The sequence below is a fragment of the Fibrobacter sp. UWR2 genome, from assembly GCF_002210285.1.
GTDB lineage: Bacteria > Fibrobacterota > Fibrobacteria > Fibrobacterales > Fibrobacteraceae > Fibrobacter.
The window spans coordinates 1-57,671 of the sequence record NZ_MWQE01000013.1 but is presented as its reverse complement, the minus strand read 5'-3'; the positions used below and the strand labels follow the sequence as shown (position 1 = coordinate 57,671).

The 57,671-nt window shown below is 49.4% G+C and carries 51 protein-coding genes and 1 pseudogene (1 of these 52 running past the window's edge); 15 read left to right on the top strand and 37 right to left on the bottom strand.

Translation table 11 applies throughout. From position 1 onward, the window contains the following. From B7994_RS13350 to B7994_RS13270, 17 genes are all read right to left on the bottom strand, one after another. On the bottom strand, nt 1–1,471 hold the 5' portion of the coding sequence (locus tag B7994_RS13350; protein ID WP_088638957.1) for an RNA-binding domain-containing protein. The gene continues 71 nt to the left of window position 1, outside the view; the window shows 1,471 of its 1,542 coding nt (coding positions 1–1,471); it begins with the start codon at nt 1,469–1,471; its stop codon lies beyond the left edge, outside the window. Nucleotides 1,472–1,642: 171 nt separating this feature from the next. After that, the gene (locus B7994_RS13345; RefSeq protein WP_088638956.1) at nt 1,643–1,978 is read right to left on the bottom strand and encodes a CopG family antitoxin; all 336 of its coding nucleotides are present in this window, start codon (nt 1,976–1,978) and stop codon (nt 1,643–1,645) included. 96 nt (nt 1,979–2,074) lie between these two features. Further along, nucleotides 2,075–2,407, bottom strand: a complete 333-nt coding sequence (locus B7994_RS13340) for a hypothetical protein (RefSeq protein ID WP_088638955.1) — start codon at nt 2,405–2,407, stop codon at nt 2,075–2,077. 67 nt (nt 2,408–2,474) lie between these two features. Next, the gene (locus B7994_RS13335) at nt 2,475–3,512 is read right to left on the bottom strand and encodes an ORF6N domain-containing protein (RefSeq protein WP_088638954.1); all 1,038 of its coding nucleotides are present in this window, start codon (nt 3,510–3,512) and stop codon (nt 2,475–2,477) included. Nucleotides 3,513–3,842: 330 nt separating this feature from the next. Next, entirely contained in the window at nt 3,843–4,175 is a 333-nt protein-coding gene (locus B7994_RS13330; protein WP_088638953.1) for a type II toxin-antitoxin system RelB/DinJ family antitoxin, read from the bottom strand. 770 nt (nt 4,176–4,945) lie between these two features. Then, nucleotides 4,946–7,015 (bottom strand): LlaJI family restriction endonuclease, encoded by a 2,070-nt coding sequence (locus B7994_RS13325; RefSeq protein WP_088638952.1) that lies wholly within the window; start codon nt 7,013–7,015, stop codon nt 4,946–4,948. Nucleotides 7,016–7,017: 2 nt separating this feature from the next. Beyond that, nucleotides 7,018–7,524 carry a DUF3368 domain-containing protein gene (locus tag B7994_RS13320; RefSeq protein ID WP_088638951.1) on the bottom strand — a complete coding sequence of 169 codons (507 nt, stop codon included), beginning with the start codon at nt 7,522–7,524 and terminating at the stop codon, nt 7,018–7,020. Then, complete coding sequence (locus B7994_RS13315; protein ID WP_088638950.1) at nt 7,521–7,799, bottom strand: hypothetical protein; 279 nt, start codon at nt 7,797–7,799, stop codon at nt 7,521–7,523. Before B7994_RS13315 ends, B7994_RS13320 begins: the two co-directional genes overlap by 4 nt. Nucleotides 7,800–7,852: 53 nt before the next feature. Further along, nucleotides 7,853–9,475 (bottom strand): AAA family ATPase, encoded by a 1,623-nt coding sequence (locus B7994_RS14310; RefSeq protein WP_233143225.1) that lies wholly within the window; start codon nt 9,473–9,475, stop codon nt 7,853–7,855. 8 nt (nt 9,476–9,483) lie between these two features. Then, nucleotides 9,484–10,647 carry a DUF262 domain-containing protein gene (locus tag B7994_RS13305; RefSeq protein ID WP_158213153.1) on the bottom strand — a complete coding sequence of 388 codons (1,164 nt, stop codon included), beginning with the start codon at nt 10,645–10,647 and terminating at the stop codon, nt 9,484–9,486. Continuing rightward, nucleotides 10,640–11,287, bottom strand: a complete 648-nt coding sequence (locus B7994_RS13300; protein ID WP_088638947.1) for a hypothetical protein — start codon at nt 11,285–11,287, stop codon at nt 10,640–10,642. Before B7994_RS13300 ends, B7994_RS13305 begins: the two co-directional genes overlap by 8 nt. Further along, nucleotides 11,287–12,003: a hypothetical protein gene (locus tag B7994_RS13295; protein ID WP_088638946.1), complete on the bottom strand. Its 717-nt coding sequence runs from the start codon at nt 12,001–12,003 to the stop codon at nt 11,287–11,289. Before B7994_RS13295 ends, B7994_RS13300 begins: the two co-directional genes overlap by 1 nt. Next, nucleotides 11,993–13,726 (bottom strand): DEAD/DEAH box helicase family protein, encoded by a 1,734-nt coding sequence (locus tag B7994_RS13290; protein ID WP_088638945.1) that lies wholly within the window; start codon nt 13,724–13,726, stop codon nt 11,993–11,995. The genes B7994_RS13295 and B7994_RS13290 overlap by 11 nt, the downstream gene beginning before the upstream one ends. Next, nucleotides 13,726–16,245 carry an ATP-binding protein gene (locus tag B7994_RS13285; protein ID WP_088638944.1) on the bottom strand — a complete coding sequence of 840 codons (2,520 nt, stop codon included), beginning with the start codon at nt 16,243–16,245 and terminating at the stop codon, nt 13,726–13,728. Before B7994_RS13285 ends, B7994_RS13290 begins: the two co-directional genes overlap by 1 nt. 13 nt (nt 16,246–16,258) lie before the next feature. Further along, nucleotides 16,259–17,380, bottom strand: a complete 1,122-nt coding sequence (locus B7994_RS13280) for a DNA cytosine methyltransferase (RefSeq protein ID WP_088638943.1) — start codon at nt 17,378–17,380, stop codon at nt 16,259–16,261. A 20-nt stretch (nt 17,381–17,400) separates the two neighbouring features. After that, entirely contained in the window at nt 17,401–17,778 is a 378-nt protein-coding gene (locus B7994_RS13275) for an ASCH domain-containing protein (protein WP_088638942.1), read from the bottom strand. After that, nucleotides 17,753–19,201 carry a hypothetical protein gene (locus B7994_RS13270; protein WP_088638941.1) on the bottom strand — a complete coding sequence of 483 codons (1,449 nt, stop codon included), beginning with the start codon at nt 19,199–19,201 and terminating at the stop codon, nt 17,753–17,755. Before B7994_RS13270 ends, B7994_RS13275 begins: the two co-directional genes overlap by 26 nt. 219 nt (nt 19,202–19,420) lie before the next feature. Between B7994_RS13270 and B7994_RS13265 the strand changes: the two genes are divergently transcribed. After that, complete coding sequence (locus B7994_RS13265; RefSeq protein WP_088638940.1) at nt 19,421–20,998, top strand: hypothetical protein; 1,578 nt, start codon at nt 19,421–19,423, stop codon at nt 20,996–20,998. A gap of 989 nt (nt 20,999–21,987) precedes the next feature. On the opposite strand, the gene B7994_RS14305 is transcribed toward B7994_RS13265, so the two are convergent. The 3 genes from B7994_RS14305 to B7994_RS13245 all read right to left on the bottom strand — a co-directional run bounded on the left by B7994_RS14305 (nt 21,988) and on the right by B7994_RS13245 (nt 24,104). Next, nucleotides 21,988–22,134 (bottom strand): hypothetical protein, encoded by a 147-nt coding sequence (locus tag B7994_RS14305; RefSeq protein ID WP_233143224.1) that lies wholly within the window; start codon nt 22,132–22,134, stop codon nt 21,988–21,990. Between the two features lie 154 nt (nt 22,135–22,288). Continuing rightward, complete coding sequence (locus B7994_RS13250; protein ID WP_088638938.1) at nt 22,289–22,915, bottom strand: hypothetical protein; 627 nt, start codon at nt 22,913–22,915, stop codon at nt 22,289–22,291. A 235-nt stretch (nt 22,916–23,150) separates the two neighbouring features. Further along, nucleotides 23,151–24,104 carry a site-specific DNA-methyltransferase gene (locus B7994_RS13245; RefSeq protein ID WP_088638937.1) on the bottom strand — a complete coding sequence of 318 codons (954 nt, stop codon included), beginning with the start codon at nt 24,102–24,104 and terminating at the stop codon, nt 23,151–23,153. A 150-nt stretch (nt 24,105–24,254) separates the two neighbouring features. Here B7994_RS13245 and B7994_RS13240 point away from each other — a divergent pair, with 150 nt between their 5' ends. Together B7994_RS13240 and B7994_RS13235 are read left to right on the top strand one after the other, a co-directional pair. Then, nucleotides 24,255–25,220 (top strand): virulence RhuM family protein, encoded by a 966-nt coding sequence (locus tag B7994_RS13240; protein ID WP_088638963.1) that lies wholly within the window; start codon nt 24,255–24,257, stop codon nt 25,218–25,220. Nucleotides 25,221–25,466: 246 nt separating this feature from the next. Beyond that, nucleotides 25,467–26,813 carry an ATP-binding protein gene (locus tag B7994_RS13235; protein ID WP_088638936.1) on the top strand — a complete coding sequence of 449 codons (1,347 nt, stop codon included), beginning with the start codon at nt 25,467–25,469 and terminating at the stop codon, nt 26,811–26,813. Between the two features lie 6 nt (nt 26,814–26,819). Here B7994_RS13235 and B7994_RS13230 read toward each other — a convergent pair whose 3' ends face one another. Together B7994_RS13230 and B7994_RS13225 are read right to left on the bottom strand one after the other, a co-directional pair. After that, nucleotides 26,820–27,251 (bottom strand): MarR family winged helix-turn-helix transcriptional regulator, encoded by a 432-nt coding sequence (locus B7994_RS13230; RefSeq protein ID WP_088638935.1) that lies wholly within the window; start codon nt 27,249–27,251, stop codon nt 26,820–26,822. Nucleotides 27,252–27,259: 8 nt separating this feature from the next. Then, nucleotides 27,260–27,805: a glutathione peroxidase gene (locus B7994_RS13225; RefSeq protein ID WP_088638934.1), complete on the bottom strand. Its 546-nt coding sequence runs from the start codon at nt 27,803–27,805 to the stop codon at nt 27,260–27,262. A gap of 214 nt (nt 27,806–28,019) precedes the next feature. On the opposite strand from B7994_RS13225, the gene B7994_RS13220 reads away from it, so the two are divergent. Both B7994_RS13220 and B7994_RS13215 read left to right on the top strand, forming a co-directional pair. Next, a complete protein-coding gene (locus tag B7994_RS13220) occupies nt 28,020–28,451 on the top strand; it encodes a (deoxy)nucleoside triphosphate pyrophosphohydrolase (protein WP_088638962.1) in 432 nt (143 codons plus the stop codon). A 137-nt stretch (nt 28,452–28,588) separates the two neighbouring features. Beyond that, the gene (locus B7994_RS13215; protein WP_088638933.1) at nt 28,589–30,106 is read left to right on the top strand and encodes a carboxypeptidase regulatory-like domain-containing protein; all 1,518 of its coding nucleotides are present in this window, start codon (nt 28,589–28,591) and stop codon (nt 30,104–30,106) included. Between the two features lie 78 nt (nt 30,107–30,184). Here the strand turns inward: B7994_RS13215 and B7994_RS13210 are convergent, their stop codons facing one another. From B7994_RS13210 to B7994_RS13190, 5 genes are all read right to left on the bottom strand, one after another. Continuing rightward, entirely contained in the window at nt 30,185–31,594 is a 1,410-nt protein-coding gene (locus tag B7994_RS13210; RefSeq protein WP_088638932.1) for a glycosyl hydrolase family 5, read from the bottom strand. Between the two features lie 9 nt (nt 31,595–31,603). Then, the gene (locus B7994_RS13205) at nt 31,604–32,950 is read right to left on the bottom strand and encodes a glycosyl hydrolase family 5 (protein ID WP_088638931.1); all 1,347 of its coding nucleotides are present in this window, start codon (nt 32,948–32,950) and stop codon (nt 31,604–31,606) included. A 252-nt stretch (nt 32,951–33,202) separates the two neighbouring features. After that, nucleotides 33,203–34,228: a phosphoribosylformylglycinamidine cyclo-ligase gene (gene purM / locus B7994_RS13200; protein WP_088638930.1), complete on the bottom strand. Its 1,026-nt coding sequence runs from the start codon at nt 34,226–34,228 to the stop codon at nt 33,203–33,205. Between the two features lie 39 nt (nt 34,229–34,267). Beyond that, complete coding sequence (locus B7994_RS13195) at nt 34,268–35,071, bottom strand: cyclic nucleotide-binding domain-containing protein (RefSeq protein ID WP_233143223.1); 804 nt, start codon at nt 35,069–35,071, stop codon at nt 34,268–34,270. Beyond that, entirely contained in the window at nt 35,068–36,279 is a 1,212-nt protein-coding gene (locus tag B7994_RS13190) for an ABC transporter substrate-binding protein (RefSeq protein WP_158213152.1), read from the bottom strand. The genes B7994_RS13195 and B7994_RS13190 overlap by 4 nt, the downstream gene beginning before the upstream one ends. Before the next feature lie 161 nt (nt 36,280–36,440). Between B7994_RS13190 and B7994_RS13185 the strand changes: the two genes are divergently transcribed. After that, entirely contained in the window at nt 36,441–37,295 is an 855-nt protein-coding gene (locus B7994_RS13185) for a hypothetical protein (protein ID WP_088638928.1), read from the top strand. 144 nt (nt 37,296–37,439) lie between these two features. On the opposite strand, the gene B7994_RS13180 is transcribed toward B7994_RS13185, so the two are convergent. After that, nucleotides 37,440–38,051, bottom strand: coding sequence for a hypothetical protein (locus B7994_RS13180; RefSeq protein ID WP_088638927.1), 612 nt, complete (start codon nt 38,049–38,051; stop codon nt 37,440–37,442). Nucleotides 38,052–38,217: 166 nt separating this feature from the next. Further along, the gene (locus tag B7994_RS13175) at nt 38,218–39,228 is read right to left on the bottom strand and encodes a M48 family metallopeptidase (protein WP_233143222.1); all 1,011 of its coding nucleotides are present in this window, start codon (nt 39,226–39,228) and stop codon (nt 38,218–38,220) included. 387 nt (nt 39,229–39,615) lie between these two features. On the opposite strand from B7994_RS13175, the gene B7994_RS13170 reads away from it, so the two are divergent. Continuing rightward, on the top strand, nt 39,616–39,855 hold the full coding sequence (locus B7994_RS13170) for a hypothetical protein (RefSeq protein ID WP_088638926.1): 240 nt from the start codon (nt 39,616–39,618) through the stop codon (nt 39,853–39,855). A 283-nt stretch (nt 39,856–40,138) separates the two neighbouring features. Here the strand turns inward: B7994_RS13170 and B7994_RS13165 are convergent, their stop codons facing one another. The 5 genes from B7994_RS13165 to B7994_RS13145 all read right to left on the bottom strand — a co-directional run bounded on the left by B7994_RS13165 (nt 40,139) and on the right by B7994_RS13145 (nt 45,795). Continuing rightward, complete coding sequence (locus B7994_RS13165; protein WP_088638925.1) at nt 40,139–41,983, bottom strand: penicillin-binding protein activator; 1,845 nt, start codon at nt 41,981–41,983, stop codon at nt 40,139–40,141. Nucleotides 41,984–41,997: 14 nt separating this feature from the next. Beyond that, nucleotides 41,998–42,312: a nucleotidyltransferase family protein gene (locus B7994_RS13160; RefSeq protein WP_088638924.1), complete on the bottom strand. Its 315-nt coding sequence runs from the start codon at nt 42,310–42,312 to the stop codon at nt 41,998–42,000. 27 nt (nt 42,313–42,339) lie between these two features. After that, complete coding sequence (locus tag B7994_RS13155) at nt 42,340–43,818, bottom strand: amidophosphoribosyltransferase (protein WP_088638923.1); 1,479 nt, start codon at nt 43,816–43,818, stop codon at nt 42,340–42,342. A gap of 112 nt (nt 43,819–43,930) precedes the next feature. Next, nucleotides 43,931–45,193, bottom strand: a complete 1,263-nt coding sequence (gene lysA, locus B7994_RS13150) for a diaminopimelate decarboxylase (protein WP_088638922.1) — start codon at nt 45,191–45,193, stop codon at nt 43,931–43,933. Between the two features lie 200 nt (nt 45,194–45,393). After that, on the bottom strand, nt 45,394–45,795 hold the full coding sequence (locus B7994_RS13145) for a glycogen-binding domain-containing protein (protein ID WP_088638921.1): 402 nt from the start codon (nt 45,793–45,795) through the stop codon (nt 45,394–45,396). Between the two features lie 140 nt (nt 45,796–45,935). On the opposite strand from B7994_RS13145, the gene rpe reads away from it, so the two are divergent. The 6 genes from rpe to B7994_RS13985 all read left to right on the top strand — a co-directional run bounded on the left by rpe (nt 45,936) and on the right by B7994_RS13985 (nt 53,572). Then, nucleotides 45,936–46,586, top strand: coding sequence for a ribulose-phosphate 3-epimerase (gene rpe / locus B7994_RS13140; RefSeq protein WP_088638920.1), 651 nt, complete (start codon nt 45,936–45,938; stop codon nt 46,584–46,586). 174 nt (nt 46,587–46,760) lie between these two features. Continuing rightward, nucleotides 46,761–47,618 carry a TIGR02147 family protein gene (locus B7994_RS13135; RefSeq protein WP_088638919.1) on the top strand — a complete coding sequence of 286 codons (858 nt, stop codon included), beginning with the start codon at nt 46,761–46,763 and terminating at the stop codon, nt 47,616–47,618. Next, nucleotides 47,605–49,173 carry an FISUMP domain-containing protein gene (locus B7994_RS13130; RefSeq protein ID WP_088638918.1) on the top strand — a complete coding sequence of 523 codons (1,569 nt, stop codon included), beginning with the start codon at nt 47,605–47,607 and terminating at the stop codon, nt 49,171–49,173. Before B7994_RS13135 ends, B7994_RS13130 begins: the two co-directional genes overlap by 14 nt. Before the next feature lie 33 nt (nt 49,174–49,206). Then, entirely contained in the window at nt 49,207–51,051 is a 1,845-nt protein-coding gene (locus B7994_RS13125) for a DUF4153 domain-containing protein (RefSeq protein WP_088638917.1), read from the top strand. A gap of 141 nt (nt 51,052–51,192) precedes the next feature. Continuing rightward, entirely contained in the window at nt 51,193–52,653 is a 1,461-nt protein-coding gene (gene ahcY, locus B7994_RS13120) for an adenosylhomocysteinase (protein ID WP_088638916.1), read from the top strand. A 400-nt stretch (nt 52,654–53,053) separates the two neighbouring features. Beyond that, entirely contained in the window at nt 53,054–53,572 is a 519-nt protein-coding gene (locus B7994_RS13985) for a hypothetical protein (RefSeq protein WP_144063903.1), read from the top strand. Nucleotides 53,573–53,630: 58 nt separating this feature from the next. On the opposite strand, the gene B7994_RS13110 is transcribed toward B7994_RS13985, so the two are convergent. Both B7994_RS13110 and B7994_RS13105 read right to left on the bottom strand, forming a co-directional pair. Further along, complete coding sequence (locus tag B7994_RS13110) at nt 53,631–54,116, bottom strand: hypothetical protein (RefSeq protein ID WP_088638914.1); 486 nt, start codon at nt 54,114–54,116, stop codon at nt 53,631–53,633. Nucleotides 54,117–54,270: 154 nt separating this feature from the next. Continuing rightward, nucleotides 54,271–54,468 carry a hypothetical protein gene (locus tag B7994_RS13105; RefSeq protein WP_144063902.1) on the bottom strand — a complete coding sequence of 66 codons (198 nt, stop codon included), beginning with the start codon at nt 54,466–54,468 and terminating at the stop codon, nt 54,271–54,273. Nucleotides 54,469–54,517: 49 nt separating this feature from the next. On the opposite strand from B7994_RS13105, the gene B7994_RS13100 reads away from it, so the two are divergent. Then, complete coding sequence (locus B7994_RS13100; RefSeq protein WP_233143221.1) at nt 54,518–55,627, top strand: polysaccharide lyase; 1,110 nt, start codon at nt 54,518–54,520, stop codon at nt 55,625–55,627. A 50-nt stretch (nt 55,628–55,677) separates the two neighbouring features. On the opposite strand, the pseudogene B7994_RS14495 reads toward B7994_RS13100, so the two are convergent. Further along, nucleotides 55,678–56,310 (bottom strand): annotated as a pseudogene (locus B7994_RS14495) (PDDEXK nuclease domain-containing protein). Between the two features lie 283 nt (nt 56,311–56,593). Here B7994_RS14495 and B7994_RS13090 point away from each other — a divergent pair. After that, nucleotides 56,594–57,199, top strand: a complete 606-nt coding sequence (locus tag B7994_RS13090) for a nuclease-related domain-containing protein (protein WP_088638912.1) — start codon at nt 56,594–56,596, stop codon at nt 57,197–57,199. Nucleotides 57,200–57,671 lie beyond the last annotated feature (472 nt).

The window sequence follows — 57,671 nt, the reverse complement described above, 5'->3', positions numbered from 1 at the left end:
TCTCGGCATCGGCGGAAAGTTGCTGCATGAGAACCTTCCAATAACCTTCTTTTCTCCCGCCAACTCGTTTTAACAGTCTCTTCTTTTGCAAACTTGAAAGGTGGTATTTTATGCCGTCAGGAGTGATGTCTCCGATAGCCCCGGCAATTTCATTACGAGAAAAACCGCTATTTTCCTTAATCACTTCAAGAATTTTCAACTCCATTTCGGATATCTTTTGGGTAGTTTTTTGGGTAGTCTTTTGGGTAGTCTTTTGGGTAGTCTTTTGGGTAGTCTTTTGGGTAGTTTTGGGTAACTCCCTTTTCCAATACAAGGTTATCCTGAAATCCCCATGAAAATCCTGCATGACGGGTTCCGGCAAGCCGATTTCTTGCATTGCCTTGAAGATGTTCGGAATACCGCTTCCCCATGTTTCGACAATGCGCATATAGATAAACGTTTCTGCAATCCCCTTGTTGCGCACGCTAGACATGCCTTCACGCATTTTTTCCAAGGTGATATCCCTGCAAAGCGTCCCTGGGGACGTCACTTCCAGGCGGTCATCATACAATGCCACCTGCACCTTGCGAGGGATTAGGTAACTGCGATGGCACACCGCATTTGCAATGGCTTCGCGCACGGCAGATTCGGGCAAAAGGGAACTGTCGTGCCTAAAAAGCCCCTTTACCTTGGATTGAACAGGCAAATTCTGCATTACGAACTGATAGGCCGATTCAATTTGCTCAAAAAGAGGGCCTTGCATATTTTGACGCTTCAAGAAATCGCCCCGGACATTTCCTTTAAATACGGCGCATTGAATCTTTGCGTCAGGGAAATCCTCGTTTGTACCCTGCAAAAGTTTAAACCCATTCGAAGCCACTAAAGAACGGCCTTCCTTCTTCAACAGTTTCCACGAAAGCAACTGGTTGACGGTCGGCCTTCGCAATGCTGCACGTTCTTTTTTGCTCAATGTCCCGGCTGTAAAATCATAAATCTTGTCACAAAGATTTTCAACTTCTTCCTTCGAAACGGTTTCGCCAGCAGGTTGCTGATCGAACGATTCGTTTTCACCTTCAAGAAGCAATTCCTTGAGCATGTATCGTTCTGCTTCACGGGTCGTTGCCGCCACGCGAACAAAAGTGCCTTCGGTAATGCCCATGCTCTTTATGTAATAGGGCTGCTGCATTCCAGAAGGAACCGTCACCACGATAATGTAGCGCTTGTCAATTTCCTGAAGATTGATACTCGGCCTGATTTTGGGCTCGCAACTGTTGAAAATCGTATCAGCGATTGTGTCGGCTTTCTGAAAGACCTCGCTCTTTTTTATGCCTATAATTTTATGGGTCTTGTCGTCCACGCCAAAGACAATCGTGCCGCCCTTGCCGTTAGCAAAGGCAACAACGGTCTTGATATACTTGACGCTCTGTTCGGGAACATCCCGCTTGAACTCAAGCAGTTCTGATTCACCAGCTAGAATTTCTTCTTTGGTCATTTTAGCCTCCATTTAGCCGCAAAAACGGTCGGTTGATGTTAGAGGCGTCCCCTTTATCCCGAAAATCGAAATAAAAAAAAGACGCATTTCTCCATTAGACGGAGAAACACGTCGGGCATTAATGTACCTAATATTCGGAAAGTTGGCTAGGGGAGCAAGAAAATTTTACAATCAGGCAGACGCGGCGTTGTCGAGCACCACGTTCACGTAAGTCTGGTAAGGGATGCCCGCGGCGGCGGCCTTGCGTTTGATCGATTCCACTGTCTTGACCTTGAGCCTTATGGAATACATCTTCTTTTCTTCCTTGGCCTCGGCAATAGCGCGACTGATACGCGCAATAGATTCCTCTAGCGTCTCCGACTCATGACCGCCGGTGATAACCATCGGATCTCTCATCGAGGTGTCGTTTTCAAGCGCTTCAATCTCCTCTTTAGACAAGAAATCGTCAACCAGCTTGAACCCCTTGGGCAGCCTAACCTTCTCGCGCTTTTTGCACTTCGTCTTCATGAGCTCTCCTTACAGTTATTGCACACCCTCCCTATTGTAGAAAATGTATATACACTTGTCAATACACCTTGCAATACACATTGTAATACACGCTGTTCACTCATCATCATCTTCGGCGATTCTGAGCTCTTCTTCGTACATTTCCTTATGCGGAGCATATTCGCTAGGAATAACATACGACAGGTATTGCAAGAAATTCCTGTAATCCTCTTTCGCGAACTCGCTACCCATGCCAGAAACGCCTTCAAGTACGACATCTGAATAGCGGTCGAGTACATGGAGATCCCGTTCATGGCGAAACATTAATCTGTACAGCATTGCGGCGGCTTGATCCTGATGCTGGCTCATAAGTTCATTAAGCCCAGCTATTGATTCCAAGAGTTCCTTCGGCAACTCAAATTCATTCTCGTTCTCTGCTTTTTTCTTCACAGTAATTTTCCTTTATTTGGTTGACTGAATTGTTTTTTTTCACCAGTTTCCCGTATCCAATACAAGGTCATCTTGGTTGCTCCAACAGTTCCTCAAACATGTTCCGGTATGCATCAACGTCGTCCAGTTGCACGATGGTCGTAATCTTGTTGCCCGCATCCTTGGAAGATGCTCCGCAATGGTACAGCTTTTCGCTCTTGGTATTGAAATCCACGAGAATGTAGCGGTCGTGGAACTTGTGCATGGCGGGTTTCTTGTCAATCGACACGTCCGGGCGGGCGGCCCGATAATCGGCAAGCATGTCGTCTGTCATGCGGCTTCCACCGAGCAAGTCGCTGAAAATCAGGACGGAAACGCCTTTGCGCACGTTCCGGAGCAAATTCAGCGTTTTAACGTCTACATAGTTGTCAATAACCAGCACCGACTTTTTCGCCATGCCGTAAATCTGCGCATAAGCGACATCCGCCTCCAGCTTACGCCCGTTCAGAATCAAGAAATGCTCGTATGTCGAGGGATCGACGAAATTTTCCATGACCATCCGGAGGTCCACATTGATTTTTCCCAAATCGCTCCGGATATCGCGAACTTCGCCGGAAAGCTCCTTTACTTCAGCGGAAACCGTTGCGATTTCGCGCGTGTTTTGAACAGTCTGTGCTGCAATCTGGGCAATTCCCGCTGTCCCGAGCAATTGATGGTTTTCAGCAACGATATAGTCCTTCATCTGCTTGAAAAGGCGAATCAAAGCCTTGCTTTGAGCAGTCGCCCGTTCGCCCTTGAGCACCGTCATAAGCATGTAGATACCCTGTTCGGTAAAAACGTAGGGACTGGTTTTTGAGTATTTTCCCTGTTCTAGGGTCAAAAATTTTGACCCTAGAATTTCGCGATATTCCGTCCTCGTCAACTGAAACCGGAAATCGTCATCGAATTTTTCGATATTATTCTTGACCTGCTGATTGAATGCTTTGGTCGTATACCCGTAAATCTCGGCCAAATCTGCATCGAGCATCACCTTGACCCCGCGAATGGTGTATATCCGCGATTTCAACAACGTTTCGTCGATGAGGGGAAACTCCGCGACAGCCAATTTATCAGTTTTTCTTGCCATAATAATCCTCTAGCCCGCTCGGCATGAGCGAACGTTAAAAGCGGTTTTAATTGCGTCTGCACTGCAGGCGCAATTAGGGTTTGTTTATATTTGGGATGCTCTTGCGGTGCTGTTGGCGAGGGTCTTCCTCGGCGTTACCTGGCGCGGCTTTCGCCACACACTCGAGCAGGTCGTGTTCCTGCCAGCTATCCAACAACATCAACAAGAAGGTTGATGAACCCCACCGCGGATGCACGTACGGGCCGCAAGGCCTATGCCGACTGTCGCAGGGATTGTCGTAATACGGGGATAAATATACAAAGAGACCAGCGGGAAGTCAACACCCGCGCGTTACTTCCCTCGCCGGGCTGCGGCGATCTCGGCGTTTATTTCGTCGAGTGTCATGCCTGCGGAGCCGGCCTTCTCGGCATCGGCGGAAAGTTGCTGCATGGTTCTGAGCATGCGACTCGCAACCGGGTTCGCGTTATAGAACACACGCCTGTCTGCGGCATACGCCGGAGCATCGGCCGAGGCGACATCGAATGGTATGCGGCGCTCGCGCACGACTGCCCGCGCAAAGACATTTATGGCGGTACTCATCGACATCCCGAAATCCTCGCACAGCTTGTCGAAGTCCTTTTTAAGGTCACTGTCCATCCTGATGCTAAAAGTCGTCTGAGCCATACATTCACCTCTTTTTTTACTAAAAATACATAAAAACAAACCAAAATGCAACCATTTGTGTTAGAAATTACTTCGTTTCGCACGCAATGGGCGTCTGTCTGGGCGTTCCCCGGCTCGGTTGGCCCCTGTCACCCTGGAGCCGCAGGCGATAGGGTCCACCCTTCGCCGGGTCGGGCTATATCGCAAGGCGCCCCGTGCGCGCCTACGGCACCCCCGCGCCGCTCTTGCAACGGAGCCGCGCAAACAATCGTCATCCTCGCGGAGGCGAGGATCTAGGCTCGTAAGCGCGCGTCTCCGCCCCAAGGGGTCACTATCCCTAACGCGAAAAACAAGTTGCAGGGAGTCTATCATAGGCTATCACTAGCAGACAAATTCAAAAAATGTTGACAAATTATATTTTTTTTACTATATTTGTATATGAAAAAGTTTTCCTGATCTTGAGTATCATCTTTGGAGAAAGCTTCATAATTGGGCTTGCTGTGAACGCGTATTTCACCTTATCTGCAATAACCATCAATCCAATGGAGGATAAGTCTATGAAAAAAGCTATTAGCACATGTTCATATCTTTGCTGGTGCGTCGGGGCCCTACTGCGGAGACCTGGTGTAATATGCCGAATCGGCTAGCTCAGAAAGTAGGGTTTCGATCCGAAAATGAAGTCTATTCACTGATGGGAAAATACTCGGAGTGGGCCTAAAGGGGTTCGACCCCCCTCCTCCGCACCAATTTGTATAAAAGAACCAAATCCGTAGTTGATTTGGTTCTTTTTTTTATGCCTCTTCTAAATCTACACCACAACTATTTAAAAAAGCGCCATCGATTTTCTCAAAAGATAGCCCAGACCATTCTTTATCTTTTTCGATAGCCAAAACTTGACTTTCCTTATTTAATACTGTAGACTTGATTTTTCCCTTGTGCACACGGAATCGACGCGACTTGGAGTCGAAACGGGCGTGCGGAAAATCGATTTTTTCTTGCTTTTTAGGCGCTTCACCCCATAAATCGTATGGTGTCACGCGTAGAATCATGGAACAAGAACGTTCAATTTCTTTCCACAGGTTTTCACCATTTTCTTTTGGGTCGTTGCTCATTATATGCTCTTTTTCTAGAGCGATTATAAGGCATTTAAGGTCTCTAGGCTTAAATGCTTTTCCCGCAAGGACTCGAAAATGATAGTCAACGAAATCTTCTAAGAGCCCGTTTTTTACCCACACAGCCCAAAACACATATTTATCATTTAGCAATTCCAGAAAATTCTCGCGGAATTTATCACGAGCATCACGTTTGAATTCTTCACGCAGCGAGGAGCGCTTGGAGGTGAACGCCTTTAGCACGTACAGGAAATTCACGTTGTACACTTGGAGCAAAAGTGTGTCGCGGTCAAAAAGACGGTTCTCGAAATGACGATTGCGATCTTTCCACAAATCCGCATCATCCTTTCTTATCAGGTCCTCATTTTTCGGATCAGGATTATCTCTAAAGTACGGGTCCTGGAATTGGGCCTTGGCCAGTTTCTGGTTAAATTCCGGTACTTCTCCACGAATAAAGAAGTTCGGCGTGACGCTATAGCCTTCGGTCGTTTTATCACGATAACGCAACCCTTCGTAATCTTTGTCTTCAACGCCACTATTCAATAAATCGTCAATATTGTACTGGATAATATTCCTAGCGTACGTAAACTGCTTGTGAATCGAAGCCCCCTCAACGCCGTTCCCATCTTTGTAGTATTTGCTGTCCCCAATAAACCAAATTTTCTGGTCTTCATCAGCAAAAATGAGTTGACGATCTTTATAGAGGTGGTCGACTTCCTTGTTATCTTTCTGGGATTTCAAATATTCCATTTGCTTGGGCAAGTCATCGCCCACCAGCTTGTCAATCATCGCCTCGAATACGTTATTGTACTTACTCGTGAGCAGGTATTCGCTGCTGTAATCGTTTGCACTGAAGTTACCGCCCCATTCGAAGAACGCCTTCACGATGTTGTAGAGCCGCAAGAACTTGTCGGCAAAATACTTGTGCTTTATGCGGCGCAGTTCCACCAGCCCGCGGTGACCCAGCAGGCGACGGAATTCGTTCACGCGAATCGGTGCGTAGAACTCCGACTTCGGCATCTTGAAGCCGAACGTCTCTTCGATGTAGTGCATCGCCGAAAAGTACAGCACCAGCAGGCGGTCGTCTAGGTCGAAAACTTTCTTCTTGTTTTCCAGTTCCATGTAGATGGGCGCGTCACCTTGCATAAAGGGCTGCGTATGCGCGACCGTGCGGCGCCAGTCGATGCGGTTGTTGCCGCTGTGTTTGTTCTTTGCCGTGAACACAAACAGGTTCTGGTTCTCGGCGTAAAACAACTTCATGGCGTTCATCACGTCAATCAAGGACGGGGTGGCCTTATCACTGTCAAAATGACGTACATCTGGAGCTTCGGGAACATCGATACTGTTATCGGCGGGGTTAGAAAGCCTGTATTTCGCAATAGAACTACAAACCCATAACGAAAGATTCGAAAGGAACTCCTTGGGTACTTCCTTTGATTCCTTGTCGAATTTAAAGTTTACGTCTGCCGAAATCTTTTGACCGAAAGCCGTTGTGCCGGATTCATCTAGAAACACCTTGGGCAACACAAAGACGATTCTATCGGTGGAGTCCTTTTCCTTTTGCCCCTCTTCGACATACTTGCAATTTGCGTTGTACAGGTAGCCGACACCGTCCAGTTTGCAAAGCCCTTTAGATTCCCTTTGAACGAAGCCCTTCGGCAAATCCCAATTAGAGCCTTTCTCCTTTTGGGGAAGGACTTTCTCCAGGAATCCCGGTTTATACGCAAACTGTTCGAACAGGAAAATCATGCCTATCGGCTCGATTCAATACGCTCAATCTCTTTCATAAGATCCATGAGCAGGTTTTCACTTATCCGGCGATGATTACGACGCAGCGAAAAGACGCAATCAATTATCTCGTGATAAGAAAGAAGACCATCTTTAAAAGCTTGCAGCAAAATGCCAACGGTCCCCATAATTTGAAGGCCGTATCGAGACGCGACCTGCCTTCCCTTGGCCTCATCCATCAAAAGGACATCTGCAGAAAGTTGTTTCGCCAGGACAATGGCTTCGCTCTCACCGATATCAAGACCATCATTTTTTATTACTTGGACATCCCCGGCATTGGCAACTTCTTCAACTTGAATAAAATCGGAACCTCGCAAAATGGAGACTTCATCCTGGTAATTGGGATTACCCGTCAACTCTTCGAATACAGCGAACGGAATGCACACACGGCCAAAAAGGCTGTGCAGCAATTGCAACCGATTCATTTTCAACAACGAAATAATCGGGGTCGTATCGGAAACAACAATCATTCTTTTTTCTTCGCTGCGGAGTAAACGGCCATTTCTTCGTGTACGGACTGGATGCTGCCATCAAGATAGGGAATACCCATATCCCCGTACAAGTTAATTAGCGTTTCTTTCGATATGCCAAGTAGTTCTGCCGCGCGACCATGGGAGATTGTCAAATCTTGTATGTAGGGCAAAAGGATCAATGCATTACGAAGCAATTCGCTGCGGCAGCCATTTGCCTCAACGAACGATTCCATCTCTTTGGGAACCTCAAATGCCAATGTGCCCATAGTCATCTTGAACTCCTATATCACCAATATAATATACAAAAACTGCAAAAGCAAGTCCCTTAGTTTTTAGGAGCCAGCAATCCATCCATAAACAGCTTTAAAAGGTCCTTTTTCTTGTAAAGGTCCTGGAAAGTAAAGAAATCTTCCTTGTCATTGATTTTTGCACGGAAAAATGAGCCGTTTTTATGTTCGTCTTTGCAGACCTCGCTCCAAAGGTAGAACATCACCTTGCCGAGGAAGCGTTCCTTAGAAATGATGTTGCCGTTGTCAGGCTTGATGAAGAATTCGCCGAGTTGCTTGTCTTCGGATTCGGTGAGGTCTAGAATCTTATCATTGACGGCTTCGACAAAATTTTGCCAAAGATAATTCTTCCCGTTAGCGTCAGGAATGTCTATTTCGTACTTGGCAGCTTCTTTTTCATTTCCTTCTTCGTCCGTAAACGAAATCGGCACATACTCCCAATCAAAGCGACGCTTGAACGCACTATCCATGGGGAACAGCGACTGGTCGCTGGTATTCATGGTGGCGAGAATGTTCAGGTTCGGTGGGAGCTTGAGCTTGCCATCGCCGATTCCATTTTCCTTGAGCCATTCGGCGAAATCGCAATCTGCATCAATTGCATACTGCGAGAATCCAGCACTATCACGATCAAGCAACTGGAAAATATCGCCAAAAATCTGGGCGCAGTTCCCGCGGTTGATTTCTTCGATAACGAGATAGACCTGATTGTCGACAGTCGATACATTACCCGCAGCGAAATACTGCTTCCAAGCAGCAGCGTAAGCCTTTGCGAAAACCTGTGGAACGAAAGAATAGGTAATGGAACCTCCGTCAATTTTCTCTTTCAAATATTCACCAACAGCAATTCCTTTTTTCAGCTCGACAGCCATTGATTCTGGAGAATCCGCTTCTTTTATAATTTCAATTTGTTCTGCATTAGAAAGCTTCAAAAGCGAGTCTGAATACAACGCGGAAAATTTGTGAATAGGATAATTGTTGCCATCCTTCATTTCTTTTAGAATGGCAGTCAATTCGTTTTTGTTAAGGGCTTTATTTGCGACCTGATTTTTTTGCGGTTTGTAGGCACCTACAAATTGCGCATAATCGTAATCAGGATGGAACGTGGTGCGGAATTTACGGGATTCATCAACATTCTTTAAGCCATAACCTTTCTCAGGGTCGTCAATCTTGAAAGACTTTCCAGTACCCGGAGCACCGAAGAGAATGTTTTGAGAATAAGACATAACACCTGTATTTTTAGTTTTTTGTTTATCTTTTACAGTATTGTTTTTGAATAGATCATTTTTTTTGCCATTGTCTGAAGATTCCGCTTCTTCAATTATAATTTGGGGAACTTTATTATAAACACCCCTTTGCTTACAAAGATCTACAAACCATCTAAAGAAATCTCTTCGATTTGTTTCTGTTTCCGAATGATACCAATCATTACTTATAGAATACTTATCAAATAAGAAGAATCGTTTGTAAAGCCGTCCGTCATATTTATGGTCGTTTTCAACAACACTCTTCAATAAGATAACAGGGATGTTGTAGCGGCCAAGAAAATTGTGGTTCCTACAAAAAGAAACATCCTGAAGATTTTTCAAGTCATCTTCATTCAAAATACTTTCTTGCTGAAGGAAACCACTCCAGGCTTTAAATAAGGTTTCATTTTCTTTCATAACAAACCTCATTGTTCATCGGAGTTTTCATCTTCTACATTACTCAAATCAAGGCCCAATTTCACTCTTAAAGAATCCATAGCGGCAATTAAATCTGCATTGCCTTCATTAATGAAATTTGACAAAATTTCGTATCGAATCATTCTATTTGCTAGTTTTCTCGAACCTTCCGACGACGCTAACTTGTAATTATTCAGCCTATCGTAAATTATTTTTTGATTGGAGTCCAAACTTTCTTGTATTTGAGGATCATTTTTAAATCGCGAATACAATTTTACAAATTTATTCAAACGATCTATACAAACTTCGTTAATCTCTTTGTTGTCTCTTTGCATTGCCAGAACAAGGCTAAACAACGTGTACAACTGCGTTTTTCTTCTAGCAAACAGCATCATCTCCTCTGACACGATAAGCTGTTCTACACCTGAAATCGCCTTTATTATCGACTCTTTGTCCTCATTTTTATTAGGATACTCTTCTTGCATGTCTGCATAAGCATCATTCAATACTTGCTGATTTATCTGATCAATAATTCCCTTTTGTTGCAAAACAATCAAGTTTGCACAAAATTCAACATCCTTCATTCGTTTTACATCAACGCCGCTAAATAGTTTATAATTACCCCAAAAGGGTTCACTTGCGATTTCCTCTGCCAATTCCGCAAACAAACCAGATTTTGTATGCCTCTTTTCTTGCGAATTAAGAGAATAATTAGTCAAATTAAGCCTGTTAAAGACATCTACGATTTCATTCCTCTCCGTCTCCGATTTTATGTCTATAACAACTAGTGTGTAATTCCAAAAATTGGTCTTTTCTGCATCTGACAAATCATTAAAAAATTTATCTTTAAATTGATCTTTCTTTGCTTCGTTAATTAAGTACCTTTCAGACAATTTAAATTGTCCATTAGCGAATTCAGATATAGCTTTTATGCGTTGCTGACCATCAACAATATGAGTAATCGACGATCCTGTTTGTGGGTCAGTTTTCGCTCTCCAAAAAAACAATTCTGGAACAATCATTTGTAGTAATATGGTTTCAATCAAGCGAACTTTGTCTTTTTCCCCCCAAACAGATCGGCGTTGATAGCTATCGTCTACTATCAGCGACCCCTCTTTAAACATGGTATGAATTTCATTGATTGTTTTTTTCGTGTCATCGTATCTAAACATTGTCGCCTCCATTCTTTTCTTTGTGTTTCTTTTGCACTTCAATAATTCCATTTAGTTGGTATTCTCGTAAGTCATCCCAATTTCTATACAAACGATAGTTTATTTCATGGCGAATAAAAAGTCTTTCACGTAGAGCCCTATTTGTAGGATCTACAATCGCATCCCATTTTTTTCGCATATTGTCGATTTCACGGATATTCCAGGAATTTATGAACCCCTTATATATTGAACTCGAAACCTGCCAAAAAGTTCTTGCTAAAGGGAAATAGTAATTAACGTTGTTTTCCCTTCGAAAAAAATCCCAATACTCATTGTACAATCTATCTGACACTATTGCAACATCTATATCCGACGCCTTTTCGGTGCTATTCCCATCATGAAATTCTTTAAGTCCTTTATCAGGAGACAAACTAAAGCCCACTTTGGCACTGCCAACCATTTTTACGCTATGAAAACTAACATTAAAATTTTTTGAGATAATTTCTTTAAACTCGTCAATTTTATCAATAAGTACATCGTCTTTAAAATTCCTATACTGAGAAAAATACCAATTCCTTGATTTTAAAATATGCTTAATATAAAACTCATTTTCATTCATATTGAGCAAATCTTTTTTTAAAGACTCTTGATCAATTGGCATTATTTGCCTCCCGCGAACAAAACATCTATCGGATATATTTTGTCAAAATAGTACAAATTGTCGTCTATTTTTATTATCGGCTTCTTTCCCGAAATTTCTCGATCATACAAAATTGGATAAACCCCTTTGGGTAATTTATACTTATCAGCAGACAAAAATAAAACTTCATTATTGGGCAAAGACAATGCGTAAGCTCCCTGTTCGATAATAGTCAAGCCAAATAATGCATCTTTATTAAAACCATCTATGCACTGTTTGATATCGTTTGTGACTACTGCATAAGAATAGAAATGCTGTTTATTTTGAATTTTAGCCAGCATTTCGCAGAAGCCGATTTGTTCGACAGGATTCATTTCGCGAAGCGTGCCGAATTCATGTGTTGATTTCTCTACATAAGCAAGGTGTTTTTTTCCATTGTATTTCAACCATTCAATATACGGCAAATTGGCGAGGATCGTTTCCGGCTGATTTCGACTTGAACCCGAACCATGCAAAAAGCCATCAACATGAACGATTCGCTTTTTTTGAAGTTCGTTCCAAAGATTCCTTATTTCATCTAAGCTTCGTTTTCTTAAATTACCCTGCACATTTCTTAATGACAAGGAACATTTCTCCCGTTCAATCGCTTCAACAGTGAGTTCTGCACCAGGTCTTATACTATGCAGATGCAAACCGATAAGTTTTTCAATGTCTTTTAAAAGGTCATTATAAGTCATCGTATTGCTCTTCGAATGCAGGAGGGAACTTTAATACACTGGCGTCTTCATCTGAAGACTCAATAGCCACAACATCATCCAGCCACTGTCTCAAAAACGATTCCGATTGAGGGTCCTCTTTATTCGCCTTGTAGAAAGTCACTTTATTCGGCAAATCGATTCGTGTTGCGTCACGCGTTGAACAAACCGAATTTTTTAGAGAAATACCGGCGGCAAATCGTCGTATATCAGAAACAAAATCTAGCACAATAACTTTGTCTTTACCTTCAGATAGACGTAATCCTCTTCCTAATTGCTGGATAAATATTCTTCTAGAATGTGTAACCCTCTGAAATACTAAAATATTAACATCAGGAACATCAATTCCTTCATTAAAAATGTCAACGGCACAGATAACATTTATATTCCCTTCGTCAAAATCGCTTAATATTCTATTTCTTTTGTATTGCCCCATTGCTTCAAATCCACGATCTGATGCATTGGAATAAATTGCTTCCGCTCTACAAAAACCTAAAGCGTTTATCTTATTTTTCATCGTTATTGCGTGTTCAATAGTTCCGCAAAAGATAATTGCTCTTGGATAGGTTTGTTCATTCCATGCTTCATGGAATGTATCAACGACGGAATCATCCCATTGATTAATAAAAAGAGTTTTGTTAATCTGCTTTGGTGAAAAAGATTTTCCTTTTATATTTTTTAGTGAATTCCAATCAATATTATTTGTAAATATTCTGTAATCAATATTTGCTAAGAATCCGTTTTTCAACCCATCAATTATGTCTACGCTTATTTTGGGCTCACCAAAGTATTTTGATATTTGAACTTCATCGGCCCGCCACGGTGTTGCTGTTAACCCTAATGCGAAAGCTCCGTTTTCTTTTCCCGCAGCAAGATAATCAAACACTTGGTCATACATGGATGAACCAACGTGATGACATTCATCAACCAATAAGATATCAAATATGGGGAGCTCTTTTCGATTAATTATATAATTGTAAACAGTGTCAACGCAAGCAAAAGTAAAATCTGCATTTTCTAAGCTTTCGTTATTTTGTGGTTCATAATTATTCCAAACAAGAGTCGTTTCTGAAGGTTTAAGAAACGGCCAAAAGGCGCGTTCCAATTGGTACACTAAGTCATTAGTATGTGCACAAACAAGAACTCTTTTTTGTTCAATTGCCCGAATTCTTCGAATACTTTCTGCAGCAACAAATGTTTTTCCTAAACCAGTAGCAAGAACCACAAGAGCTCTTTTTTCACCCGAAAAATATGCGCCTGTAATTTCTTTTATCGCCGATTCCTGATATTTGCGAATGCTGCGAGTATTCAAAGTTTTTTCAGGCAGTTTTTCTGTTTCATTTACCAGTCTTAATGCATCCCATAGTTGCATCGGAACTTTATTATAGCGCATCAAATTTTGTTGATACTGTTTGGCTGAAGAGTCAAACCCCATAGAGGCAACAACTACTGGTATATCTGCTTTGTACTCATATAGAGCTTTTAGCGTTTCTTCAAGAACAGAATCTCCTACAGCCTTTTTCCAGTGTTTCGCCTGAAACAGCCATTTTTTCCCATATCGTATTGCTGCAACATCGGCTCCATGGTCATCTCGTTGTCCGACAAGTCGAACATTTGAGAATCCCATATACAGAAGCAATCGGCAAATATTTCGTTCAAAAGCCTGCCATGAACTGTTTGCAATGTCGCGCAAATTATCGAACATTATGTAACCATCTCTTTTCTTAAAAACTCAATGGATAATTTTACTCGTTGAAGTGTTATGGTGTCAGAATACTTATTTTCTAGGAATTGCAGGACATCATGCAAACAATTTTCATATTGCCGAATCAGTTTTTCTCGCATGGACAGTATATTGTCTTCCCCAAGAAGCTCTTCTCCGCCAATGGCTAACGAATTTTTCCATATTGCCCCATTAAAGAATTTTTCTGGATTGTCATGGAATATGGAGATCAAAAAAGAATACGGCACATAAAGTAAATACGCTCCTGAATCTTTAAGTTCGCCAATTGTCGAAAGATCAATTTCGCTAGAAATCAATGAATTGGTCAAACTTTTTTTCTGTTCGTTATCGAGTTCATTGAAATAGGTCGATGCATGCTCTTTCAGAAGGTCGCTCATTTTTAAGCGCAAATCATCCATAAACTCTGAGGCTTCTTTATAGACAGAATCAACATTAACTTCTAATGTATTTTTCCATCTTGTATCTAGAACTCGCCATATTAAATTGCTTAAACTATGCCCATTTTTACTGCCATTAAGCGGATGAGCGTTAAACAAATACATGGCTATTTCACTTGCAATCATATGCTCTTTCGAAACATTGTATTGTGAGAAGACTGGATGACGGTGGTCTAAGAAAACCGACATTTTCCCAACACTCTTTTCCACAATAATTGGGGTTGTATGTCGAGACGTTGGTATTTGCATTGGCGTTCGAACGGCGTAAACATCTACCTGAATAGGTTGGCTATTTTCGCCATCAGGGTATCTAACAATCAAATTAGAACAAGACAAGGAATCGATTTTTTCTGAATTATTCAGTAAATTGTCTTCTGATAATGGATTCTTGAACCCTTTGGCAGAGCCACACTTTGAACATTTTGACGCATTAGCTGTATTTTTTGTTGAACAAATTTCACATATCCATGGTTCAAGAATTTTTGGTGTCTGATCTGCACCGCAATGAGGACAATTTATTGCCGATTTTGGAATATATTTTCCACACGCCTCAAATACGCATGTTTTTCCTTGTAAAATATATCCGCAAACACTACAAGTTTCATCTTCCTTTAAATTCTGGGAGCCACATTGAGGACAAATAGGCAATTCTTCAACAGGGGGTTGATCAGCATTTTCGACTAATTTCCACCATTCACTGTCATCGTAATAACCAGGAAGTTTTTGCTTGAATTTTTCATAAAGTTCTTTTTCTTTATCGCGAGATATTCTATGTGCTGAACCATCTTCCCAATAACCCATATACATGTCACCACGGCCAAAATTTCTAACTCGTCTATACGCTTGATAAAGCTTAAATAGTGGCGAAATGTTGGAGTCTGCATTGGGTTGTGTTGGCTGTAAAGAGCTGTTCCCACGAATGAAAGTCATGGCTCTTGACCACTCTGCACTCGTTCTTTGAAAATCCTGTTTCATAAAATCAACAGGAACAAAATCTAAATGGATTTCGCCGACAATTCGTCCGTACTGTGAGTCAATGGGATAATCCTTAATGGTTCTCTTAAATTCATCAACATATTCAAAGAAAGCATTTTTTTCTGCAATTTTTATTGCACGACCGTTGCGAATTAAATCTATACCGAATTCAGTATCAGAATCAAATCTTTGAATTCCAATCCATCCTTTTATTCTTTCTTCAATCGTCCTAGTTGAATTTGAACCGCAATGTGGACATGTGGTTTCCTCCGACGGAAGAATTGCTCTACATTTCCCGCAACGACGATTTGATCCTATTACCTGATCAAATTCAAAACATGCGGGGACATTTCCATTCTTTCGTACAACAAATCTCTTTTTGTCCCAAATACAATGTTCAAAAGGAACACATTTTTCACCATTTATGGAGATCTTTATTTTCCCCTCTCTCAAAATGGAAGCATATCGCCTGCCGATTTCTTCTCGGATTTTCGGCATCCCATATTGAATCAGTTTTAAAATGCAATTTCGATTTTGATTGCCCTCTGGCCACCAATCTCTTATCTCTATAATCGTTCCATGGTTTCCAATAGCAAGTTCTTTCTTAGGAATTTCTTCTACATCTAGTGAGTAATCCTTTTTCTTGTTTATCTCTTCAAGATTAATTTCCGTTTTCACCCAGACAGACATGTCTGATCTGCTTGTATAAAAAGTAGTCCGGTTGCCCAATTTCCCAGTAGAAATATTAAAGCCCATTCCAAAAAGGCCTAAAGTATCATAAGGATTGTTCCCAGAATATCCTGCTTTAATAGCCTTTTCTGCTATTTCTGATGTCATTCCAGGGCCGTTATCCTGTATTCGTAAGACGCCTGAATTTTCGCTTAAATTTTTTCTGGTGGGTAGTTCTACGACTATTATCGGATCGTCAATCTTTTCTCCATCAATCTTCGCACTGTAAAACGAGTCTATGGAGTTATCGATTAATTCGCATAATGCATCCAATGGTTGTATGGATGTGTGCGTCAACGCAATTAAAATCTTTGGATCTGGTGTAAAATCGAACTTCATACTTCCGACCTTTTTATTTTAATGCTTTTTCAAGATATTCGTGTAGTGATTTTGCAACCCCGTTTGCAAGAAGAAATGGGACTCCGTTGCCAATAGTTTTAAAGCAGTTGGTTAAAGTCATGGATTGAGGTAACGCAAATTCCTTAGGTAGGGATTGAAGAGCCATCGCTTCAGCAACAGATAAACGACGTTCTTTATACGGATGCAAGTGAACTTCATTATTTCCATATGCAACAGTAGGAGAATACCTCCAACGATGAATTCTCTTATATGATTTCTTATTTGAATCACCCTCCGAAATCGTTTTCATCCTAGAAAGACCTGCTTTAGGCTTAAAGAACCTATCTTTATCGGGATGATGATCTACATCATTTTGCCTAAACCAATATTCAACAGTGAGTTCATTCGCAATACCTTCTGGACAAGCGCGGACGCTATCTTTCCGAAAAACATCCTCTTGGGGCCATTTCATATCTTTTATATCCTGTATCGAATATCTTATGTTTTGATCCCAAGGAAAAGACGATAGTACGTTCTTCTTGTTGTAGTATTCCTCTTTTAGTATATCTTTTTTTATTCCTATTAATATAATTCTATCACGATCTTGTGGCGCGCCAAATTCCAAAGAATTACACAATCGATCTGTGAGACAATAACCTGCTGCTGTAAAAATCCGTTTTAATGCGTCATAAAAACGACGGTGTTTTGCAGTTTTCCACAAACCTTTCACGTTTTCAAATAAGAAAAAGTCAGGAGAAAATGAAGTAATTAAATTTGTATATGAAAGAGAAAGAACGCCATTTCTTCCTTTGCGTCCTTTTTGCTTCCCTGCAATAGAGAAATCAGGACAGGGAGGTCCACCTATGAACCCAACTAAATTTTTTTCTTTTTTCAAATTTTCAGTTAAGGCTGTTTTTAATGCTCCCTCTGTTAAATACCCATTTATATCGCAATTATCGTATCCAAATTTTGGTGGTTTAATACTCATCTTTTTTCTAGAATAACGATAAGCTTCTAAAAATGGTTCAAAATATTCATTTACCTGAACAATGTTAAAGCCGGCTTTCTCGAAGCCTAAGTCTAGCATTCCACAGCCTGAAAAGAAAGAAAAAACATCAAAAGTTTTCTTGTCCATTTTGTAATCCAAAGAAATCCCTACACTTCCACATACGCAAAAGATTGCGGTGCGGATTGAATGTTAAAATCGGCCAAAGTTTTTTGCCTGCGGTACATCTTTGTCGAGGCAACCTTGATAGCATAAGCCTTGTCTCGGCCTTCAAAATACTCATTGTAAAACTCTTGAGTAATACCAGAATTAAAACTAGTCTGTATCCAGATATTGTCTGGAGTATCGCTCAAAATTGTCTCGATTTCGAATTCGCCAATAACCTTCTGTTCCGGCGAAGACGAATATACGATAACCTTCTTTACAGAAGCGTCCTTAAAAACCTGCTTACGGAACTCGAACTTTTTCGAGCCTTCAAAAATCTTGTGGGCGAATTCTGGCTTAATCGACAATAAAACGGCCTTCACTCGCAGTCTCCTTTAAGATGGATTCAAACTGGTCTTTTGATATTTTGTAAAACCCTCTCGGGGCATCATTGACACCCTTGAAGATTCCCATATCAATAAGCCGTTCCATGTTGATTCTCTTCGGGAATGAATATACATAAAGAAAATTAACAACAAAAGGCTTTTGTGGCTTGTAGTCCCACATTTTTTCGAGTTCTTTTTCGGGGAAAACGCTACCTCTCAGACAATACTTGATGAATTCTTCCTTGTTTGCAAAGGACTCCCTTGTATCAGAAACCACGCCGATTGTCGTTACAACGCCCTTGTAGAGTCCGCCAGTCCTATAGAAAACAAGGATGTCGCCTTTGCGGGGGTGCGGTTCCCATGCTCGTGAAACATAGACTTTAGAAATGCCATTGCGATGCGGCGAATCTTCCACAAAGTCTTCGGGGGACTCGGTATTCAGGATGGAGTCCGGAAGCAGTTCTGTGTGGTACTCCGGGTATATCGGCACGATATAGGTATCTCGGTTCCTGGAAATGAACGGGTAGGTCTTGTTCACGTTCTCGTTATCACATTCTGGAACGAAATTGCGGACATATACGTTTTCTTCGCCCTTCTTCCCCCAATAGACGAAGCCCCATTTTTCCATCAGGGCGATTAAGCGTTTTTGTTCGTCACTTCTATCAAAAATAGTTACGTAGATTTCGTCGACCTTATGTTTCAGTGCATTGTCGAAAATGATTTTGAGGAACCTTTCTCCGAGCCTAAAGCCATTACGGATAACCTTAAAAGTCCCTACCTTCAACCTTTTCTTTTGAGGAAAAGCCGGTTGAATGTCTGCATAGTTCTCTTCAGGGCCTTCAATTTTCAAATAAAGAAACGAAAGCAATTTTCCGTTCTTGGAATTAAAGGTTATGTAGGCCGTTTCGTTGCGTTTTCTTTGGAACCATTCCGCAAAGCCCATATAGTCTTTCTTTAAGGAAAGGAAAAACGGATCGTCAAGGTCAATCTTGCCGAAAGGAATTTTCTGGACATTAAGAACTTTGTAATCTACCATTTCCGGATTGTCCGCAAAGACTTTTTCAAGAAATTGGTCAATGTCGAGTACCCTGTCTGCAAGATTAAGCGATTTTGCCTCTGCATGGATTCGCACATCTTCGGAAATGAGTATGTCGGCGCAATTCGATGCAATAGTGTTTAAAAGATACGCACCGTCAGCATTCTGCTCGGCTGGTTCTTCTTGAATGACTTTAAATTCTGACAAGTTCAGCGACAGAAATGCGGTTGGTTCCGTTTTCCGCAATTCTTCGACCGTCCTAGCGTGAATGACTTTTTGACTTTTCGAACGATCGAGCCATTTAAAGAGAATTTTGACATCTTGGTCGGCTTTATTTCCAAGAATCTTGTTGAGAATAATACTTGTATCAAGCAAAACATTCATTATAAACCTCCATGTTGAAAAATGAATGTACAGGCATTTTTGTTTGCAAAGTAAAATCTATAATTTTATGGTGTCATATAATGACATTTTAGGATTTTTTTGAAAAAACAAAGACCTAAATATCAAATTAAACGAAATAAAGGCTTACAGTAGTGAAATTACAACCAATTTATATTCCTGCTACTTTTACAGGCGAGATAATAAGATATATTTATCCCTATGGGACGAAGAAAAAAGGCTGAAACATACGAACCTCACGACTTGCTAGATGAGGATTGTCGGCATTATATCGAATCGGCAATTACAAATTATCATAATATTTGCAAAAATTTTTTTGACCACATTGAATTTTTAAATTTTTGGTTTAATCATATTGAAAAAGCGCCTACACCGCAAAATACCGCTTTATGCGCATTTGGCTTTTTTAAACAGGATTCGTTGGCTGAAAATTATTTAAAAAAAATACGCAAACACTACAATCATCTGTGTGATCCAACTAGGCCTGAAGGTGTTTCTCAGGCAGAATGGGAAGAAAGCGATACAATAAAAAAATACAAAAGAGGCCAGGGCATTGCTCAATGGATAAAATCATATCAATCAAGAGAACCATATGGCTATATTGCGATTGATGATATAGATTGGAGCCCTATAGCAGAGTTGACACAAAGAGAAAAAAATATTGCCTTGGAATTATCTTTTGGATGGAGCGTTGCTCGACTTTGGCAACTCTTAAAAAGAAGGAATAAGGAATATTTTGTAGAAAGATTTCTGGGAATCACAGTCAAAAAAAATGGTGAGTACAGCTCAATCGAAAATAAAACACTCGGAATTGTCCCTAACGATTTAGTTATTTCTCTCGCAAACATCAATCCCGAGGAAGAACCTTTTTTTGAACGTTATCTCCACTTTTTTTCGCCAGAATATCTTAATAACGAACAATTGTGCAATTTTTGGAAAAAAGCCTGTATAAGCAGTATAGATGGGCTTTCAAAAGAATGCGCCCATCGACAGCCGTTAGATAAGATATGGCTTCTTGCGCGCTTTTTTAATGTGCATTTTTACAGTCTTGACTTTATTGAAGCTAATAGGGGTATTCCTGCAAGAGCGGTGAAACAATTTGAAACCCTAGCCAATCCAAGTTTATTAAATAAAATAACTAAAGAAAAAATTTCCACTCTTTCTAAAAAAGATTATCGCAAATGGGGACGAAAGGGGCTGCCTCCAGAAGAAATCTTTTCAACACTTGCCAATAATCAAGATTTATCCATTTTAAAGGATATGGCAGATGGAATTCTTCCCGAATTTCAAAACGATAATTTGGCAACTTTATACAAAAACAGTGTTTCCATTACAACTGAAAGTACCATTCTAAATAACATTAGTTTCTTTATAAGGAAGAAGGATTCAGAAAAAAAGAAGAGAGCTGTAGAAAAATTTTGGGTAATGGTTCAAAATAATCAATCGTCTTTCATTTCCGCATATATGATTATTTCGTTGTTTGATTATTTATGGACAAATCTTGATTCTGCCGTTAAAGATGAAAATTCTGACGAAATTTTAGAAGAAAAGTCTAAAGAAACTAATAATAAATCCCATGATATAGACAGCACTGGTTTTTGCCTATTTTTCTTTGCATCGGCATTCTCGTGGTCTCTTGAACACGAAAAAAACTTTTTTCTTGTATCTAATAACGACTTTGAAAAATCCTTTTGGGAAAAACTTCCTGCATTCACCAATATAATGCTACTGCTGATATGCATTTATAAACTGAATAAGAGTAATTCAAAAACTCCCTAGAACAGGAAAAGCGTCAAACCTTGTAATTTTTCTGCGTACTTCTAAAACCTTGAAAAAATATCCTTCGGCTATTTTGCCGTTAATCTACAAATCTTTGCAAGAATAGCTTAGATTTCTTTTTCGCAATCAATCTTCGCAAAAGATTGTTGCACGAAAGCAAAGCCGCTTTCGTTTTATCAAAGAGGTAAAAATGAAGCCCATTGATAATCATGCTAATCAGTGCAACGCAAATAAGGGTACTTCTGGCCACAACGCCCAGTACCAAGCCATGTTGGACAACCGTTCCCGTCAACTGAATCCTATGGATTCCAAGTATCAAGGGGGAAAGAAATAACATGTGCTCTTGTACTGGCCGCAATGGTCAAAAGAAAAATCTCTATTATTCTGAAGCTGCAGCTCGTGACGTAGCAGGCGAGCGAACGCGAGCGACAGGAATTAGGATGTATACTTACAAATGCCCTTCCGGAGAGGGATGGCACATTTCAGGACTTTATTAAAAGGAGGCCCATCATGGCACAACCACAAAATGACCCGAATAATGCAGGATGGCCTCGTGGCCACGGCGGAGGTACAGGCCCTTCTGGCAGTGGACGCGGGAATAACAATCCTCGTAAGTAAAAAAGTCCGCCTAACAGATTGGAATCGGCGAAAATTTCACATCTGACTAAACGGACTATAAAAAGATACAAAACGGGCGTCGCATTTGCGGCGCCTGTTCTGCTTCCGATATTAAAGTCGGGGCGTTGCAGGGTTTTAGGGGCGGAGTTCCTAGAAGAGGGGGTGTCCGGAAGACCCGGGGAGTGTGGCCATGGACCCTATCGGTTGCGCTTCGCGCTCCCTCCAGGATGACATTAGGGCCACCGAGCCGGGGCTGCAGGCAGGGGACAACTGTGCAAGGCGAGTGTCGCGACAGACCGCTTGCGGGCTGGCATGATCGAGCCGAACAGTTGGGACTTTAGTCCCACCTTCCCCCACTGGATCCTTCGACTTCAGCGCTTCGCGCTTTCGCTCAGGATGACGATGCAATCGTCCTTGTCGAAGTCCTTGCCGAAGGCTTGCCGGTAACTCGATTCCAGCGCCTCTCCGGGGGTGCAGTTTTCCCTGAACAGGACCATGCCGCTGTCCAGGCATTCCATGTCCAGCTCGCCGTCGGTGTCGATGCTTTCCGGCCGGAACGTGGACCATAGGCAATAGTTGGTGAACCCTTCCCGAATGTCTTCTTCGAGCAGGTTGTCGCCCGTGCCCGACTGGACCTTCAGGAAGGCGTTTTCGCTTTTGACAAGTGTTCTGTCAAACGATTATTTCCTCAAAATCTTTTAAATACGTTTGAACATCGTTTGCTTCAACATTACTCAATAGCCATTCTTTTACCTTTAGCTTATACTCATTCATCAATACATTATATTCATCTATCATCTCTTTAAATATTGAATAAATATGATGCTGAAATTTTCTTTTGAATTCATTAACATACAGCCCCATAGCTTCGTGGCCCGTAAACGGATCAATAATTTTCGGAATAAACACAATGTTCCATGGAGCCGTAAAGCAATACACATTTTTCGTCTGACCAAAAACATGAGAGACTTGATAATTGAATATAGTCCTATTCTTTTTATGAGATGTACAGTCTTCTATTAGTTTGGTTGGTTTTGCATTATTAGTAGGATCAAACTTGATATCAACATCAAATACGTCTTTATACATTTTTTTTAAAACAATATTCCCTGAAGCATTTCGCCCAGAACTTCTAACAAACAGTTGTTGGGATTTGCCAGCAACATCGTGTTTTAGTTTATCCCATACATCTCTAGATTTTTCAGGATCAATAGAGATTATATTCTCTAGGCCAAACTGAAAAAAACGATCTTTAGGAATCAGTTGAAAAAATTGTTCATAAGAATCAATTATCGGCATTGCCACTCCTTGAAAAAACTAATTCTCTTCCCTCTAAAAATACCCTTTTTTTGTCAGCGTAAACATTTTTTTAGAATTAGTTGTCTTTTCGGGGTTTTAGGGGCGGAGCCCTTAGGGGAGGGGGTGTCCGGAAGACTTGCCCTGGACCCTATCGCTGCTGTCATTCTGGAGCGTAGCGATAGAATCCAGGGTGACAGAAGGGCAAGGCTGCAGGCAGGGGGAAGCTTCCCCCTCCTTATCCGTTCAGGTTGGCGGGGGCCGGGGTTGCTTTCCAGAACACTTCCCGGAAGAAGGGGTTGCCCGCGAGCCTGTCCCTGATTTTGAGGATGTTCCTGTGGGCGAGTTCTATGAGGATGCAGTTGCGTTTCAGGTTCAGCGCGGCTTCCCCCACGACGCCGCTGCCGGCGAAGGTGTCGAGCACGGTTTCGCCCTGCTTGGTCACGAACTGGAGGTTTTTTTCGCACAGGGTCAGCGGGAGTTCGCTCTGGTGTATCTTGTTCTTCCTTGCGACGGGCGGGATGTCGAACATTGCAGGGAGCATCTGCGTGGTGCCGCTCATGTACTGGGGCGTCCCGGTGTCTTTTGTTTTCTTGGCGTCGATGCGCAGGCTGCGCGCCTTGCCTTTCGAGAATATCATCACGTCCTGCGTGTTCTTGGACTTGCGCCCGGTATTGCTGACAAAGTTCCCTTTTTTCCAGGTGACTTTCGAGTAGTAGAGCAGCCCGCACTGTTCGGCGTATTTCTTTATCTGGTAGAGGTAATCGTAGTTGTTCTCGTTTTCGGCGGGGAGGATTTCGACGAGGAAGCTGCCGTCCTTGAGCACGCGGGCTTTTTCTTTGAAGTCGTCGAGGGTGTACCTGAAGCAGTCGTAAGTGGCGAAGTTGCGGTCGCCGCCCTTGTTCGACTTCTTGTCTAGCCACGGGTGGTCGGTCAGGATGCAGTCGATGGAGGCGTCCCCGAGCATGGAGAGGTCGCGGCCGTCGCCTTCTATCACGACGCAGCTTTCGTCGCCCTCGATTGTCTTGTACAGGCCCTTGGCGACGCGCTCGAATTTTACGCCGAGGTTGTCGTAGATGCGCGCGCGGACGGTTTCCTTCGGCTTGTCGGAGTTTTCGGAATAGGCGTCCTTGAGCGAGAATTCGCCCTTGTCCTTGAAACAGGAGTAAATAATATTTGCGAGTGATTTCATGCGTAGAAATATAGATTCTACGGAGTGACAATTTGTGACATTTTAATGTTCGAAAAATTTTGTATATTGTCTTAAACACCAGAAAGGGTGGTATTACGGATCATTCCCGCGCAGGCGGGATGGTCCGTTTTTGTTTATAACGAGGTGAAAATGGCGAAAAACGAAGAAAAAGGCGAAATTGTGCTCTACCAGCCGGAGGGAGAGGTGCGGCTGGAGGTACGCGTGGAGAACGAGACGGTGTGGCTTACGCAGGCGCAAATGGCGGAATTGTTTGATACGGATAGAACTTCCATTACCAAACACATTCGCAATATCTACCAGATCGGGGAATTAGATGAAATTTCAACTTGTGCAAAAATTGCACAGGTTCGAATAGAGGGTGGAAGGGAAATCGCTCGCAAAATGCCATTTTACAACCTAGACATGATAATCTCAGTTGGATACAGGGTGAATTCAATATCCGGCGTAAAATTCCGTCGTTGGGCAAACCAGGTCTTGAAAGACTACATGCTCAAGGGCTATGCCGTGAACCAGCGGAAGATCGCGACGGATTTGCAGATTGTGGACCGTCTGCATGAGCAGCGGCAGCTCATTGAGAACCAAGGTGCAGAAATCGCTGACGTACGAAAGTCTGTCACCGAACAAGATTCCCGCCTTTCTGCGGTCGAGCAGCGAATAGATTTCTTCGTGAACGCGGCGCAGGCGCCAACCGGCGGCATTCTCGCAACAGGAACTCGTTTCGACGGGTTTGTGCTGATTGCGGATCTCGTGAAGTCAGCCAAGCGTTCCGTGGTGTTCATCGACCCATTCGCCACCATCGAGGTGCTGAAATTCGCAGCGATGCGCGCGAAGGGCGTGCAGGCGATTGTTTATTCCGCGCGTATCACTCCGGAGTTTAGGGCAGCTGCAGATTTACACAAAAAGCAGTATCCTGGCCTGGATTTAAAGACAATGCGCACGATTCACGACCGCTTTTTGCTCGTCGACGACAAGGTGTATCACTTCGGGGCCTCGTTCAAGGATATGGGTAACGAAATGACAGCATTCAGCGTCTTGGACTTTGTGACCCCCGTAGAAGTCATCGAGAAAATCCAGGAGAGCATGAAAGGGCGGTGAATTTAAACCCCTCGAATTCAGGGGGACAGTTGTCGCAAATTTTGCGACAACTCCTCGAAATTTTAGAGGACTTGTCAAGGATTACTTGACAACTCAAGGCAACTGTTCACAAATTGTGACCGGTTCAAAACGAACTTATTTTTGACAAAATCTGTTAAAAAACACTTGTATTTTTGACAAAAAGTTATATATTTTTATTGTATTTTTGACAGAATGGTAAAAAACAGGCCAAAAACGAGGTTTTTGATGGACTTGAAGCGCAAGAGCGAAAAACTCATTCGGGAATGGCTCAAAAACAGCCCAAAAAAGGCCTTGCTCGTAAAAGGTGCCCGCCAGGTGGGGAAAACCCACGCCATCAGGCGCGTACTGACAGCAGAACATGCGGATTTCTTTGAGATAAACCTCATCGAAACCCCTGCCGCGGTAGATGTTCTTGCCGCAGCGCAAACTGTCGACGATCTTGTTCTGGGTTTTTCGGCCCTGAGCACGCAGAAACTGGAAAAAGGCAAGACAATCATTTTCATTGACGAAGTCCAGAAATACAAGGAGATGATTACCAAAATCAAGTTCCTTGTGGAAGAAGGGAGTTTCCGGTATGTCTTGAGCGGGTCGCTCCTTGGAGTGGAGCTGACAAATCTCGATTCTGCGCCTGTGGGCTACATGACTACAGTGGAAATGTTCCCGCTGGATTTCGAAGAATTCCTGCAAATCACGAACATCGATGACAACATCATTTCTAGTTTGCGCTCGTCCTTCGAAAACCGGACGCCTGTCATGGACGCGGTAAACCAGAAAATGCTGGACCTGTTCACGCGCTACCTTATCGTGGGCGGCATGCCGGAGGCCGTGAGCAACTTTGCGGACAACAGCAACCTGAACGATGTCATGCGGATCCATCGCGACATCCTGAGTCAGTACAAGCTCGACTTTACCCAATACGAAACAGAAGACAAGCGCCTGTTATTGACAAACGCTTACGAACTGATTCCTGCGGAACTTCTGAAACAGAACCGCCGGTACATTGTGACGGACCTGAAAAAAGGGCTCCATTTTGAACGTGTACAAAGCACGTTTCTCTGGTTAAAAAACGCTGGCGTCGCACTTTCTGTTTTCAACAGCACCGAGCCAAGGATTCCGCTCAAGTTGAACGAAAAAAGCAGTTTGTTTAAGCTTTATTTTGCGGATGTCGGCATGCTCACTTCGGAATACGGAATGAATACGAAGTCCATGTTGCTGACAAAAAATCAGAACCTGAATGCGGGCGGAATCTACGAGAACGCCATTGCGCAGGAACTCTATTCAAAAGGATTCCTGCTTTACTACTACAATTCAAACCGCCTGGGCGAGCTTGATTTTGTAATCGAATACAACAACCGCGCATCGCCTATCGAAGTGAAGAGCGGCAAGGATTACACAATTCATTCCGCCATGAACAACTGTCTTGCGAATTCCGAATACCAAATGCAGGAAGGCTTCGTCTTTGCAAACTGCAACGTCTCCCAAAAAGGGAAGGTGACATATCTGCCCACCTACATGGTCATGTTCTTGCAGAAAGATTCAGAACAGATTGTTCTAGATAAGATTGAATTTTGATTATGTTTACCCCCCAAACCCTTCCAAAACCTTGTACAGCAGGGTGTAAAGCGTCTTGGCTTCGGCATCGGAGAGGTTCACGCAGCTGGCCATGGACTTGGGGACGCTTGCGGCCTTGCGCTTGAGCGATTCGCCTTCGGCGGTGAGGCTTACGGAAAGGCAGCGCTCGTCGCTTTGTTCACGGGTGCGCTGGATGTAGCCCTTGGCTTCGAGCTTTTTCAAAAGCGGGGTGAGCGTCCCAGAATCGAGAAACAGCTTTTTGCCGAGTTCCGAGACGTTGCACTTTTTTTCTTCCCAGAGCACGAGCATCACTATGTACTGCGTGTACGTGAGGTCGAGCGGTTCCAGGTACGGGACGTAGCGGCGCGTGATTTCCTTGGACGCGGCATACAGCGGAAAGCACAGCTGGTTTTCGAGTTTTAGCTGGGGGCAGTTCATGGCAGCTCCTAGAGCAACTTTTCTACACAGGCGCGCACGTCGCCCATGTCGGCGGTGGGTTCGAAACGCGCGACAACGTTGCCTTCGCGGTCCACGACGAACTTGGTGAAGTTCCACTTGATGTCGGGATTATTCTTGTAGTCCTTGTCGATGCTCTTGAGCAAAAGCGCCATGGCGGCGGCCTTCACGCCAAAACCGAAGCCTTCGAAACCTTTCTGGGATTTCAGGTAGGTGTAGAGCGGGAGAGCGTCGGGGCCGTTCACGTCGGACTTTTTCATCTGCGGGAATTCGGTGCCGTAGTTGAGCGTGCAGAATTCGTGGATTTCATCGTCGGTGCCGGGGGTCTGGCCCTTGAACTGGTTGCAGGGAATGTCGATGACCTCGAAACCCTTGTCGTGGAAGTCGGAGTACATCTGCTCGATAGGCTTGTAGTGCGGGGTAAATCCGCAGCCGGTCGCGGTGTTCACGATGAGCATCACCTTGCCCTTGAAATTTGCGAGCGGGACCGGGTTGCCCTTGCCGTCGGTGAGCGTGAAATCGTAGATGTTTGCCATGATGAGCCTCCGTTTTTGGGGGTGTCGGCGGTTTATTGGTTTATTGGTTTTCGCCGTGTTTTATCGCGTTTGATTGTATACAATTCAATTTTATAAAATTTATTGCCGAAAGTCAATAGGGGGACGCAAAAAAAATGATTTTTCTTGCGATTTGCCGCCTGTTTCCGCTGGTTTCTTCACTTCGTCCAAAATGGCGTTTTTTATTTTTGCACGCATGAAACGTATCGAGGTCGTAGCAGGCATCATTTGCGCGGATCCTTTCGGGAATCCGGCTGTGCCTCGCACGCCAGGTGTTCGGTATTACGCCACACAGCGGGGCTACGGCGACTACAAAGACGGCTGGGAATTCCCGGGCGGCAAAATGGAGCCCGGCGAAACGCCGCAGCAGGCGCTGGCCCGCGAACTCAGGGAAGAACTCGCCATCGACGTAAACGTGGGCGAATTTATATGCACCGTGGAGCACGACTACCCGGCTTTCCACCTGACCATGCATTGCTTTTACTGCGCCATCGCGGGCGGGAAAACGCCGGAACTCCTGGAACACGAGGCGGCCCGCTGGCTCACCCGCGCGGAACTGCACAGCGTAAACTGGCTCCCCGCCGACGTGAAGGTCGTCGAAGCATTAAAAATGGCCAAATTTGGCTAAAATAGCCTATTCTTTCCGTAAACTTCTTTTTATTGACAACTCATCCATAGGCATGCATGCGCAGCCTATGTTTTTGCCCCCACGGCATATTAGATTAATAAATGGTCAGATATGTCTTTGGGAAAAAAGGAGTTCAGATGAGTATCAATGCCACCCATTTTACAGCAGCTGCATGCCTTCTGGCTCTCAGCGGGCTGGCTTCCGCCTACACCATCACGGGCAGCGTATCCGATAGCGACGGCAAGGCACTCGAAGGGGCCTCGGTAAGCCTCCTCAAAGAGGGCAAGTCCACCACTACCGACAACCAGGGTAAATTCACCATCCACGAAGACGAAGCCATCGGTATTCACGCCACAAGGAACACCGTGGGCTACCTGAGCGTGGACAACGGCGTGCTCACCTACTCGCAGAGTTCCTCCTCGCCGGTACACGTGACGATTTTCAACGCGCTCGGCAACCGGGTATTCAGCAAGACCCTGCAGGGCTCCGGCATGTTCGACCTGAACCGTGCCATCAAGGCCCGCGGCACCTATTTTGCGCAGGTGCGCGTAGGCAGCGCAATGCAGAACTTCAAGTTCGCCACCGAGGGCAACTACACCAGCAGTTTCAGCACGCAGGGCGCTCTCCTTAAGGAAATCCAGCAGGGCGAAGCCATCCGTTTCGTGGCCGATGGCTATGACACGCTCACGGTACCGCTCGGCACGCTCGACACCACGCTCGACGTGAAGCTCGTAAAGACCGCACCCCAGTTCAAGTTCGGCTATGCAATCGGCAACGACCCGACCCCGAGTAAGGGCTGCGGCAGCAACTCCAAGTTGCAGAAGGTCAAGAGCGTCGAAAACGGCGACCAGTTCCAGATTAGGGTAGGTAGCGACACGCGCGACTACTTCATCACTTTGCCCAAGAACTACGACAACAAGAAACCGCACAAGGTATTGTTCGCCCTGCACTGCTACGGCAGCCGCGGTGAAGACTTTGTGCACCACAATCCGGACTATGACCATCCGACCCCGTACTACGGCCAGCAGGTGCTCGACAAGAACGGCGACTATATTTTTGTATCGCTCGACGCAATCGGTGGCCTTTGGACCAAGGGCCAGGGCGACCACGACTTCTTCGCCCAGACGCTTACAACCCTGAACGAGAACTACTGCATCGACACAAGCCGCGTGTTCATTACGGGTTTCAGTTTCGGCGCCATGTTCAGCTACTCGCTGATGCAAGACATGCAGAGCCGCGTGCGTGCGGCGGCGACCTACGCCGTGGCCGATTACAACATCTGGCTCCCCGAAGGCGACAACATGAAGAACCTGCCCATTGCCTGGATGAACGTGCACGGCAAGAACGACGGTCGCTGCGACTACAACCGCGCCAAGACCAGCGCCCTCCCGCGTATCCTCAAGCGTAACGGCAAGGCCGATGCGAACGGCGACTTTACCGATGCCAGCAGCGAGAAGCCCGAAGAAATCCAGGGCAACACGGGGCACGTGTGCTACGACTTCAAGAACGTTGACGAACGCTTCCCCGTCAAGTGGTGCAGCTGGCCGGGAGACCACCAGTGGACCGCACACGACACCGGCAATATGGGCGTCGGCTGGAACTGGGAAAGCACCTGGGTACCCGAAGCGGTCCACGAGTTCTTCGAGCAGTTCTAAAGAGTTCCTCCATAACCAACCCAAAGGGCCCGCCGGTAACGGCGGACCCTTTCTTTACGCATCCAGAATTTTTCAAGCTTACTCGTTCAAGCAACCGGCGCTCGGGTTCGTCCAGCCGTTTTCCGGGGGAGCTTCGCCCGCCTTCCAGCAATGGAGCGTGTCGAGCACGTCGCCTTCCTTGAACGTAGACCAGTCCGTCACCTTCTTGATGTTGGTTTCGTTTGTGGTGTTGATTCGGCTCGAGTAATGGTCAATCAGGTACTGCGGGCATTCCACTTCTTCGATGTAGTAAGTCGGATTGTCAGCAGCCATATACCAGTCGGCAAACCAGTAGCAACCGCGCAACAGGTTCGGCAGGCCACCATCAGCAAAAGCGGCATCGCACATATCCTTGACGCAAGTCTGGTAACATTCCAGGGAGCCTTCGGTACCGCAGTTCGTGTTTTTCTGGCATTCCGTAAGGAACCCGCCAAAACCAGCGCCCCAGTTAAAACCGGCGCCCTTGTTCACCTGGGTAGAGAGAGCGTCAAAGGCGCCCACGCCGCCACCCGGCACCATCAAGTCGAACTGGCCTGCAGGCAAGTTAGCGTTACCGCCAGCCACATCGTTACCGATGTTAGAGGCCATCACCACCAGGTGCTTACCCTTAAGGGCCTTATGGGTCGCCTTGGGCGGGTTCTGCTCGAACTCATCCTTGAAATGGCCATCGTACTGCAAGTGATAACACTTGCCGCACCTGCTGTCGGCGGTGCCAGCAACGTATGCGTAAGCAAGAGTGTCGTTCACGGCAATAGGAGCCATGTCGGTACAGGTGAACACGCCCTTTTCTTTTTCGTCGCCACAGGCGCTTCTGGTACCTTCGTAACCGAACCAGGACTTTGTTACGTTTCCCAAAGTAAAGGTGGGGACTTCCACATCGTGGATGTTGCAGTTACGCGCCGTGCCAAAGGTGGATTGATAAGCCTCGTTAGAAGATATGTCTGCGCGAGTCTTATCGTTATCGCTTTCCTTAAGCCAGGAGCAGTGCGGCTTGCAGGCGTCCCAGTAACGCGTATTCCAGCCACGCGGGGCCGTAGCGCTAATGTCCTTGGTGTATTCGGCCGGAGGCGGGCCGTAAGATTCAATCGTCGGGAATCCGTTATCGTCGAGCGGGACCGCGCCGGAACTGCTGACAGGGACTGTCTCGCTGGAGTTCGGGTCGATGCTGGCGCTGGAACCCGGAACAACGGAGCCGCTAGAAGTCGGTTCCACTGCCGTGCTAGATGTCGGGTCAACCGGATTCGTCGAAGAACCAGGGTTCACCGCAGCGCTCGAGCCGGGAACAACTGCACTGGAGTTCGGGTTGACTGCCGCACTGGATGTCGGGTCAATCACCGCACTCGAAAGGCCAGGCTGCTGATTATCCGGAGACGACGGATCGTCACTGCAGGCGCATATCATGGCGACCGCACCGGCCGCAACTATCGTCTTGAACAACTTACGTTTCATAAGACCTCGTTACGGAGCGCAGCCGGCGCCCCTGCCGTTCGGGTCGTTCGGGTTTTCGCCATCCTTCCAGCAATAAACTGTATCGAGCACATCACCCTTCTTGTAATCGGACCAGTCGTCCTTCCAACGCCAACGGTTTTCCAAAGTCGTATTGAAGGTCGTCGTGTAGTGGTCCACCAGGTACTGCGGGCATTCAACTTCTTCCCAGTTGTAAGTCGGGTTGTCGGCGGCCATGTACCATTCGGCATACCAGCGGCAGCCGCGCAAAAGGTTCGGCCAATCCTTGAACACCTGGTCGCACTTATCGAGCACGCACTGCTGGTAGGCTTCCACAGTGTTGTCCCAGCCGAGGCTCTGCTGGCATTCGGTGAGGAATCCGCCACCGTTTGCACCGAGACCGCTAGCAGGCACGCCAATCTGCGTAGAGAGCGCGTTGAACGCACCCACGCCACCGCCCGGCACCAGCATGTCGTACTGGCCGGCTTCCACGTCGTAACCGATGTTGGATGCCATCACGATCATGTGCTTGCCCTTGAGCGCCTTGTGTGTGGCCTTCACATCGTTCGCATGGTTGCCACCGTTAAACTGCAGGTGGAAGCACTTGCCACATCCGCCACCGAACTGTGCGCCCGGAGCAGCGACATAGCCGTAAGAAAGATTCTCGTTCACCTGGATAGGAGCCATATCGGTGCAGGTGTAGGTGCCGCCGGCATTGTTGTTGACGCAGGCGCTGTTCGTACCCTCGTAACCCATCCAGTACTGCTGTACCGCATGGCCGAGCGTAAACGCCGGGACTTCGACGTCGTGGATATTGCAGTTACGGGCAACGGTACCGCCAGCCTGGTAGGCTGCTTCGCTAGTGGTATCGACGCTGCTGAGCCAGGAACAGTGCGGCTTGCAGGCATCCCAGTAGCGGCTGCTCCAGCCGGTCTTTCCATTGCTCAGAATGTCCTTGGTGTAGGCCTCGGGAGGCGGGCCGTAAGATTCAAGAGTCGGGAAGCCGTTCTCGTCGCGGGGAACATCGCTGGAGCTGCTGACCGGAACAGTCTCGCTGGAGCCAGGAACAACGGCACTAGAACCAGGGGCTACCGCGCTGGAGCCCGGAACGACGGTACTGGAACCGGGGACGGTCTCGCTGGAGCCCGGAACGACGGCACTGGAACCAGGAACTGCCGCGCTGGAGTTCGGGTCGATGCCGGTGCTGGAACCAGGAACGACCGCACTGGAATTCGGGTCGATCACGGCGCTAGAGGCACCGGGCTGCGGGTTATTCGGAGACGACGGATCGTCGCCACAAGCGCAAATGAGCGCCATCGCGCCCGCAGCAATCATAAACTTCGTAAAACGGTTTTTCATAAAACTCCTTATTTATACGACCTTAAAAATATATTCATGGTACGGCTTACGCACAGAAAAAAGTTATTTGGAACATTATAATGTTCCCAAACTGTGCCCGAACGTGTTAGAACTCACAGATTTACGCAAAATATTGCGCGAACGACATACGAAAAGACCCTCGCCTTCGCGAGGGTGACGATATAAAATCGCGAGGGTCACGACGCAGAATTGCGAGGGCTACGATGCAGGATCGCGGCGAAGATCCGCAAACTAGTCGCGGAACTTCACCTGCTTGGTGCCGGCGACAACTTCACCAATCTGCACCCACTTTTCGCCCTTGGCTTCGAGGTGTGCCGTAACTTCGGCCTTGTCTGCCGGGTCGATGAAGATGAGCATGCCCATACCCATGTTGAAGGTGGAGTACATCTCGTCCTTCTCCACGGAGCCGGCCTGCTGGATGAGCTTGAAGATCATCGGCGGATCCCACGTGGTGCGGTCGATAATCACGTCGACGTTGTCCGGGAGGATACGCGGGATGTTGCCCTGGTAGCCCGAACCCGTGATGTGAGCGAGGCCCTGGATAATCTTCTTGTTGCAGAGGTCGATGAGACTCGGGTAGTAGCTGCGGTGCGGGGTCGCAAGCGCTTCGCCGATAGACTTGTCCATGCCGTCCACGACGGTGTCGACCTTGTAGCCAGCCACATCGAACAGCACCTTGCGGGCGAGAGAGTAGCCGTTGGTGTGGAGTCCGGTGGAGGGCAGGCCGAGGATAATGGTACCCGGCTTGATCTTCTTGCCGTCAATGATGTTCTCACGTTCCACGACGCCGACGATGGTGCCGGAAATGTCGTAGTCGCCCGGGCCGTAGAAGCCCGGCATTTCGGCAGTTTCACCGCCGATAAGCACGAGGTCGTTCTCGCGGCAGGCCTTGGCCATACCGGCAACGAGTTTGTCCATAACGCCCGGTTCCAGGCGGCCAGTAGCCACGTAGTCCAAGAAGAACAGCGGACGTGCACCCTGCACCAGAATGTCATCGCAGCAGTGGTTCACGATGTCCTGGCCCGGCAGTTCGTGCGTGCCCATTTCGATATCGACCTTGAGCTTGGTGCCCACGCCGTCGACGGAACTCACGAGGACAGGGTCCTTCATGCCGAGGTGGTTGAGCGTGAAGAGGCCGCCGAAATTGCCGACGTCGCCCAGAACGCCCTGGTTGAATGTAGTACGTACGGATTTCTTGACACCGACCATCGCTTCGTCAGCTCGGGCCAGGGAAACTCCTGCGTCTGCGTAATTCATCTTTTTTCCTTTGCCCCAAAAAGGGCACCTTGTTTTGCCCTACTTGCGGGCACCTTGTTTTTCGTCAATATTCCTGAGCGCATCCAAGATGAGGCTCGTGGTATCGGCCATCTGGTTGATGTTCACCGTACCCGGCATCAGGTGCGTGTCGAGCTTGTACATGGAGTCGTCGCCCCACGAGAGGATATCCTCGAGGGCATCCTGGCCAGCATGCTTGCCGCACTTGGCACAGCAGATGCGGCCATCCTGGAAGGCGACAAAGCCCGAACCCATCTGGGATTCGCAGATTACCGTACCGGTAATTCGGCTCTTTTCCATGGTCTGCGCAAAATCAATGAAGGGGAGCACCTTGCCCGAGGCAAGGAGCGAAAGGCGCTGGAACTCGTCGAACGCCTTGTTCTTGGCACGGAGGCTGTCGCAAACGACCTTGTACAGGAACACCATGATGTTCGGGTTCTTGTCGAGGAACTTCACGAATTCGGCCTTCGGGATATGGAGCACCGTGCAGCCGTCTTCGGCGGCGATAATCGTATTGCTCGTAGGCTCGTTACAAAGGATGGACATCTCGGCGAAGCATGCACCACTTTCGATGTAGGCAACCACAGTGTAATGCCCGTCCGGCAGAATCTGACCGCATACCTGGGCTCGACCACTCTGCATCACGCAGAAGGACTGCCCTTCCACGCCGCCCTGAATGATGATTTCACCAGCGTCATACTCGCGGATCTGGGCATTGAGCAACAAAAAGTCGGCACATTCACGCGGAACCTGCTGCAAGAAGGGAACCGAAGCCTCGTAACTTGAGGCAATCCAGCCACCGATACCACTGGGAGTCTTAATCATAATGCAAAATTATAAATATTTCTATACCATTTGTAGGGGTGGCCCTCCGAGATGTTGCCGGAATCACCCTCTTTTATGCCGAAAATGCATTCGTGCAGATTCTGGATCAGTTCCACCGGCCTCGAAACCGCGCTCTCGAAAAAGTCGTTGCCGCCACCCGCGCTCTTGCGGGCATCGTTCTGGCACACGCGCTTCGTGCGGAACGGCTTCAGGCGCGAGAGCCTGGGTTCTGCCGCAAGGATGTCTTCGGGCGTGCCGTATATGCCCGGGTTCACCCACACGTCGGCGCTGTCGGCCACCGCAAAAATCTCCTCGAGCGAGAACTTCAGTTCGCGGGTGGTATCGCTGGCCCACAGGTAGCAGCCGCCCGCCTGCCTGATGAGGCTTGCAGTGTAGCTCCTTCCACCGGGCGCATACCACACGCCGCCGTAGGCCATGCCCGCGATTACACGCGGGCCGTTTTCCCTGCAGGCGACAAGCGGGTCCGATTCCTTCTTCGCCATCTCGGGGATTACCTGCGCATACGGTTTAACGACCTGCGCCGCCTGCGGCAGCGCGCCGAAGAGTTTTGCAAACAAACTAATCCACTCGAATTTCGCGAACGGGTTGTTCTCCTGCCATTCCGACGTAAGCATGAGCGGTACCCCGAGGGTGGCAAGCCTGTCGTAGTCATCGTACGCGCCGCCTGTAGCAAACGTCATCACCAGGTCGGGCTTGAGGGAGACTACCTTCTCGAGCGATACCTGCGGCCCGTTGCCCACCTCGAGAATCTCGCCGGCAGTGACCCTTGCCGCCAGCGCGCTATCCACGATGTAGGCGCCGGCGCCAACGCCCACTATGCGGTCTTCGACCCCAAGGCGCAGCATGAACCCGAGTTGCGCCGACGAGAGCACTACCGCCCGGCGTACCGGCACCCGGATGACGGTCGCGCCCTGCCATTCCCTGCCCGCGGTAAGCCGCCTGAGCCGAGCGGTATCGGCCATGAAGGCGGAATCTGCCAGCACAAAGCGCTTCACGAGGGTATCGCGCCCCACTTCGGAGCGGATTTCGACCAGACTCTGGCCGCAAGAACTGCCCCTGCGGAACAAATTGCTGTAGAACTGCGGCGAAAACTGCACGGAATCCGAGCACATGGCCTCGCCATCTACCCTGCCCTCACGGGAATCGCCTCCGCCACAGGCACAAATCGCAAGGCAGATTGCCGCCAAAAAGGCTCCCCCGGGCACAATTTGACTCAACCGCCCCCCCTGGAACGACCTCAAAAAAGCACGTAAATCGTTGATTTTTAACACCTTATGAAAATTTTCAATGCACATTCGCAAAACATAATGTATTTTATACATCGTTAATTCCTTATACGGAGTCTTGTATGAAGACAAAAATAGTTTACCTGGTCTCGCTCCTGTGCGCACTTACATTCGCTACCAGTGCCTTCGCGGATTCTGAATCCGGATTCTACGAGAAAGACCATATCCGCGGCTTCATCTCCATCGGCGCCGACTACCGCGGCATGTTCAGCAACTTCCACGAATACGTGAACACCGTCGGCCGCTACAACGGTGGCTTTGTCCTCGACAACGAGGAAACCGGCAAAGAAGAAACCTACAGTTCCTCCATCTCGTATGCGGAATTCAATGACTGGTATATCGGGCTCCACATGAACGTCGGTGCCCAGTACAAGCAGTTCCTCACCTGGTTCAACATCAACTTCATGCCGACCCAGATCTCTGAACGCCCGTCGCAGTACCTCACCGTTACCGGCGAAGAAACCGGCGACACGCAGAAGGTACCCCTGTTCGATGTGAAATGGTTCACCTACGGCGTGGACTGGATGTTCGGCTGGAAGCTCTTCGGCGAAAACACCGTCATCAACCTGATTCCCTCCATCGGCTTCGGCTTCAACCTCATGAACATCCATCTCGCATCGCTGTATGCGTTCACCGACGACAGTGGCAAGTACACCTACTCGCGCGACCGCTACTACAGCACCATGGACGCGACGTTCACCGCCGAACTCGAACTCCGCCTGGAATTCGACCCCATCGCCATCGGTATCTACGGCGGCTACCGCCATGTGGACTACAGCGACCTCGAGATCGAAGACCATATCCTCGTGCGCACCCCGTTCGATACGGATAACGACGGCGACACCTGGTACGTGGGTCTGCGCGTCACCTGGATTTTCATGAGTGACTGGCAGCGCAAGCAAGCGGATAAGTTATAAGACCGCTCGTTCGACATTTCGGGTGAAGAACCTCCGGTTTCTCACTCGCTCTCGCAACCGCCCCTGTTTAATAACAGGGGCTTTGTTGCTCACGGACTGTCGCGACATCTCGACGAAAACTGCTCGCGCCGCGCGGGTCTGATTCTACCCGTCGCAGAACAGGCCGCCGTCGGCTGCGCAAAACCCTCTTTCGGCGACGCGGTCCATCGCTACATAGTACGTGGAGACCTCCTGCAGGTATGGGTCCGTACGCCACCGCACAAAACGGTTCTCCTTCTCGTACGTGAACTGCCAGCCCAGCAATAGCGTCGGGAGGCCCATCAGCTGTAGCCTTTCGGGCAGCGGCGCATACTGCCCCTGCGTGCTGAGGAGCACCACCGCGTCCATCTTGCGGTAGCTTGCGAACAGCAGGGCATCTTCGAGCAGGCTCATGTTCGGCCTCACGCCCTCGGGCCCCACCTGGTCGCAGTAGTGTATCTGGAAACCCGCGAACCGCAGTTCCCGCTCAAAGCACGAGAACCCCCACGTGCCGCCATACTGTTTCGGGTCCTTGTACGGATGGTAGTAATGGCAGTCCATCAGCGCATAGTTCGACCCGGGCGAGAACATGCGCACCGCCTCGTGGCGAGCCCAGTTCTTGAGCGCGCGAAAATCGATCCGCGAATGGTAGGGGTGGTGAAACCTGTAGAACTCGTTCACCTTCTTGAGCGTATAGCCGTCTACAAAGAAGAACAGCCTCAGCGGGTCCTTTTTCATGGGTCACTCCGTTTTAAAGTGTCTATACCCTTAAAACGGATTTGCACCCCGAAATGTGCCGTAAATTTTTTATTTACGTGATGTTTTTACAAAACCCGCGCAAAACCGCGCGCCGAGTTATTCCGCGCTAAACCTTTCCGCGACGTAATATTCCGCGCGGGCCCCGCTAGTCGAGAACGTCGCGACTTTCGAGGTCATCCACCAGCGAGCCCGGCATCCAGTGCCTGAGCTTCTTGAATTCCTGATCCTCGAGCGCCTTCTGCCAGCGCGCAGATTTTTCCTTGTCACCCATGTCGGCATAGATGCGCACGAGGTTCATTACCGCACACCAGTAACGGATAGACTTGCCGGTACGTACAAGGTAATCTGCCGCGCTCTTCTCGTAGATTGCGGCGGCCTCCTTGTAGCGCTTAAGCCGGTAGAGCATATCGGCCTTGACCTGCAGCAGCACCGGATGGTTCGGCGCCTTGCCCAGGCCCCGCAGCGAAAGCTTGAGCCCCGCATTGAAATCGCCCTTGTCGTAGTGCATCCACACGAGCGAGGTAAGGAACAGCGGCCAGAAGCGCTTGGAATCTTTAGACGCGGAATCGAGCACCGCCAGATATTCGCTGCGCCTGTCCGACTTGAAGGGCACCCAGCTGAAACTCTTGTCTATGTAGTAGGCGTATATCGCATAGAAGGCACGCGCCTCCTGCTCGGGCGATTCTTCGAACAACTTAGCAGCGGAGCGGGTAGTCATCGCGCCCTTCACGGAGTGGCCCGTCTCGGTCTGCACGTAGCCGAGTTCGAACTTGCGGAGAGCTTCCCACAGGCCGGTAGAAGCGCACTTCTCGAGGTTCGTGCCCGCAGTGACAAGCGCCGCCGTATCGCCCAGGTCGTCGTAGCGGCTCACCCGCACGATGTTTTCGAGCACGCAGCCAACACCATCATCGGAAGCGCGAACCTTCTTCGCAAGTTCCATCGCGCCCGCATAGTCCAGCGCCATCGAGCGCTCCGTCATCTGTTCCGCATAGGTCATCTGCTGTGCAGGCAGCGCGAGCGTGGGCTGAGCTGGCTTGGATGTTTGCGAAGGCTGCGCACCAAAGGCGAGCGCGGCGGCAGTCAGCGTAACAAGCAGGATGCGTCCAATACGGTTCAAGAAAAAGTTCGGCACGGGCATAAATCCACAATTATTCAACGCCCCAAATATACAAATAGAGCCACAGGCGAGTGTAATCGCGGCCCTTGCCGGCTCAAAATATTAATCCAAAGTGGAATAAGTTTTTTCTTGTCGTATATTACAAATAAAGTAATAAAAAGTGCGACACGTATCGCATTGATATTCAAAAAGTTAAGTAAAATTTTCAACCTAGCAAATCGCCTGGAACCCGCACAGTTGCTGGGTTTGCGCCGATTCTTACATATTCGCTATTTGACGCTCGTCACTTGCCTCCCGAGGGGCGTAAAATCTATAATAAGAACAAGTAATCAACAATCTTTTAACAGCCGCGCCACCAACAGCCACGGCAGAGCAAGACCGGCGCAGCAAACCTGTAGAACATTGCGATAACCATATGGGGAAAACATGAAACCGATCCATAAGACATCCGCGATATCCTTCTACCTGATCAACTCCGGGTTCCAGGCATTCAAGAACCGCATCCGCGAGGAACTCGGAGCCATCAGCAGCATCTCGCTCGAATCGCTTATCGACGACGCGAGCCTTCAGTCTTTCTATCGTGCAGGAGAATCAGCCGACTTCGTGGCCGCAAGCATCGCTGGCCCGAATATCGAGTTCGATGACGATTACGCCGACGCCGGCTAGAGACATTTTTCGCATTTCGCCCTCTTTTTTGGGCATTTCGACAGACTAAATGGGCACCTCCCCCCATTTAGTCCGTAATTTTACATACAAATTAATCGAAAATGCCGGCTTTTTCCACGAAAGATGGCGTTAAACGGCGTATTTGACGCGAATTTTGCGTTAAACAGCGGGCAAATCGCCAAATTTTTCTACAGACAAACTAAAATCTTACGGACTAAAACGCGCACCCCAGGCATTTAGTCTGTCGTTTTAGCCATTTCATGCATTTTGCGGGGTGCGCGGACTACTTCTTCTTTTCGTCTTTCTTCTTGTCGTCAGAAGGAAGCGCGTTGGCCGGAAGGTTGCAGCCTTCCATCACGTAGAACTTGCCCTTGCGTACGGTCACCACCTTCGTGTTCGTGTTGGCGCCGCGCGTAAACTTGATTTCGCCATAGACGCTTTCGAACACCGACGTGTTATTGAGGTACTTGGTGAGGCTTTCGACCTTCTTCGTGATACCCGAGAACACGATCTTGGCGGCATCGTAGCTGAGGCCGCTTACTTTGTCTTCGGCCGGGGCCTCGCCCCACTTTTCCTTGAAGGCCTTCGCGAAGTTCTCGTACGATTCCTTGTTACCCGAGAGGTCAAGGCCCGGCACACTGAAGTACGTGCTGTCCACAAGCTGCTTGCCCTGGATAAGCAGTTCACGGCCGTACCAGCCCGAAGTACCGAGCATCGTACCCTTAATCTTGTTGTAGGCGACCTGCCCGACCATGAGGCCCGCGTCGCCCGGGTTGGTAGCCGGGATAAAGATGCCGGGGATGTTCATGGTGGAATCGGCCAGGTAGTCGCGGCGCTCGCGGGCGCCCACGGCATCGAGGTCCGACGCCCCGCGGGCAATGTTCCTGCGGCGGTTTTCCTGCTTAAAGCGCACGTCGCGCAAGATCTTGAATTCGGTCGCGTAGTCCGGGCGGCCTTCCACGTAGTTCCTGAAAGCGGCAATCTTGCCACCGCGACGCTCCACGGCACGCGTAAAGCTCTGCGACATGGCGGAACCGTAGTCACCGATGGGGCTCAAGATCGCGAACTCGCGGATATCGAGACACTTGGTGGCGAAGTCTGCAATCTTGTGGGCAAGGTTGTCCATGGTGATGTTCACCTGGAAGATATTCGGGCCCATCTTCGCGATGCCGTCGTCGGTCGCGGTAGGCGTGAGCATCGGGATATTCTGGAAGTTGCTGCCGAGCCAAGCGGCGACGGTGGCTGCCGGGGCACTCATGATGGGGCCGATAACGGCCACGATGCTATCCTGGTTCACCGCCTGCTGGGTACGCATGAGCGCGATGGAAGCGTCGGCGCGGGTATCGGCGGTGCGAATGCGAACCTTGCCAGCAAGGCCAGCCTGTTCGTGGGCGAGGTACACGCCCTGCACGGCGGCGGCACCGAATTCAGCAAAATCACCGGAAAGCGGGGCGAGCACGAGCACGGTCGGCATACCGGCGCCAAGACCGTCGAGAGATTCCAGCCCCTGCTGGGCCGTCGCGGAGAGGTTCTCGGCGACTCCGCCGTTCACGACCTTCTTATACCAATAGCGGGCGGCGCGGTAGCGCTTCACGTTCTGGCATTCGCGGCCAATCTGCAACTGGATCCAGCCCACCACATCCTTGTCCACCGGATACTTCTCGAGGAGCGCCTGCAGCTGGTCCGCATTCATGAGGCTTGCGGCAATAGTCTGGATGGCGACTTCCTTGGTGTGGCTCTTGGCGGCAGGGTTCTTGGTATAGGCCAGCACGCGGAGCATGGCTTCGACACCTTCGTACACGGAGCCCTTCTCCACCAGCGCAATCGCGCGGGCGAGTTCCATGCGTTCGCGGTATTCCGAGCTCACATGGTATTCCAGGAACTTGGAGGCAAGCTTCAGCACGTCGTCGCGCCTATGTTCACGCAGGTAGCATTCCGTGAGGAGCACCGCGGACTGGGCGCCTTCGCGCTTGCGGAAGTTCTTGGATTCCGCGAGTTTCTGGAGAGGTGCGATCGCTTCGGAACAACGGCCATCACGAATCATCGCCATGGCCTTGGAAACCTCATCCTGGGCATAAAGCGTACCCGAAAGGGCGGACACTAGAAGGAGAGTTATAAGACGCTTCATAATAATCTATCGCGCTAGTCCTTGGGAGCTTCTAGGACAACTTCGTGTTCTTTCTTGAGTTTCTTCTGGATGGAATCCGGCAGCTTGCTCCAGTCCACGATATCGACGCGGAAAGGGAGCCCGCTATCGGCAAACGCCTTCTCCACCGCCGTCATCGCCTCAAAGGAGAGAGGCCTGTCGGCAATGACCGCGAGGTCAAGTTCCGTATCGGGAGTCAGATCCACGCCGGTGAGCCTCGGGCCATAGGCCCAGACATCCAGCCCCTCGAAATGGAGGGAAAGGATCCGCTGGACGGTTTCCAGCTGTTCAGTTTCTAAGCATAGTGCCATAGTGCCCCAAATATAGTTAAAGGAGCCTTACTTATCCTTGTCCTTGCTGGGGCACTGACCGCCCTCGCAGGGGCAATGGTAGCAATCACCCGTTTCGGCATAGTCCTTACCGCTCCAGCAGTAGGTGCAGAGCTGTTCGGCAGGGAGGCCGATGGCATGGACCAGGTCGTCGATGCGCTGGAATGCGAGCGTCGTCAAGTTCAGGTTCTTGCGGATATATTCGACCATGCCCTTGTAGGCTTCGCTATCCGGGTCGGTGTACTTCGCGATATCGGCATTCTCGCCTTCCTTTTCGCGGATGTAGCGGCGCGTGATGAGGTCGTACTCGCTCTTGGAACGGGAGAAGTTGATGAACTTGCACGGATAAACTAACGGCGGGCAGGCGATACGCATGTGCGTTTCCTTGCACCCGAGGGAGTAAAGCTTGGCGGCCTGCTTGCCTAGCTGCGTACCGCGCACGATGGAGTCGTCGCAGAACACGAGACGGCGGTCGCGGATGAGTCCCGGGACCGGGATGAGTTTCATGGAGGCCACATGCTCGCGCTGGCGCTGGTCCTGCGGCATAAAGGAGCGAGCCCACGTGGGCGTGTACTTCACGAACGGGCGGGCGAACTTCACACCGGCCTCGTGCGCGTAGCCGAGGGCGTGGGACGTACCGGAATCCGGAATACCGCAGGCAGCATCGGCCTCGGTCGGGGTGCGCTTCGCGAGTGCGGAACCGCAGCGGTAGCGCGTCATTTCCACATTGCGGCCCTCGTAGCTCGATGCCGGGTAGCCGTAGTAGACCCAGAGGAACGAGCAGATAGCCATCTTCTTGCGCGGTTCCACGAGGCAGGTATCCTTTTCGGGAGTGAGTTCCACGACTTCACCCGGGCCGAGGTCGCGTACGTACTCGTAACCGAGGTTGGGGAGCGCGCAGCTTTCCTGCACAGCGATCATGGAGCCTTCCTTGCGGCCGAGGATGATCGGCGTGCGGCCCCACTTGTCACGGCTCGCATAGAAGCGGCCCGTGCTATCCATGAGCAACACGGAGCAACTGCCCTTCACCTTCTCGTGAACGTACTTGAGGCCATCGACGATGGATGCCTGCGTGGCGATGAGCGCGGAGACGACTTCCGTCGGGCCGACCATGCCGCTCGTGGTGGAGTATTGCAGCTGCATGCAGTTGTTGTGGAAGAGTTCTTCCTTGAGTTCCTCGATGTTTGCGATAAGGCCAACGGTCACGATAGCGAAGGTACCGAGCTTGGTGCTCATCACCAGCGGCTGCGGGTCGGTATCGGAGATCACGCCGATGCCGACGTTACCTGCGAATGCTGCCAAATCGTGTTCGAACTTGCTACGGAACGGCGTGTTCTGGATGTTGTGGATGGAACGATGGAATGTTCCGTCGGACTTGAGCACCGCCATACCGCCGCGATGCGTACCGAGGTGCGAGTGGTAGTCAGTCCCGAAGAAAAGATCGCATACGCAATCCGATTTGGAAGTAACTCCGCAAAAGCCGCCCATAAAAGCTCCTTGAAAGGGTATAATCTACGGGCAAGAAAAATAGAAATTTCCTTTTAAATTGAAAAGGGGCGATGCACGGAGGCGTCGCCCGATTTTATAAGCTATGCACCGATTATAAATCAATAACGCGGTCGTTCTGGAGCAATTGCTCGAACGTCTGCCTTTCGCGGATGACCTTCAGTTCGCCATTAGTGTACATGGTCTCGGCGGCGTAGCGGCGGCTGTTGTAATTGCTGCTCATGGCGGCACCATAGGCACCTGCGTCATGGAGAATCAAAAGGTCGCCGACCTTCGCCTTCGGGAGCTTGCGGGTCACCACGAAGCCACCTTCTTCCTGCGTGAACACGTCACCGGATTCGCAGAGCGGGCCTGCCACGACAGCATCGACCGTCTCGTTCAATTCGCGACCGTCGCGGGCGATGATGGAAATGCCGTGATAGCTGCCGTAGAAACTCGGGCGCACCAGGTCAGTAAAGCCCGCATCGAGCAGGTAGAACAGGTTGTCGCCCTGCTTCTTGACGGCGCGGATTTCGGCCATCAGGTAACCGCTTTCGGCCACCAGGTAGCGACCGGGTTCGACTTCCAGGTGAACCTCGTGGCCGATGCTCTGCTGGATGTTCTTGCGGGCCTTGTCCCACAGGTCGTAGTAGGCCTGCATGTCGATGCGGTTGCCCTTGTCTTCCTCATGATACGGAATCGGGAGGCCGCCCCCTGCACTGATGGTGCGCAAATGAGAGCCCAGGCGGCGGCTAGCGTCCACCATCGCGTCGCAAACCTGCGAGAGGTGTTCGAAGTCGGAGCCGGAACCGATGTGCATGTGGAGCCCGGTAATCCACATGCCGTTGGCCTGCGCAAGCTTGATGCAGTCCTTGATCTGTTCGTGCCACACGCCATGCTTGCTAAGCGGGCCGCCGGTATTCACCTTGCTGGAATGCCCGTGACCGAAACCCGGGTTCACGCGGAGCGTGAGTTCCGACTTCACGCCGAAATCAGCGAGCTGCTGAATCATGTCGGGCGAACCGACATTCACCGCGATGTCGTACTTCTTCACGAGTTCAAGCGCGTCGCGGTCGAAGATATCTGCGGTGTAGACAATTTCGGGAGCCTTGCCCTTCTGCTGACCGCCCTTGAAACCCGCCTTCAACGCGCGGACGATTTCGCCGGCAGAGACTGCATCGACCACGCCGCCGAGCTTGCGCACGAGCGCCACGATGGAGAGGTTCGGACATGCCTTCTGGGCAAAACGCACCGTGTCAAAAACCTGGACTTCCTTCACGCGCTTCTCAATAGTGGCGCGGTCGTAGAGCCAAAGGGGGGTGCCGTACTGTTCGGCAGCCTTCACAAAAACTTCTTGAGGGATAGAATAATTTGTCATGGGGACAAATTTAGTTTTTTTATCCTGCGGGAGGGGCCCCAGCTCAGAGTTGCGAAGGCCGCACGGGCGCTATTTAACCGCAAACCCTTGCATAGCGCGGGCCCGCTTCACAGCGCGGCAAAACAAGCAGCGCACCACTTTACACAAAATGAAAAACGCCGAGCGATTAGCCCGGCGCATCCGTTATTGCATTGGCGCGATTAGACGTGCTTGATCTTGTTGTCGCCTGCATCCCAGTTCTTGCCGTCGCACACGAACTTGTATTCGTAGTCGCCAGCGGCGAGGGAAATCTTGGCAGTCCAGAGACCGGACTTCTTGTCCTTCTTGAGCATGTCCTTGTCGACAGCCCAGTTGTTGAACGTGCCAGCGACAGAAACGGTCGTTGCGAGCGGACAGTCAGCGACGAATTCCACAGCGACCTTCTTGGGGGCTGCGGCCTTCGGAGCGGCCTTCTTGGCCGGAGCCTTAGCGGCGGTCTTCTTTTCTGCGACCGGCTTGGCAGCCTTTGCAGCGGCCTTAGGAGCAGCCTTCGGGGCAGCAGCCTTGGTAGCGCACTTCTTGGCCGGGGCCTTTGTAGCCTTAGTTGTTGTTGTCTTAGCCATGTTTCATCTCCTGCTAAAAATAACTCGAACAAAGTTAGTAAAAAATAAGTTTCGTGGCTAGGTATAAAATATTATCGATTATTATCATTTTTTCCGATGGCGGCGCACGCCCAAGCAGGCTTTTTTCTACCTTTTTAGGCATGTTGAAGCAAATTATCGCCCCCAGCGTGCTGAACGCTAACTTCCTCGAACTCGGAAACGGCCTCAAGGCCATTGAAAACGGCGGTGCAGGCCTCGTGCACCTCGATATCATGGACGGGCACTTTGTACCAAATATCAGCTTTGGTCCGGGCATTTCTGCATGCGTGGGCAAGGGCACCAAGCTCCCGCTCGATTGCCACCTGATGATCGAGAATCCCGAGAACTACGTGGGCGAATTCGCGAAGGCGGGAGCAAGCATCATCAGCGTACACGCCGAAACCACGAACCACCTCGACCGCCTGCTGCACCAGATAAAGGAACTCGGCGTGAAGCCCGCAGTGGCCATCAACCCGGCGACTCCGCTCGAAAGCATAAAGTACGTGCTCGACATCGTGGACATGGTGCTCATCATGTCGGTGAACCCTGGCTTTGGCGGCCAGAGCCTCATCCCGTACTGCCTCGACAAGATCCGCGAACTGCGCGCCATGAAGCCGGAACTCGATATCCAGATTGACGGCGGCGTGAAGCTCGACAACATCCTCGCCTGCAAGGAAGCGGGCGCGAACGTGTTCGTAGTGGGCTCCGCGATTTTCGGCAAACCCGACCCCGAGGCGGTGTGCCGCGAGTTCGTTGAAAAAGTTGGCGGGTAGTCAATAGTTATTGGTCAATGGTCATTAGTTGACGCGGGTCGCTCGCAGCGCATATAATACACCCGCGTATCATATGCGCGTCGCTTTGTATCATATTTTAAAAATTGCGAATATTTTTATTGAAAAATGCGATTTTTATTACTTTTTCGCCTATTTTGTATTATTTTTATTCACATGAAACCCATAACCGAGTACAGTGACTACCGTACCTACATGCGCGACTTCTACGAGGAGCGCAAGAGGGTTTCATATTTCACATGGCGCGAATTCGCAAGCCTCGCCGGTTTTGTCTCGCCGACATACCTCAAGCTGGTATGTGACGGCAAAACGCGGCTGAGCAAGCCCGGAATAGGCAAGGTGGCACGAGCCATGGGGTTAGAGGGGTTCAACTTCACCTATTTCGGGCTGCTCGTTAAATTCGGGAACGCGAAAAATGCCGCCGAGAAGGAGGCGACTCTTCGCGAACTCGAACAGGAGGCAAGGCTCAACAAGATTCGCACCGTCGACGCCGAAGCCTTCCACTACTACGAGACGCCCGCCTGCCCCATCGTGCGCGAACTCGCCCCGATAATGCCGGGAGCGGCACCGGGCGAAATCGCAGCAAGCATCAGGAACAAGACATCGGCACTCGACGTGCAGGATGCGCTCCAGTTCCTGGTGAAGGCGGGGTTTCTCGTAAAGACGGGCAAGGGAACCTACGAGCAGACGGAAAAATCCGTGAAGGGCTCGAAAGAGGCTATCCCGCTCGCCATCCGGTCCATGAACCGCAAAATGGCGGGCCTCGCCATGCAATCCATCGACACGGATAGCCCCGAGGAGCGCAACATTACGGGCGTCACCATGGGAATCGACGAGGCCGCCTACACCCGGATCGTAGAAACGATAAACGACTGCCGCAAAAAAATTATCGACATCGCGCGCGAATGCGAGAACATCAACCAGGTGTATCGCGTGAACCTGCAGCTTTTCCCGCTTTCGGACAAAGTAAATAATAGGGTTGTAAAAAAGGAGACGAGCAATGAGCAAGATTAAGTTAATTCTACCCGCATGCTTCATTGCGTTTTTCGCCTGCTCCTGCTCGGAGAAGGTGACGGGCACCACCGAAGACGATAACACGGTCATCGCGCAGGGCGAAAGTTCCTCGAGCGAAGATACGCCCCTGTCCGAGCCGGCCAAGCCGGGATCCTCGAGTTCCACCGAAACGTCATCCAGCAGCAAGGAAGAACTTTCATCCAGTTCGGGCACGAACCTAGACCCGACTTCATCCAGCAGCGGTACTGACGGTGGCAGCGGTGCCGGCGGCATCGTATTCCCGCCAAACAGGCAATGCGCCGCACCCGCACCAGCCCGCAAGGCAGTCTACGGCGTGGTAGACGGCTTCATACAGCAGCGCGTCGCGACCCTCGAGGCGCAAGGGCTTGACCACAATACGGCCAAGGATTCCGCAACTGGGGAACTTTACCGGGAACTTGGCATCGACACGCTATTCCAGGAAAACCCGCGGATTACCGACGAGCAACTGGAATACACCCTGTTCTACCTATACAAGAACCGGGAAAACGATTCGATCAACGAGATGTTACCCGCACTGGTCAATGACTTTGCCGACGGCACCCTTGAACCGGAAAATTACTGCATCAACGATTTGCCCTATGCAGAACTGAACAAACTCCCCTTCGTGTTCTTACCGCTAGGTTGCGTTTACGGAGAGGAGGTTCCAAATTCTCTCTCCATCATACGCAACATTTGGCGCAAGTGTTCCGGCATGCCCTTCTGCAATGCGGACATGGCAGACACGCTCATCACCATCGGCAAGGATCACTTTGTTTGCCAAAACAGTTCCTGGATTACCCTCGAAATGCAGGGCAAGGAGATGAACGGAATAATTTGTACAGAAAACGGCACGCGCACCATCGGGGTCGGCGAAACTAACAACGACCTGACATACATTTGCGTCGATGAATACTGGAAAAGTATTCTGCATACGCAGGACCTGCCGGCGGAATACTTCTTCAATCCTGATTTTGAATACGGAACCTTCACAGACCCTCGCGACGGCCATGTATACAAGACAACTGAATACAATGGGCAGACCTGGCTTGCACAAGACATGGATTACTTCGATAGTTCCGACACTCTATTCGTTAAGCAGAGCCGGTGCGCCAAGAACCTGGGTTACAGGGAATTTAGCGCAGAAGAAAATGGCTACTGCGACGGGGCAAGTCGATTCTACACCGTGAACGTGTCCAAGAAAGTCTGCCCCGAAGGCTGGCGGCTCCCGAAAAAAGAAGACTGGACTATCAACGGCATAGGTTACAATAGCGCACTCACTACCCTGCCCAAGTTTTACGTAATCGGCTCCTTTATACGGGGCAAAGACAGGGCGGCCACAGACGAGTACGGCCTTTCCCTCAGAATGGATGGCGCAATCGACCCCTACGGAGGGGACATGACGCTAACCGGATACAACCTGTTCTGGCTGGAAGAGGGCGTATACACCGAGAACGGCGATCTATTCTCCAATTTCAGCAACGTCGACTACAGGGAAAAGGGAGAATACGTTCCCGTCCGCTGCATAAAGAAGTAACGCAAATTTGCGACAAAGTATTATATTTAACATATGGTACTTGACGCTTTCAAAAAATACCCGAGCCAAATTTCGAGCGCGTTCAGGCGGTTCCCCGTCGCATCGGCGCTCGCCTTCTTCACGTTCTTCGCGCTTGTTTACAGCACGGAACATACAGAAATCTTTGAAAGACTCGCCGGAATGAGATTCCTCGCGTGGCTCGGCATCTACCCTATCGCAGCAATGCTCATTTCCCTCACGACATCGCTCGTGCAGGAATCCCTGAAAAACGAAAGCAAGTTGCCTCAGGCAATCTCGGGTGCAGCATGGCTCGCGCTTTCGATTATACTTGCCTTCGGTATCACCTCCAGCGTTGCGATGCAGTTTTCATTGCTGGCACATTACTCCACGCTGACATATTACTTTATTGCAAGCACCGCGCTTGTGTACGTGACCGCCACGCTCAGCATATTTATCGCCCCGTTCTGGAAAGACAAAGACGAAAACGCATTCTGGATTTTCCTGTTCAAAAACCTCAAGGCGCTAGTTGTCGCCGCGCTCGTCACAGCACTCCTGCTCGCATCCGTAGAAGCGCTCGTCTTCTGTTTTGGCGCACTTTTCGAACATGACTTCGACGAGAAGGTGTATTTCTACATTTTCTACTTCTGCGCGAGCGCCGTCTTCCCCATACTCTACTTCAGCGGCATCCCCGCCATCGAGGAATGCCACAGGGAAACTCCCGCGCTGAACAAGTTCGCCACGAGCACTATCCGGTTCCTCTTCGTGCCGGTACTTTCACTCGCCATACTCCTCTTTTACGCCTACATCGTCAAGTTCATCGTGCTGTGGGACATGCCGCAGGGAATGGTATCGTATTTCGTTTCGGGATTCATGATCTACATGCTCGCGCTCGTCACCATCCTGTACCCCACGCGCCTTGCTCCCGGCAACACGTTCGAGAAAAAACTCCTCAAGGTTTTCCCCGCAGCGTGCATTCCGCTCGTGGTCATGATGTCCGTCGGCCTTATCCGCAGAATCAGCGACTACGGCATCTCGGCAGAACGCATCTACGCCGCGACCATCAACATCTACTTCTACATCATCATCGCGGTCTTCCTCATCGACAAAATCAAGTGCAAGTCGCGCTACATCGCCGTCATATTCTGCGCGATATTCTTCGTCATCACCGATACCCCGCTGAGCGCATACAGCATTTCGCAGCGCGTCTGGATGGGGAGCATCAGGGAAGCCCTTGCCGAAGCGGGCTACACGGAGTTCCCGCTCAGCAAGGAAGACGCCCGTAAATTCGTTATTGACCTGCGGAAAAAAGACGACAAAAAATCGAAGCTCGTTGCTTCGCGAATGCTCGAGCTTGCCGAAGCACACAACCCGGAATTCACCGAATACCTCCTCATCACAGGATACGACTACGCATTCACCAAAGACCTCGCCGAAGACGAATGTTGCGAGGATTCGGACAGCACGGATGCAGAGCCGTTCGATCAGTTCGAGGTCAGCATAGAGTACCCCGAGAAGGCGGTGCTCCAGGTACCCCGCGGCACGAAGGGCGCCGTCGCCATAGACCATTACTTCAACAACGACGAGTTCGAATTCACGGGCGACACGCTCACCTTCCGGATTTCACTGAAGGAGGACAGCGGCTGCAGTTGCAACAGCGACGAGAGTGACGCATGCCCCGACAGCACCGCAGGCCCGGCAGGCGAAAGCGCAACCAGGACCGTCTACAGCTTTACCGTCGACAGGCAAGCGCTCAAGCAGGACTCCACAAGGCAAATCAAGACCGACGGGGCTGCAATCGCGATAAGCTACCTGCATGCGGAAGAAGAGTCGAAGAGCAGCAAGTCCCTACGAATTAAGGGAATATTGTTTGTGGAATAATGACTGCGAGATCCCCGGTCAAGCCGGGGATGACAATGTGCGGGTTGACGCAAAATATGCATAAAACTATATTTATGCATAAATAAAGGTGCGCGGCTATGGCCTAAATTGGTCGCAAGAACCGTGCCAAAAGGATCACTTATGGAATACAAAATTAAGGATATCAACCTCGCGATCGAAGGCCGCAAGGAACTCGACCTCGCCGAAACCGAAATGCCGGGCCTCATGGCCCTCCGCAAGGAATACGCCGGCAAGAAGCCGCTCGCAGGCGCCCGCATCATGGGCAGCCTCCACATGACCGTGCAGACCGCTATTCTCATTGAAACGCTCGTAGACCTCGGTGCCGACGTGCGCTGGGTCAGCTGCAACATCTTCAGCACGCAGGACAACGCTGCCGCCGCCGTCGTGGTCGGCAAGAAGGGCACCGTGGAAAACCCGCAGGGCGTGCCCGTGTTCGCCTGGAAGGGCGAATCCTTGGAAGACTACTGGGAAAACACCGCCCGCGCCCTCGTGTGGCCCGACGGCAAGACTGCCGACCTCATCGTGGATGACGGCGGCGACGCTACCATGCTCGTGACCTGCGGCGCCGAATTCGAAGACGCCGGCAAGGTGCCCGAATTCAATCCGGAAACCGACAGCGAAGAATGGGGCGTGTTCCTCGCCACCTGCAAGAAGATTTTCGAGAAGGATCCGAAGCAGTGGACCCGCGCCCGTGAAGCTCTCCGCGGCGTTTCCGAAGAAACCACCACCGGCGTGCATCGCCTTTACCAGATGGCCCAGGCCGGCCGCCTCAAGTTCCCGGCAATCAACGTGAACGATTCCGTCACGAAGTCCAAGTTCGACAACCTCTACGGCTGCCGCCACTCCCTCATCGACGGCATCAACCGCGCCACCGACGTGATGATGGCAGGCAAGATTGCAGTCGTGTGCGGCTACGGCGACGTGGGTAAGGGCTGCGCACAGTCCCTCCGCGGTCAGGGCGCCCGCGTGATCATCACCGAAATCGACCCGATTTGCGCACTCCAGGCCGCCATGGAAGGCTACGAAGTCAAGACCCTCGACGAAGTCGTTAGCTACGCCGACATCTTCGTGACCACCACCGGCAACACCGGCATCATCTCTGCCGCGCAGATGAGCAAGATGAAGCACCGCGCCATCGTCGGTAACATCGGCCACTTCGACAACGAAATCGACATGGCCGGCCTCAAGAAGATTCCGGACATCAAGAGGAACGAAATCAAGCCGCAGTACGACGAATGGATTTTCCCCGACGGCCACAGCATCCTCGTGCTCGCCGAAGGCCGCCTGCTGAACCTCGGCTGCGCTACCGGTCACCCGAGCTTCGTAATGAGTGCAAGCTTCACGAACCAGACTATCGCGCAGATTGACCTCTGGCTCAATGCACAGGGCAAGCAGACCGTCGCCGGCATCAAGTACGAAAGCGGCGTCGTCTATACGCTCCCGAAGATCCTCGACGAAAAGGTCGCACGCCTCCACCTCGAAAAGCTCGGCGTTCACCTCACCCGCCTCACGCAGGCCCAGGCCGACTACATCGGCGTGCCGGTCGAAGGCCCGTACAAAGCGGATCATTACAGGTACTAATCGCGAGAGTCGCGCTCCCACTTGTCATCCCCGCCCCCGAGCGGGGATCTAAAGAACACCCCCGTGCAATTTAATATGCGCGGGGATTTTTATTATCTTGTATAATATGATGAACCTTGCCTTGCTCAGAATTTGCGCCATTATGTTGATTGCGAATGGATTGAAGAACATCGCAGGAATACTGCTGCAATCGTTCACTCTAGAAGCAGAAGAGCCGTTCTTTTCCAATTATGGACCACAAATTCTATTAAGTAGTATTTGCATTATTGCAGTGGCAATCGCGCTCGTAAAAAAGAGTCCGCGACTTTTAAAAATCTTTGCGGTTGTTGCAATAATCATGATTCCTATTGGCGCAATTTTTTATGCAGTTCACTTCTACAAATATCTTTTACCTTTAGGCATGGGATACCACAACCTCCTTGAAGCGCTCACCAACATTTTCGTGAATCCGTCTCTAGTCGTCTATATTGCCGCATTTTTTATCACATCGTCAAAAAAAGAGGCCATGGATACCGATCAAAAAATCAACATGGGCCTGCTCCGGTTCTGCACCGCATACTTTTTGGTCAATGCTGCAAACAACCTAATCAAAACGATATTGAATTTTTCTCTCTCCGCAGACATCATCTTCATGATCCTCATTCCCATCGCAGTGGGAACATTCGCCCTCGTCAAGAAGAACACGTTAGTCTTGAAAATCTATTCCATAATAGCGTTCGTCTATATTTCATGGAGCACCTGGGATTATGTCCGCGAAAACATGTTCGGCACATATTATGTATGGGATGCGGTTCTCGGCATGATTTTTAGCTCGTTCAACGTGGTTTGCGCCGCGACATTCTTCGTGAATCCAGAAGAGACCAGGCTCTACGCCCAGAAAATAAAGGCCCTGTTTTTCAAGTGGAAAAAACTTACCTGATTTAGAGGGCCATTTACAGGGCCATTTACAGGGCCGCGCGGTTTAAAAACCAAAAAAATCAAAAGCATTCCACCCACTTGCCGCGGGCGACGGCGCGGGCGTGAATGGGCCCGAGCATACGGCTGCCTTCCAGCGCCCAGAACACGAGGTAACTTGACACGAGATCGACCATGTGCATGCAGAACGTTGCCGTCGCGAGGTTGTGACGTTCGCGGTTGAAGCACGACACCATCAGCAGGCGCCCGCTCTTCACGGCCTTCTTGCAAAATTCGGGCAGGGCATCCGGTAGCTTGCATCCCATGAACCACACGGCAGAACCGCCATATTTCAACACGAGGTAAAGTATCTCGCATTCCGAGCGCGAATGGAACGTACCGACAATGCACTTGCGTTGCCGGCCCTTCGCCACCGCCCACTGCTCCTTGACAATGCTCCCCACGCTATCCAGCTGCCGCGACGCGAAAACACCGATGCGCGCATGCGGTTTCTGCAGCAGTTCCACATTGCCTATCGTGCGCATCCCCACCATATCGAATTCCTTCATCTGTACTCCTTTGCGGTGCGATTTCACCGCATAAAAAAAGACCGTCTCCGCGACAAAAACGGATAGACGATCTTATAATACGGGGCCGGCCACCTGACCGGCTATTCTAAATATACAAAAAATGCTTTGTTCCGACCTGCCGTCGGGATTATCCTTACCTATTCCAGCCGGAATGCCCTTCGCCGTAATAGAGGGCGGCGTCTTCGGGGCCAAAGTCGTCGGCCACAGTATCGCGCGGAGAAAGCCACCCGCGCATCTTCTTGATGCGGGCCTTGCGAGCCTCTGCAGCGCGGTCCGCGGCATCGGCATGTTGCGGGTTCGGAATGTGCTTTTCGTCAAGTGAATCGGCCATGCACAAAAAGATAGATTAAAATCCCCCAAAAAAAGATTATTTTAAAGGCATGAGCGCAAAAATTCAGTATATCCTTTCTGCAGCGGCGTTCGCCGTCACGGTGGCCGCCTCCATCACGCTTGCCCCGGCCGCATTTGCACAGACAGCGTCCGACACTGTCTCGTTCGTGAACTTCGAGAACCGCGAAGTCGGCGTGTACGGCAACGCAGAAGCCAAGGAAGACTTCAAGCGCAACAACTACGACAAAAGCTGGTGGTACGCCATGGACAAGAACAATGGCGAAAATTCCAAGGTCGTGTATGACGGCGAAGAACACGGCAACGTACTGCAGCTCAAATACCCCAAGGGTTGCGTGGGCCCGAACGACAACGACACGCCCGCCTGCGCCGCGCAAATCATCCAGCCGCTCGTGAAAACCGCCGACACCATGTGGAGCGCCTACGACATATTCTTCGAAGACGGATTCGAATTCCAGCTGGGCGGCAAACTCCCCGGCCTATGCGGTGGCAAATGCTACACCGGCAACGCCATGCCCCCTACAGGTGACGGCTGGAGCGCGCGCATCATGTGGCGCAAGGATGGCAACGCCGTGCAGCTCATCTACTTCATGGGGCAAAAGTCCGAATACGGCGACGACTTCAAGTGGGACCTGAACGGCACCATTCCGCAAAAACAGTTCACCACCGGCACCTGGCACCGCATTGTGAATAAGGTAAGCATGAATACCATAACGGCACCGGGCAACGGCGACAAGAACGGCCGCGTGCAGACCTGGCTTGACGGCGAACTCGTGCTAGATGTGGATACGCTTAGGCTCCGCGACTACGACACCGTGAAAGTCGACAAGTTCTACCTCTCCACATTCCACGGCGGGAGCAGCGCCGAATGGGCCCCCACCCACGACTGCTTTATACGCTACGACAACTTCACCGTGTCCACCGACTCCATCGCGGTTTCGGCAAGCGCGGCATTACCGGACACGACCTCCCCCGACACCAGCGGCACTATCGGGATCTTGACGCGGACACAGAACCGCGCCACGGTCGCCCCCGTTGAAACCTACCGCATCGACGGCACGCTCGTCGGCCGCAAGAACACACGCCCCGACGCCACCACGCACCAGCTCAAGAACGGGAAAAAAGTCAAGGTTGTGAGGTAGGGGTTTTTATTGTAGCCCTATTGTTAACCTCTTCATTTTAATACATTCTTTCACAAAGAAGAAAGTCTCTGTTCAAGTTCCTCGATGGTAGGCATTGTGCCTTCAACCTTTTCGGGGTAGAACTTCTCCAGTTCGTATTCAGATATACTGATAGGTTGCGTACTGGATTCCAGAGCGTACTGTGCCTGCACCTTGTCCTTTTCCTTGCAAATCAGCAGACCGATTGTCGGGTTGTCACGCCTTTCCCTTGCGCTCGTAAAGGTCGGTAGAGAGCGCATTCAAGAGCGTAGAGCGGCTCCAGCCATTTTCTACCGTCTGGCGGGCAAAAAACAAGGCCTTTTGAGGTGCGTCAGAGCACTTATCGATGAGCAACATGTGGTGCCCCCACGGAACAGAGAATAACGTAGATTCAAGTCGTTCTAAAGGACTTTGAGATTTTTCAGCAACTTGCTGAAGATTTTCCAAGACAGGACTATATAGCTGGAAAAATCTTTTAGAATAGCGAATATTCGATGGAGACAGCCCTTCGGCGTTAGGGATTGCTTTCTTTAAATCGGTACTAAGTGTATTTCGCTATTTACCTTTACCGCCGCCTTAATTTGGCTCTTGCGGTAACGGGTAGAGAGTTCCTTTACCCAGCGGGTGTAATCCTTGTCCAAGATATTGATGGACTTCTTTGCCATTTTGCCTCCATTTGACCGCTTTGGCGGCCGATTGATGTCAGAGGCGTCCCCTTTATTCCGAAAATCCGAAATAAAAAAAAGACGCATTTTTCCATTAGACGGAAAAACGCGTCGGGCATTAATGTACCTAATATTCAGAAAACTGGCACAAATGCGTAAGGCGAGTGTCGCAGCCATGCTTGCATGGATATGACCGAGCCTAGCATTTGGCGCTTGCGCAAGGGGCCTAATGAAATTTTACAGAGCGAACTATTCCTAACGCAAAAAGTATATATTCTACTATATGATAACATTTATAGTAATTCTAGCCGCTATTGTCTTTTGCATGTGGTTCTTCCAGAACCAGATTGTCGGGCACATCGGCGAGAAGCACACGGCAAACAGAATCCGCGCCATCAGCAAGGGCACAGTCTTCAGGGATGTCTATGTGGAAGGGAGCCATGGCGTACAGCAAATCGACATCATCGCCGTGACCGAGAAAGGCATCTTCGTCGTAGAAAAGAAGACATACATCGGGCTGATTGTCGGCAACGCCCACGACAAACAATGGACAGTAATCGCGAGCTGGGGCAAAAAGAAGTACTCGATGAAGAATCCGCACCACCAGAATTACGGGCATATCATGGCCTTACGTGAAAAGTTCCCGGCACTCAAGGACAAGTTCATCGACCTCGTGATATTCGGGAACAACGCGAAACTCGGCGACAGAATCCCCGAAGGCACAATCCGCGACAGGGATTTCAAGAAGTTCTACAGGAACCTGCCGACACGAATGAACACCCAGGAAATCGAAAGCGCCGCCCGAAACATCGCCTCCCTTAACAGCGACAGGGCAAGGCTCAAGGCGATGCACAAGCAGAAAATACGAGGAATGAGGAAAGGCACATGACTCAAAAACTCTGGAACACCTGCAAAAATTGTGGTTGCGACAAGCCTGAAGACACCGAAAAGCTTTGCAAGCAGTGCAAGGCAAATCGGCGGCAATTCTGAAGTGACTTAAAGAAAGTCGGCGGCGTAGCCGCGGGAGCCCTCTTGGTGGTTTTTGCCGGCGGGAAGATGAGGAAGAAATAACGAAGTATTTTCCTACATCAACTATACATCCGCATCAACGAATCTACACTTGGGGAATGCCAAACACCCCCAAAACCGATTTTCTACTAAGCGAGAGACTAATTGGACAATTTCTCAGTGTCGAACGAAAGTCAAGACATTTTTAAATTCTTGTTCTTCATTCAAAGACCATGATTCAAAAATCCAGCCACTAGACTGTTTAAAATGGGGGAATTTTTCCCAAAATTGTTTATAAGGTAGTGTAAATCAAACTGTGTCATCGTCCGTTGTTTGATTCCTTGGCAAAAATT

What these genes read in the sequence shown, in the direction of transcription:
- B7994_RS13345 (WP_088638956.1), bottom strand. Translation starts at nt 1,978, where the DNA reads ATGAAGACGAAGTGCAAAAAGCGCGAGAAGGTTAGGCTGCCCAAGGGG.
- B7994_RS13335 (WP_088638954.1), bottom strand. Translation starts at nt 3,512, where the DNA reads ATGGCAAGAAAAACTGATAAATTGGCTGTCGCGGAGTTTCCCCTCATC.
- B7994_RS13330 (WP_088638953.1), bottom strand. Translation starts at nt 4,175, where the DNA reads ATGGCTCAGACGACTTTTAGCATCAGGATGGACAGTGACCTTAAAAAG.
- B7994_RS13325 (WP_088638952.1), bottom strand. Translation starts at nt 7,015, where the DNA reads ATGATTTTCCTGTTCGAACAGTTTGCGTATAAACCGGGATTCCTGGAG.
- B7994_RS13320 (WP_088638951.1), bottom strand. Translation starts at nt 7,524, where the DNA reads ATGATTGTTGTTTCCGATACGACCCCGATTATTTCGTTGTTGAAAATG.
- B7994_RS13315 (WP_088638950.1), bottom strand. Translation starts at nt 7,799, where the DNA reads ATGACTATGGGCACATTGGCATTTGAGGTTCCCAAAGAGATGGAATCG.
- B7994_RS14310 (WP_233143225.1), bottom strand. Translation starts at nt 9,475, where the DNA reads ATGAAAGAAAATGAAACCTTATTTAAAGCCTGGAGTGGTTTCCTTCAG.
- B7994_RS13305 (WP_158213153.1), bottom strand. Translation starts at nt 10,647, where the DNA reads ATGTTTAGATACGATGACACGAAAAAAACAATCAATGAAATTCATACC.
- B7994_RS13300 (WP_088638947.1), bottom strand. Translation starts at nt 11,287, where the DNA reads ATGCCAATTGATCAAGAGTCTTTAAAAAAAGATTTGCTCAATATGAAT.
- B7994_RS13295 (WP_088638946.1), bottom strand. Translation starts at nt 12,003, where the DNA reads ATGACTTATAATGACCTTTTAAAAGACATTGAAAAACTTATCGGTTTG.
- B7994_RS13290 (WP_088638945.1), bottom strand. Translation starts at nt 13,726, where the DNA reads ATGTTCGATAATTTGCGCGACATTGCAAACAGTTCATGGCAGGCTTTT.
- B7994_RS13285 (WP_088638944.1), bottom strand. Translation starts at nt 16,245, where the DNA reads ATGAAGTTCGATTTTACACCAGATCCAAAGATTTTAATTGCGTTGACG.
- B7994_RS13280 (WP_088638943.1), bottom strand. Translation starts at nt 17,380, where the DNA reads ATGGACAAGAAAACTTTTGATGTTTTTTCTTTCTTTTCAGGCTGTGGA.
- B7994_RS13270 (WP_088638941.1), bottom strand. Translation starts at nt 19,201, where the DNA reads ATGAATGTTTTGCTTGATACAAGTATTATTCTCAACAAGATTCTTGGA.
- B7994_RS13265 (WP_088638940.1), top strand. Translation starts at nt 19,421, where the DNA reads ATGGGACGAAGAAAAAAGGCTGAAACATACGAACCTCACGACTTGCTA.
- B7994_RS14305 (WP_233143224.1), bottom strand. Translation starts at nt 22,134, where the DNA reads ATGGAATGCCTGGACAGCGGCATGGTCCTGTTCAGGGAAAACTGCACC.
- B7994_RS13250 (WP_088638938.1), bottom strand. Translation starts at nt 22,915, where the DNA reads ATGCCGATAATTGATTCTTATGAACAATTTTTTCAACTGATTCCTAAA.
- B7994_RS13245 (WP_088638937.1), bottom strand. Translation starts at nt 24,104, where the DNA reads ATGAAATCACTCGCAAATATTATTTACTCCTGTTTCAAGGACAAGGGC.
- B7994_RS13240 (WP_088638963.1), top strand. Translation starts at nt 24,255, where the DNA reads ATGGCGAAAAACGAAGAAAAAGGCGAAATTGTGCTCTACCAGCCGGAG.
- B7994_RS13235 (WP_088638936.1), top strand. Translation starts at nt 25,467, where the DNA reads ATGGACTTGAAGCGCAAGAGCGAAAAACTCATTCGGGAATGGCTCAAA.
- B7994_RS13230 (WP_088638935.1), bottom strand. Translation starts at nt 27,251, where the DNA reads ATGAACTGCCCCCAGCTAAAACTCGAAAACCAGCTGTGCTTTCCGCTG.
- B7994_RS13225 (WP_088638934.1), bottom strand. Translation starts at nt 27,805, where the DNA reads ATGGCAAACATCTACGATTTCACGCTCACCGACGGCAAGGGCAACCCG.
- B7994_RS13220 (WP_088638962.1), top strand. Translation starts at nt 28,020, where the DNA reads ATGAAACGTATCGAGGTCGTAGCAGGCATCATTTGCGCGGATCCTTTC.
- B7994_RS13215 (WP_088638933.1), top strand. Translation starts at nt 28,589, where the DNA reads ATGAGTATCAATGCCACCCATTTTACAGCAGCTGCATGCCTTCTGGCT.
- B7994_RS13210 (WP_088638932.1), bottom strand. Translation starts at nt 31,594, where the DNA reads ATGAAACGTAAGTTGTTCAAGACGATAGTTGCGGCCGGTGCGGTCGCC.
- B7994_RS13205 (WP_088638931.1), bottom strand. Translation starts at nt 32,950, where the DNA reads ATGAAAAACCGTTTTACGAAGTTTATGATTGCTGCGGGCGCGATGGCG.
- purM (WP_088638930.1), bottom strand. Translation starts at nt 34,228, where the DNA reads ATGAATTACGCAGACGCAGGAGTTTCCCTGGCCCGAGCTGACGAAGCG.
- B7994_RS13195 (WP_233143223.1), bottom strand. Translation starts at nt 35,071, where the DNA reads ATGATTAAGACTCCCAGTGGTATCGGTGGCTGGATTGCCTCAAGTTAC.
- B7994_RS13185 (WP_088638928.1), top strand. Translation starts at nt 36,441, where the DNA reads ATGAAGACAAAAATAGTTTACCTGGTCTCGCTCCTGTGCGCACTTACA.
- B7994_RS13180 (WP_088638927.1), bottom strand. Translation starts at nt 38,051, where the DNA reads ATGAAAAAGGACCCGCTGAGGCTGTTCTTCTTTGTAGACGGCTATACG.
- B7994_RS13170 (WP_088638926.1), top strand. Translation starts at nt 39,616, where the DNA reads ATGAAACCGATCCATAAGACATCCGCGATATCCTTCTACCTGATCAAC.
- B7994_RS13165 (WP_088638925.1), bottom strand. Translation starts at nt 41,983, where the DNA reads ATGAAGCGTCTTATAACTCTCCTTCTAGTGTCCGCCCTTTCGGGTACG.
- B7994_RS13160 (WP_088638924.1), bottom strand. Translation starts at nt 42,312, where the DNA reads ATGGCACTATGCTTAGAAACTGAACAGCTGGAAACCGTCCAGCGGATC.
- B7994_RS13155 (WP_088638923.1), bottom strand. Translation starts at nt 43,818, where the DNA reads ATGGGCGGCTTTTGCGGAGTTACTTCCAAATCGGATTGCGTATGCGAT.
- lysA (WP_088638922.1), bottom strand. Translation starts at nt 45,193, where the DNA reads ATGACAAATTATTCTATCCCTCAAGAAGTTTTTGTGAAGGCTGCCGAA.
- B7994_RS13145 (WP_088638921.1), bottom strand. Translation starts at nt 45,795, where the DNA reads ATGGCTAAGACAACAACAACTAAGGCTACAAAGGCCCCGGCCAAGAAG.
- rpe (WP_088638920.1), top strand. Translation starts at nt 45,936, where the DNA reads ATGTTGAAGCAAATTATCGCCCCCAGCGTGCTGAACGCTAACTTCCTC.
- B7994_RS13135 (WP_088638919.1), top strand. Translation starts at nt 46,761, where the DNA reads ATGAAACCCATAACCGAGTACAGTGACTACCGTACCTACATGCGCGAC.
- B7994_RS13130 (WP_088638918.1), top strand. Translation starts at nt 47,605, where the DNA reads ATGAGCAAGATTAAGTTAATTCTACCCGCATGCTTCATTGCGTTTTTC.
- B7994_RS13125 (WP_088638917.1), top strand. Translation starts at nt 49,207, where the DNA reads ATGGTACTTGACGCTTTCAAAAAATACCCGAGCCAAATTTCGAGCGCG.
- ahcY (WP_088638916.1), top strand. Translation starts at nt 51,193, where the DNA reads ATGGAATACAAAATTAAGGATATCAACCTCGCGATCGAAGGCCGCAAG.
- B7994_RS13985 (WP_144063903.1), top strand. Translation starts at nt 53,054, where the DNA reads ATGGGATACCACAACCTCCTTGAAGCGCTCACCAACATTTTCGTGAAT.
- B7994_RS13110 (WP_088638914.1), bottom strand. Translation starts at nt 54,116, where the DNA reads ATGAAGGAATTCGATATGGTGGGGATGCGCACGATAGGCAATGTGGAA.
- B7994_RS13105 (WP_144063902.1), bottom strand. Translation starts at nt 54,468, where the DNA reads ATGGCCGATTCACTTGACGAAAAGCACATTCCGAACCCGCAACATGCC.
- B7994_RS13100 (WP_233143221.1), top strand. Translation starts at nt 54,518, where the DNA reads ATGAGCGCAAAAATTCAGTATATCCTTTCTGCAGCGGCGTTCGCCGTC.
- B7994_RS13090 (WP_088638912.1), top strand. Translation starts at nt 56,594, where the DNA reads ATGATAACATTTATAGTAATTCTAGCCGCTATTGTCTTTTGCATGTGG.